Genomic DNA, 56,269 nt, shown 5'->3' on the forward strand with positions numbered 1-56,269 from the left:
CGTTGCGGGCGGCGGCCGCGGTGGCCGCATCGACCAGCCACTTGTCGCCTTTGAGCATGCCCGCGAACAGGGCCTTGACGATCGCGTCGGCCGCGGCGTCGGAGGCGGGCTGATCGGCCAGCGCCAGCATGGCCGCCAGGCGGACCTGCGGGTCGGGGTCGCCGAGCAGGTTCGCGGCGCGGGCAACGGGGTCGGCCTCCTCGGCGCGGGGCAGGACCATCGCGGCATTGCGGCGGACGCCGGCCGAGGGATGCTGCAGGGCCGCGAAGACGGCCTCCTTCGCCGGGCCATCCTTCTTGAGGACGCCGAGGCCGTCCATCGCCCAGAGGGCATGGATCGCGCCGGGGTTGAGGCCGATCCCGTCCACCGACTTGTCCTGGACCAGCGCGACGAGGTCGGCGACCACGTCATCCTTGCCGCGTTCGATCAGGAGCCGCTGGGCATGGAGCCGCCAGAACATGTTGTCGGACTTCAGCGCGGCGACCAGCCCCTTGGGGTCGGCCGGGTCCAGGGCCTTGATCGGGGCGGCGGGCTGGGGGGCGTCCTTGTGGGTCACGCGATAGATCCGGCCGTGGGTCTTGTCGCGATAGGGGATCTCGTAGGCCCCGCCCTTGCCGGTCTTGTAGCCCTTGGGCGTGGGGTTGTGCTGGACGATGAAGTTGTACCAGTCCACGAACCAGACGTTGCCGTCGGGGCCGACCTCGGCCAGGATCGGCGAGGTCCACTCGTCGTCGCTGGCCACCAGGTTCCAGCCGTTGTGCGAGGCGAAGTCGCTGCCCCGCTTCTCCAGCGTGAAGGTGGAGATCAGGTGCCCGGTCGGCTCGGCCACGAAGGCGGCGGCGTTCCAGTAGGGCCTGGGGTAGTTCCGGGCCGTGTACAGGGCGTGGCCGGCGGCGGCGGTGAACCCGCCGTGCCAGTCGACCTGGCGGACGTTCTCGGTGACCGGGAAGAAGCGGTTGCTGTCGGCGATGTTGGGCAGGACCGAGCTGGTCCAGCCCCGGACGCCCTCGTAGTAGCGGTTCGGGATCGGCAGGAAGACGCTGGCGCAGCCGTTGGCGGTCGAGCCGAAGACCAGCCCCTCCTCGCTCAGGCCGACGCCCCACGAGTTGTTGTTGGTCCCCCGGAGATACTCCATCTTCGAGCCGTCGGGGCGGAACCGGTAGAGGCCCTGGCCGAACCGGTGCCGCTCGCCGCCGACCGTGCCCTCGAACCCGGAGTAGCCGACGATCCCGTACATCCAGTTGTCGTGGCCGTAGCGGAGGTTGCTCGGCCCGGCGTGGGTGTCGCGGGTGCCCCAGCCGGTGAACAGGACCTTGCGGACGTCGGCCTTGTCGTCGCCGTCGGTGTCCTTGAAGAACAGGGTGTCGGGCGCCATGTGGACGACCACGCCGCCGTCGGCGAAGGCCATGCTGGTGGGGATGCTCAGCTTGTCGGCGAACAGGGTGAACTTGTCGGCCCGGCCGTCGCCGTCGGTGTCTTCCAGGATCCGGATCTGGTCATGGCCCGGGCCCGGGGTGTGGAGCTCATTGGGGTAGTCCACGGTCTCGGCCACCCAGAGCCGGCCGCGATGGTCCCAGGCCATGGTGATCGGCTTGTAGATCTCCGGGTCGGCCGCGAACAGCTTCGCCTCGAAGCCGGAGGGCAGGGCCAGGTGCTTCGCCGACTCGACCGGCTCCAGGGGGAGCTGCATCTTCTTGATGGCCTCGCCCATCGTGCCCCAGCTCTTGCCGGGGGCGTAGTTGGGGATCTCCGCCGGCTCGTACTCGAACGGCTTGAGCCCGGCGGCGACGCGGGGCCGACTGTCGAAGACCTCCCCCTTGTGGGCGGCCCAGCGGATGCCCCGCTCGACGAGGTCCTGGAAGCCGGGATGGCCGAAGGTCCGGGCGTCGTGGCCGTAGGCGGTGTAGAAGACGCGGCCCTTGCCCTCGTCGCGGGTCCAGGTCCAGGGCTCCTCGCGATCGCCCTCCGCCCGGGTCTCCAGGACGTGCCGGCCTTCCTCGTTGTGCCTGCTGTGGACGTAGGTCTCGTCCCAGGTGGTGAACAGGTTCAGCCCCCTGGTGATCGGGTGGTCGGCGTCCACGACCTTCACGTCGAACGTCCCGGTGCCGTGGCTCTTGAACTGGGCCCCGACCAGCGCGACGTACTTCGGCGAGTTCAGGAAGCAGAACGAGGCGCAGTGGATCGGGACGAACCCGCCGCCGCCCCGGACGTAGTCGAGCAGGGCCGCCTCCTGCGCCGGCTCGATCTTCTCCGTGTTCGCGTAGATCACCAGGGCGTCATACCTGGCCAGGTTCTGCGGATTGAGGTCCGCCGCGTCCTCCGAGTAGGTGACCGCCATCCCCCGCGTCTCCAGGACCGGGATCAACTGGGCGGCCCGCTGGGCCGGGACGTGGTGGCCCCGGTCGCCCAGGAACAGCACCTTCAAGGGCGTGGGGGATGCGGCGTCGTCCCCCCGGGCGGGCGCCCCGCCCAGGGCCAGGGCCGCCAGGGCCAGGAAACGGAGTCTCGACGCGAAGGCCATGCTGGTCATCTCCCGGGAGGTGATCGAGGCTGGGGCACGACCGAGGGCGGCCGGGGTCGGCGCACCGGCGAGCGGCGATGCTGCGGCATCGCAACGGGGACGGCATCGATCGCGGTCGTCGGAATAAAGCTGGATTCGGATCCGGACGGGCGGAGGGGATCCGAGACAACATCCTATCATCTCCGGGCCCCGCGATGTCCACCGGAATCCGCCCGGGATCGCGACGGCCCCCGGCCTCGGAGCGAACCTCTAAGGGGTTCGTCCAAGGCCCGGCCCGACTTGATCTTGCGGCCCTATGCTCCATAGGATTCGTTGTTGACGGCCCGCAGGGCCATCCATACGGGAAGATCGACGCACCGTCACGACGCGGGCGCGGCGAATCCCGGCTTCATCCCGGAACGCATCGGATCGATGCGTCCCCGTCCCCCTTTTGCTCGCCATCCATCACCATCATCCTGGCCAGGAGCCATCCATGAGGACGATTCGCCGCGGTTTCACGCTGATCGAGCTGCTGGTGGTGATCGCCATCATCGCGGTGCTGATCGCCCTGCTCCTGCCCGCCGTGCAGGCGGCGCGAGAGGCCGCCCGCCGCGCCCAGTGCACCAACAATCTGAAGCAGATGGGGCTGGCCTCGCTGAACTTCGAGTCGACCTATGGACGCCTGCCGGGGCTGCAATCCCCCTGGCCCGGCGCGAGCAACGGGGGCAGCAGCGCGAATGTCACCGCGCTGCTCCTCCCGTTCATCGAGCAGGGGGCCGTCGCCAACAGCTGGAATTTCCAGGTCGATTCCAACGGCAGCACGCTCGTCAGCGCGAAGATGAACAGCACGGCCCGGAGCGTCCAGGTCAGCGCCTATCTCTGCCCGTCGGATGCGAGCACCAACGCCCAGGTCGATTCCGGGGGGACCGGGATCTACACCGGCAAGCTGAATTACTACGCCAGCACGGGCAACTCGGGGTGCCAGAACATCCCCGGCGGCCCGCCCTCCCCCCAGGAGACGAATTCGGCCTGCATGGGCCTGTTCCACCTCCGCTTCGACAGCAGCCAGCCCCAATATCTCGACGCGGCCGGGACCCAGATCAATCCGAACTGGCGGGCCATCCTGGGCACGGCCCTCTCCGAGATCACCGACGGCACGTCGAACACCGCCATGTTCTCGGAGATCCGCCGGTCCAGGGTCTCCCTGTCGTTGTCGGCCGACCCGACCAATCAGCTCGATGCGATGCAGTACGGCGCGTCGGTCACGAACCAGTCCCCGGGGACGGCCTGCGCCACGCTCACGGGGTCGCGGATCAACTACCGGGGCTTGCAGTATTACCGCAACATCTCCCAATGCATCAACTATAGCCACACGGTCCCGATCAACAACCCGCTGATCGACTGCGGCGACTCGACCTTCGCCATCAGCCATACCTCCTCGCGGAGCTACCACCCCGGCGGGGTCAACACCTGCTTCGCCGACGGCTCGGTGCATTTCATGAAGAGCACGACCAACATGGCCACCTGGCGGGCCCTGGGGTCGCGGGCGGGCAGCGAGGTCCTCAGCTCGGACTCCTACTGATCCGCGGCCCCGCCCGGTTCCCGATGTCATGCGAGGGTGGCCGATCCGGGCCACCCTTTCTCTCCGCGTAGGGGGGATCGACCCGGCGTGATGGGCCGGATCGCGAGGCCCATCCGGGCCTTCCCTCGCCCGTCCCCGGCGGCCCCGGTCCGCATCCATCCTCAGATCGCAACAGGAGGGCCCATCCATGAAGTGCAATTTCGGCGTCGGACTCGTCCTTTCCCTCATCATGGCGGCCGGGTGCGGCTCCGAGAAGAAGCCGCTCTCGGAAGCCGATGCCGCGATCCAGTCCAGGACGGAGGGCCTGAATGAGGTCGGCTCCCTGCTGACCCTCTACAAGGGGGATCACAAGAAGGCCCCCGCGAAGGCCCAGGATCTCGCCCGCTACGAGCCCGGCCTGCCCATCGGCTACCAGCGGATCAAGAGCGGGGACGTCGTGGTGATGTGGGGGGCACCCGTCGTCGAGGGGGGGGAACAGTCCGTGCTCGCCTACGAGAAATCGGCCCCGGAGTCCGGCGGCTACGTCCTGATGCAGGATGGCGCCACGGTCAAGGAGATGACCTCGGAGGAGTTCAAGGCCGCCCCGAAGGCCGGCAAGGGTTGAGCCGCGGGGCCGGCCCGGCCTCATAAAGCATCCGGTCGTGGGGTCGCGGGGCCGGTGGCGGGCGGATACACTCGAAGAGCCGACCCGATCGGGTCGGACGCCGGGGGCCGGCGCGACGAGAACCACCGGGGCGGGCCGGGCCGAATGATCACCGGGCGTATCAAGGCGATGCTGGAGGCGTGCGAGGCCGGGCAACCGAGCTTCCCGCCCACCGTCCTGTTCAGCGAAGGCTGGCTGCTCCGGGTCGTGCTCGACTGGTTCGCCGGCCACGGCGGGGACCGCTACCCGCTCTCGCCGATGCTGGGGGCCCGCTGGTTCTCCGAAGCGTGGCTCCCCTCGGCCTTCCTGCCCCGGCACAAGGGGGACGCCCTGGCCGAGTCGCGGACCCACGCCGACGGCGTGGTCGGCCACTTCACCATCGGCGACCCCGGCTCGTCGGGCCTGAACCTCGCCGCCGACGCCCACCAGCTCGTCGTCCTGGAGGCGAAGCTGTTCAACCGGCTGTCTTCCGGCATCCGCAACGCCCTCTACTACGACCAGGCGGCGCGGAGCGTGGCCTGCATGGCCGAGGTCCTCCGCCGCGCCGGGCGGCCGCCGGAGTCGATGACGGACCTCGCCTTCCTGATCGTGGCGCCCCGCGACCGGATCGACGACGGGGTGTTCAGCCGCGACCTGTCCGCCGAGGCGATCCGCCGCAAGGTCCGCCGCCGGGTCGACGCCTATGCCGGGGACCGCGACGCCTGGTATCGCGACTGGTTCGAGCCGACCCTGATCCGGGCCGACCTCCGCTGCCTGGCCTGGGAGGACGTGGTCGAGACGATCGCCTTCCACGACCCGGTCGCCGGCCAGTTCATCGACAGCTTCTACGGCAAGTGCCTCCGCTTCAACCGCCCCCGCGAGCGGTCCAACTTCCCCGGCCGCCACGCCCGGGCCGAGTCGCCCGCCTCGCCCGATCGCCCCGACGACCGGCCCCGGCCCCTGCCGTCCCGCCGGGGCGACCCCCGCCGCCTGGGCCCTTTGCCGCATTGAGCGGGCGGGCCATCCCGGATCGAGAGGCCCACGCCCATGCTCGCGACCCTGCTCCTTTGCGCCTCGCTGGCCTCCGCCGCGGACGCCCCGCCCGACTCGCTGCTCACCGTCGCCGAGCGGAGCGGCTTCAAGGCTACGGCCCGCCACGCCGAGGTCATGGCCCTGTGCGAGGCGCTGGCCAAGGCGTCGCCGCTGGTGCATCTCGACGAATTGGGGAAGTCCGAGGAGGGGCGATCGCTCCCCCTGATGATCGTGGCCGACCCGCCGATCCGCACCGCCGAGGAGGCGAAGGCGTCGGGCAAGCTCGTCGTCTTCCTGTTCGGCAACATCCACGCCGGGGAGGTCTGCGGCAAGGAGGCGCTGCCGATCCTGGTCCGCGAGCTGACCGAGAAGCCCGGCCATCCCTTGCTCAGGCACCTGGTCCTGGCCGTCGCCCCGATCTACAACGCCGACGGCAATGAGCGGGTGGCCAAGGACAACCGCCCCGGGCAGGTCGGCCCGGAGGAGGGGATGGGCCAGCGGGCCAACGCCCGGGGGCTCGACCTCAACCGCGACTTCATCAAGCTGGAGGCGGCCGAGACCCGCGCCTTCGTCGCGTTCCTCAACGCCTGGGACCCGCACCTGGTCATCGACACCCACGCCACCAACGGCTCGTACCACCGCTACGCCGTGACCTACGACGGCCCCAAGGCCCCGGCCGGCGACCCCCGGGTCGTCCGGTTCGCCCGCGACCGCCTGTTCCCCGGCGCCGGGGCGTTGTTCGAGAAGGCGACCGGCCGCAAGTCGTACCTGTACGGGAACTTCGAGGCCGACCATTCGCGATGGACCACGGTCCCGGCCTGGCCCCGGTTCGGCACGACATACGTCGGCCTCCGCAACCGGCTCTCGGTCCTGTCCGAAGCCTACGCCTACCTCCCGTACAAGGACCGGGTCGAGGCGACCGGGGCGTTCGCACGCTCGTGCCTGGAATTCGCCTCGGAAAACCGCGACGCGATCCGCACCCTGCTGGACGACGCCCGCCGCGACGCGATCGCGGCCGGCCTCGATCCCAAACCGACGGATCGGGTGGCGATCCGCTCGGCGGCCCGGCCATTCCCGGAGAAGGTCCCGATCCTGGGTTATGCCGAACGGATCGAGAATGGCCATGCGGTCTCCACGGGCGTGCCCCGCGACTACCCGGCCGACGTGGTCCAGGACTTCGTCCCCACCGTCGACGTGGCCCGGCCGTACGCCTATTTGATCCCCGCCAGCCGGACCGCCGTCGTGGCGACCCTCCGCCGCCACGGCATCCGGGTCGAGACGCTCCGCGACCCGGCGATCCTGGACGTCGAGGTGGCCCGGATCGACGAAGTCACCCGGGCGGCCCGGGAGTTCCAGGGGCATCGGACGGTCGACGACGTGGCGACGACCGTCCGGATCGAGGCCCGCGACATGCCGGCCGGCACCCTGGTCGTCCGCACGGCCCAGCCGCTCGGGAGCCTGGCCGTCTACTTGCTGGAGCCGCGATCCGAGGATGGATTGACGACCTGGACCGCCTTCGGCGGCGCCCTGGAACCGGGCCGCGATTTCCCCGTCGTGCGGCTCCCCCGGCCGGCCGACCTGGCCACGACCCCCTGACCCCGGGGCGTCGCTGCGGTGGACAGGTCGGGGTGGGGTCGGGTAGAGTCGGCCGATCGACGTTGAGCGATTGTTGAACAAGCCTCAGGCGATGGAGCCGATGGTCATGGGCGACAACGGATCGGGCAGGAATGGGGCGTGCGCCGGGTTCCGGCGGCCGTCCCGGCGGCAGGCCCTCCGCGCCGGGGTGCTGGGATCGCTGGGCCTGGGGCTGCCGGGGTTGTTCGCCGGGCGGGCCCTGGGCGATGGGTCGGGGTCGGGGTTCGGCAAGGCCAAGTCCTGCATCCTGATCTTCCAGTGGGGCGGCCCGAGCCAGCTCGATACCTGGGACCTGAAGCCCGACGCCCCTGCCGAGATCCGGGGCACGTTCAATCCGATCGCGACCCGGACGCCGGGGCTGATGATCTCCGAGCACTTCCCCAGGCTCGCCCAGCAGACGCACCGGCTGGCCGTGATCCGGTCGATGACCCACGGCGACCCGGCCCACCTGTCCACGGCCCACCGGCTGGTGACCGGCCACCTGGCCCCGACGCCGAACTCGGACTCGGCCCCGCCCTCGCCCGCCGACTGGCCCCACCTGGGGTCGTTCGTCACCAAGCTCCGCCCCACGCCGGGGGCCTTGCCCTCGGCCGTGACCCTGCCCTGGACGGTGGCCCATCCGGCCGCGCCCGGCGGCAAGGCCCCGGGGCAGCACGGCGGATGGCTGGGCAAGGGTTTCGACCCGTTCCGGGTCGAGGGGGACCCCAACGCGCCCGGCTTCCAGGTCGGCGGGCTGGGGTTGCCCGAAGGGGTCTCTCCCGAGCGGATGGACGACCGCCGGGCGCTGCTGGCCGAACTCGGATCCGGCCCGATCCTGCCCGGCTCCGGCCCCGGCGCCTGGAACGGCTTCCAGACGCGGGCCCTGGATGCGCTCGCCTCGGCCGAGGCCCGGGGGGCGTTCCAGATCGAGAAGGAAACGCCGCAGACCCGCGACCGCTACGGCCGCCACATCCACGGCCAGTGCCTGCTGATGGCCCGGAGGCTGGTCGAGGCGGGCGTGGGGCTGGTCACGGTCAACTGGCACGACGACGGCCGGAACTTCTGGGACACCCACGGCGACAACTTCAACCGGCTCAAGAACGACCTGATGCCGCCCGCCGACCAGGGCTTCGCCGCCCTGCTGGACGACCTGCACGAACGCGGGATGCTCGACGAGACGCTGGTGGTCTGGGCCGGGGAGTTCGGCCGGGCCCCGCGGATCACCGCCGCCAACGCCGGCCGCGAGCACTGGCCCCGCTGCTACTCGGCCGCGATGGCCGGCGGCGGGATCGCCGGGGGCCAGGTCCACGGCGCCAGCGATCGCTGGGCGGCCTACCCGTCCCGCGACCCGGTCAGCCCCGACGACCTGGGGGCCACCATGCTCCACGCCCTGGGCATCGACCCGGCCACGGAAGTCCGCGACCCGGTCGGCCGGCCGCTCCGGATCAACAGCGGCAGCCCGCTCACGCACCTGTTCGCCTGAGGCATCGGGGGCGGGGGCCGGGCGGTCGCGCCTTGATCCGGGACGCTCGCGCGGCCAGGATGGGGCGATCTGGACCCGAACACGATGCCCCGCACTCCCCCCGCCGAGGTCCTGGGCTCCTCGGCCCGCGGGGGGCCGCAAGGACCACGACTCATGATGCGTTCGCTCCTCGCAAGCTCCCGGGCCCGGCTCGGCCTGGCGCTCGGGCTGATCGGGATGGGCCTCGCGGCGCCCGCCCGGGCCGCCGACCCGGCGAAGCCGATGAACGTCCTGTTCATCGCCGTGGACGACCTGAACCACTGGGTCGGCCACCTGGGACGCAACCCCCAGACGATCACCCCGAACATCGACCGCCTGGCCGCCAAGGGGGTCCGGTTCACCCGGAACTACTGCGCCGCCCCGGTGTGCAACCCCGCCCGCGCCGCGCTGATGTCGGGCCTCCGCCCGTCGACGACCGGGGTCTACGAGAACAACAACGACTGGCGGACCGTGGTGCCGGAGGCCCTGACCCTGCCCACCACCTTCCGCAAGGCCGGCTATCGCGTGATGGGCTCGGGCAAGATCTACCACGAGTCGTACGCCCGCCCGTCGGAGTGGGACGACTACATGGAGAAGGCCACCCCCGACCCGCTGCCCAAGGGGGACACCGGCGTCGGCGGGATCAAGTTCGCCCCGCTCGACTGCCAGGACTCCGACATCCGCGAGTACAAGATCGTCCAGTACGGCATCGACGAGCTGGCCAAGCCCCAGGACAAGCCGTTCTTCCTGGCCGTCGGCCTGCACAAGCCCCACATGCCCTGGAACGTCCCGCGCAAGTACTACGACATGCATCCCCTGGATTCGATCCAGCTGCCGCCGCACACCGAGGGCGACCTCGCCGACATCCCGCCCTCCGGCATCAAGATGGCCAAGCCCAACGGCGACCACAAGCTGATGCTGGAGACCGGCCGATGGAAGGAAGCGGTCCAGGGCTACCTGGCGGCGATCTCGTTCTGCGACGCCATGATCGGCCGCCTCCTCGACGGGTTCGAGAAGTCGCCCCACCGGGACAACACGGTGATCGTCTTCTGGGGAGACCACGGCTGGCACCTCGGCGAGAAAGAACACTGGCGGAAGTTCGCCCTCTGGGAAGAAGCCACCCGCGCCCCCCTGATCTGGGTCGCCCCGGGCGTCACCCAGCCCAACACAGTCTGCGACCGGACCGTCGATCACATGAGCATCTACCCGACCCTGACCGACCTCTGCGGCATCCCCACGCCGAAGCACGTCGAGGGGCCGAGCATCAAGGCGCTGCTCCAGGATCCCAGGGCGGCCTGGGACCGGCCCGCCGTGACGACCTACAACTTCAAGAACCACGCGGTCCGGAACGAGGGCTGGCGCTACATCCGCTACGCGAACGGGGAAGAAGAGCTGTACGACGAGGCGGCCGACCCCTACGAGTGGAAGAACCTGGCCGGCGACCCCGCCCAGGCCGCCCGCAAGGCGGAGATGGCCCGGCACATGCCGACCGTCAACCACGAGGACATCGGCGACGCCCCCCGGCCGGCCGGCAAGGCGGCCGGCAAGCAGGCCCGCGCCAAGGCGAAGGCCAAGGCCCAGGATCAGGACTGACGCCGGACCATCCCCCCGGCCGACCGGCCGCACCCCGGGACACACCACGATGACGCTGAAAGCCAGGCTGCTCGCGGTCGCTCTGGTCGCGACCTTCGCCCACGCCGCGATGGCGGCCCCGAAGCGGCCGAACATCCTGCTCGTCCTGTCCGACGACCACAGCGCCGCCCACGTCGGCTGCTACGGCAACCCGGACATCCGCACCCCCAACCTCGACCGCTTCGCCTCGCAGGGGATGCGGTTCGACCGGGCCTACGTCGCCAGCCCCCAGTGCGTCCCGTCGCGATCGGCGATCATGACGGGACGGTCGCCGGTCGCCATCCAGATGACCCGGTTCTCGGCCCCATTGGCGGCCGAGTACCCGGTCTTCCCGGAGATCCTCCGGGCCCAGGGTTATTTCTCCGGGGTCGCCGGCCGCACCTACCACCTCGACGGAGCGGCCCAGCTCCCGGCGTCCAAAAAGGTGTTCGACGAGCATCACCTCCGGACCTTCCCCGACCGGCTCGACTTCGTGAAGATCGCCGGCAAGGGGGGCCCGATCCTCGACCAGTTCGGCGAGTTCCTCGACGCCGTGCCCCAGGGCAAGCCGTTCGTCCTCCAGCTCTGCTTCAGCGACCCCCACCGGCCGCTCGACAAGGACGCCATCCCGGAGCCCCACGACCCGAAGAAGCTCACGCTCCCGAAGCACTACCCGGACACCCCGCTGGTCCGCGAGGACTTCGCCCGCTACTACGACGAGATCAGCCGGTTCGACGGCGACTTCGGCCGGGTCCTCAAGGTGCTCGACGACCGCAAGCTCGCCGACGACACGATCGTGGCCTTCATGGGGGACAACGGGGCGTCGCAGTTCCGGGGCAAGGGGACGCTCTACGAGTTCGGCATCCGCGTCCCGCTCCTCGTCCGCTGGCCGGGCGTGGTCAAGCCGGGCTCGACCTCCGATGCCCTCGTCTCCGGCGAGGACCTGGCGCCGACGTTCCTCCGGGCCTCGGGGGTGGCGGTGCCCGGCGACATGACCGGGCAGGACTTCGGGCCGATCCTCCGCGGCGAGAAGCCGGCGGTCCGCGACCGCATCTTCGCCGAGCGGGGCGCCCACGGGTCGGGCCTGCCCAACAACAGCGCCGCGTTCGACCTCGGCCGGGTGGTGGTCACCCGCCGGCACAAGCTGATCTACAACGCCCTCTGGCAGTTGCCCTACCACCCGGTCGACTTCGCCGGGGATGACCTCTGGAAGGACCTGCGTGCCCGGCACGAAGCGGGCACGCTCGCCCCGGAGATGTCGAGGCTCTACTTCGCCGAGCATCGGCCGATGTTCGAGTTGTACGACCTCGAAGCCGACCCTGACGAGTTCCGCAACCTGATCGGCACCCCCGAGGCAGCCAAGGTCGAGCGGGAACTGAAGGCCTCGCTCCAGGAGTGGATGATCCTCCAGCGCGACTACCTCCCTCTGCCGATCCCGCCCGGCAACCGCGCCGCGGCCCAATAATCGCCCCTAACCCGTTCCTAAATCGCCCCTTAACGCCGGCGTTGGGTTCGTTCAGGATCGCCCGATTCCGACGGGCCCGGCCCGGTGTTGGGTTCGTTTGGGATCGCCCGGCCAGGGTCGCACTGACGCGATGGTGGGTTCGTTTGGGAACATCGTCTGCCCCTGCCGCCCGGCGACCTCTGCCGTCCCCCAACCCTCCATACACGCCCGGCGTTGGGTTCGTTTCGGATCGTCGAGCGTCGCCCGAATCGGTCATTGGGTTCGTTTGGGAGACTTTGGGGGCAACGACACCGGGCCGGAGATGGGTCCGTTTGGCCTCCGTCGAAGTGGACCATCACACCACCCTCCGCCCGGCGATCTTGCCACCGAGAGTTTGGATGGCGTGACAGTCGGTCGGTGAGGGTGTGCCTTTTGATTTTGGCGTCCTGTCCCCCGGGTGGCTGTGGTTGGCTTGCCAACCACGGCGCCGATGAGCCCGCCCGGCGATCGAAGGCCGGCGTCGATGATCCTTGGCCCGGTGCCGCGATGGCCCTCACCCCGCGATCATGTCGCCGGCGCCGTGGTTGGCAAGCCAACCACAGCCACCCGGGGCCGCCGAACCAAAAGCCAAAAAGAAAAGGCATACCCTTCGCCGACGGTCATCCCTACAGGGGCGAGGAGGGATGACGGGATGGGGCCGGCGATCCGTCGGAACGAGGGACCGAGGGTCGGGGAATCTGGCCCGCGAGATGGGGGTGCGGAAATGACGGCCCGCTCACTTCGAACAAGGGCGGGCCGGTCCATCAGGGGCGGGCGTCGAAGGCGAAGTACATCTTGAGGGTGGGGTTCGGCGAGGTCCGGGCGTACATCAGGCCGAGATAGAGGCCGGGGGCGACCTGGCGGATCTCGTCTCGGTAGTTGCCGTAGAGCCGCGAGGTGCCCTCGTAGTCGAGTATCATCGCGGGGTTGCCGTCGAGCCAGCTCTGGCCCGCGTAGACGTTGCCGGCGATGACCTTCATCCCGAAGAAGCGGTTGATGGCGGTCGAGTCCTCGGGGCGGAAGACCTTGCCCTGCCAGACCGCCCGCGCCGCCTTCGATCGGACGGCGCCGAACCGGGCGTCGGGGTAGAGGGCACGGCCCTTGACCTTGCCGGTCGGCACCGGGCCGGGGCCGGACTGGCGGTAGAGCTGGTCGAGCTGGGGGGTCGACAGCGCGGCGAGGTCGTCGAGTGTCTGGACCGAGGCCGGGGCTTGCATCGGGGCCGCCTGGTAGTAGATGGGGGCCTCCTGGGCCCGTCCGGGGGAGGCGACGCAGGCGAGCGTGCCCAGGATCAAGAGTCCGATGCGTGATCGCCCGCGAGTCATGGCCGAATCCCTTCGCCCTGGTTCGGCGAACCTCCCGGCGGGCCCGCCTCGGAGGGGGATCGGCCCGGCGAGGCCGGCAGGTCCAGCCCGGAAGGCAGGGTCAGCTCGCCCGGGGACGGGCTGGACGGCTCGGGGGGAGTCTGCGGGTCGGGCCCGTCCTCGACCTCGGGCTCGTCGGGCACGCCGGGGACGATCCGCCGGGCCGAGACGACCTTCCAGCCGGTGTCGATGGCGTCCATCCGGAACCGGACCAGCTTGAGCCGGATCGGCGTGGGCGGGGCGCCGGCCGAGCCCAGGCGCTCCTGGGCCTGGGTCACGACCTCGGCCTTCTCGAAGACGAACGGGCCGTCGGCCTTGAGGGTCGGGAACGCCCGGCCCAGCAGGGCATCCCAGGACTCGCGGTGCGCGGCGTAGTCGAGCGCCAGGGCCTTTTCGGTGTCGGGCAGGGGGGGCTTTGCCTCCTGGACCAGCATCCGATAGCTGGGGATCAGCTTCTTGGGGGCGAGCACCCCCTCGGACAGCTTGGCGAACACGGCGCCGAATTCCTCGGCCCCCTGGAAGATCTCGTCGGGGTCGCCGCTGGCCATCTTGCGATAGGTCCCGTCCTTCTCCGCCTTGGCCTTGGCCTCGTGGAGCGCGTCCAGGGTCTCGGCGGCCGGCCCGAGCGGATCTTTCGGCATAAACCGGCCGGTGGCCTGGTCGTAGGTGAATCGCTTCTCGATCCTTTTGTGGAGGGCGGCCAGGGGGGCGAACGACCCATTGGACTTGCTGTCCCGGGCCTTGTCGCGTTCCAGGCCCCGGAACGAGCGGATCGAGGGGGGCTCGACCACCACGCCGAACTTCGCGGCGTCCTCGGGGTGCTCGCCGGACAGGGCGTGGAGGTAGTCGTAGGCGGCGGCCAGGACCATCGTCTTGGGCCGGGGGTCCCACCACCTCTGGATCGCCGGCCAGGCCACGGCGACGCCGACGCCCACCGCCGCCAGGACCAGGAGCGACGCCCACAGGCCGCGCCGGCTTTTGGTCGCGGGGGCCTTCGGCGGCTTGGGGACGAAGACTGAGCCGGCGGGCTCGGCCGGCTCGGGGGCTTTCAGGCGGGCCCCGAGCCGGCTTTCCGCCGCGACCGGCTCGTCGGGCACGGGGCCGGTGCCGTGGAGCGGGGCCTTCGGCGGGGGGACCACCTGCGAGGCCCCGCACTTGGGGCAGTCGACGGATTCGCCGACCTGCTCCGTCGAGGCGACGAACACGGTCCGACACTCGTGGCAACGGAGGCGGAGGCTCATGAAGTCGTCCTCGATGGGGCCGGGCCGGGGCGGATCACCGCACCTCGACCGCTTCCATGCTGATCTTGTTGAAGACGCGGGCGACCGAGAGGAAGGTCTCGAACGGCGAGACGCCGTCCAGGCTGGTGTCGGACAGCTTGATGTGCGAGGCGTCGACCTGGGTCTGGTCGAAGGCGGAGTCGATGGCCACCCAGCGGCGGTTGACGTAGACCTCGTTCCACATGTGGAAGCCGAACCCGCCGAGGTGGGGGACGTAGACCAGGCCGACGACGACCTTGGCCGGGATCCCCTGGGCGCGGCACATGGCGGCGGTCAGGACGCCGTGCTCGGTGCAGTCGCCGGACAGGCTCCGGGCCACCTCATCGGCGGGGGCGAAGCTGGTCTCGAAGTCCTTCTCGCGGATGTTGGTGGCGACCCACTTGGTGATGGCCAGGGCCTTCTCCCAGGGGTCGACGGCCCGGCCGATCGCCTGGCGAGACAGGGCGATCACCTTGGCGTCGTCGCTGGTGATCAGGGCGTTGGAGCGGAGGAACTCGGGGCCCACGGTGTCCGGGCCCGGCGTCCCGGCCTCGGGGCCGGCCGTCTTGACCTGGATGGTCGCGGTCTTGGGGTCGGCGCCCGGCGTGATCGTCTGGCGGCGGTCGGCGGGGAAGATCGCCGACGGCGAGTCGTCCTTCATGGTGATCCGGTAGACGACGTCGCGGCTGCTCTCGGGGTTGGTGATCTTGCGGGGCAGCTTCACCACCGACGAGCCGATCAGGTCGAGCGATTCGCCGGACCGGCGGATGGCCGCCTCGCGGGTGGTCCGGTAGGTGACCATGCCGCCGTAGGCGTCGGTGTAGTTCTTGAGGACCTGGCCGCCGGAGTCCACCCAGTAGGTCGGGTTCATCTCGGCCAGCATCTTCTGGCCGTCCAGGTAGGTGACCTGGTCGACGCGGAGCAGGTCGCGCTTGGCCCCCCCGCCCAGGGGGACCGGCTCGATCGACCGGGCCGTGAGCCGGGCCTCGCCGATCTTGTTGAGGCCGGGGATGAACATCTTGATCGTCCGCTCGTCGCCCGGCTTCATCGGCTGGCGCGACAGGATCAGCTCGGGGCCGTAGGGGCCCAGGACGTCCGGGGCCCAGTCGATCACGGCCTCCTGCTTCTGGATCCCGTTCTCGATCTTGAGCGTCATCTTGCCGTCGACCACGTCGCCGTGGACCCGGATGATCTGGCGGCTGACCAGGGTCCGGGTGTCGAGCCGGAGGACCGACCCTTCGGGCGTCTCGATCGTGCCGTATTGCAGCTCCATCGTGCTGGTGTCGTCGCCCCGCTTGAACGTGAGCGTGGTGTCGACCTGGACCCGGACGAGCTTGCGGCCCCGGTCCTCGACCTGGGCGACCTTGGTCTTGATGTGGCCGACCTTCGACCCGGCGATGTAGACCGCGTCCCACGCCTCGGTGGCGGCGGGCGGCGTCTGGGCCTCGCCCGGTGCCGCCACCAGCACCGCCGCGGCCCACGCCGCGACCCAACCCGCCCTTCGTCCGATCCGTCGCATGGCCAGCATCCCCCATCGGTCCCGGGAAGGAAGGCGGACGCCCCTCGCGGCGCGCGGAAGCCCCCTCGTCATCCCTCTACTATGGGGCAAAGCCGCCCACGACTCAAGTTGAAGCGATCGTCGACCCTGCCGGCCGGCCCGGTCGCGGGGGTCGCACCAACGAAGGCGGCCGGGCTCCCCCCTGCATCGGGGGAGGCCCGGCCGCTTCCGGCTCGATGGATCGGCGGGGAGAGGGCCCCGGCCGGCGGGCCCTCAGCCCACCGTGATGAGGGCCGAGAAGCGGTCGCCGGAGAGCAGTTCGAGGGCGCCGTGGAGGGCCAGCTGGCGGGTGTGGTGCGAGGGGACCTGGCCCCGGACCACGACCTGGCCGCCGACCTCCTCCACCATCAGGTTGCGGATGCGGCCGTGGGTCGACTCCCGCACGCGGTTCTCGACCTGATCGATGAGCGAATCTTTCGCGGAAATCATGGGAGGAACTCCTGACCGGGGGTGTAGGGCGAAGATGTCGATTCCGCGGCCACTCAGGAGCCATCTCGGCGGGGGAAATGGCCCATTCATTGTTGCCGACGGGGAAGGGGAATACAATCACTAAATTCGTGGATCGGTCCGGCCCCCCCTTAATTAGGAAGGGGGTCCGCCCTCCGGATTTCGGGGGTCCGCCCCGGCCCGGCGGGCGCGGCCGCCTCCCGGGCGGGGGACGCCTGGCGGATGGCCGTCGCGACGGTCCAGGGGCGGCGGGCGTCGTAGGCGCCCGGGCGGTCGGGGTCGAAGTGGATGTTGACCTCGGCGGCGTCGCCCAGGGCGGCGCGGAGGAGGTCGTCGCAGGCGTGGTTCGCCTCGTGGAGCAGCCCCACGGTCCAGTCTTCCGGGACGACGAGGTGGAAGTCGACGAACGTCCGGTCCCCCGCCTGCCAGGCCCGGAGCAGGTGGATGTCGATCCAGCCCGGCTGGCGGCCCGCCTGGAGCGCGGACACGATCCGATCCAGGAGCGACGGGTCGGCGCGGTCCATCAGGCCGGAGAAGCCCTCCCGCACCAGCCCGTAACCCGTCCAGAGGATGTTCACCCCCACGATCAGGGCCACGACCCCGTCCAGCCAGGTCAGCCCCGTGGCCAGCACCAGCCCGACGCCCAGCACGACGCCGAAGCTCGTGTAGGAATCGGCCAGGACGTGATGGCCGTCGGCGATCAGGATCAGCGAGTTCGACCGCTTGCCGGCCCGGAGCAGGTAGAGCCCGAGCGCCAGGTTGGCCACGCTGGCCGCCAGGATGATCGCCATCCCGGCGTCGAGCCGCGTCAGCTCCGCCCCGTGGATCAGGCCATCCCCGGCCTCGTACACGATCACCGCGCCGGCCAGGGCGATGAGGGCCCCCTCGAACCCGGCGGAGAAGTAGGAGATCTTGCCGTAGCCGTAGGGATACGCCGCATCCGGCGGGCGGGCGTTCAGGACGATGCTCGCGAAGGCGAACGCCGTGGCCGCGACGTGCACCACCGACTCCAACGCATCCGACAGGATGGCGTTGGATCCGGTCAGCAGGTAGGCCACCCACTTGCCGGCGAGCATCAGCACGCCCACGCCGAGCGACAGCAGGGCCGCCCAACGCCGCGACGATGTGTCGGGATGCTGGCTCATGATCCGGTCGCTTCGGTGTCGGGCTTGAGGAGGGATGGGTCGAGTTCCAGCAGATCGCGTGCCAGCCGGTCCAGCGCCGGGCGATCCCAGGCGGCGACGGCGTCCTTCCAGCGGTCCCAGAACGGCTCGCGGCCCAGCCCGGTCAGCTCGCTGAGCCGGCCGAGGTTGTAGCCGAGCTGGAGCAGGGACCGGCGGTCGTCGCGGCCCTCGGCCACGATGGCCCGGATCTTGTCGATGCAGTGGTTCATGGTGCGGTGGGTGGGCCGATCGATCAGTCGCGACGCTTCCGCGCCAGTTCCACGAAGAGGCGTTCCATGACGATCCGGCCGTCGAGCGACGACTCCCCCTTCAGGTCGAGGTCGGCCTGGAGCAACATCTCCGGGAGTCGCTCGACGCGGTCGGGTCCGAGGTGGGCGTGCTGCTGGCGGGCTTTCTCGACGCCGTAGTGGTTGATCTCGGCGATCCGGCAGGCTTCCTTGTGGTCGAGCCGGGCCCGCCGCAACCGCCCGGCGTGGTGGAGCTTGAGCAGGGGATATCCGAAGCCGGCCAGGAGCTTGACCGGATGCTCGCCCGAGGCCATCAGGCGATCGAGGTCGGCGAGGGCCTCGCCGCCGTGCCCGACGGTCGCCTCCTCCAGGGTCCGCCAGACCGTCTCGACCCGCCCGGCGCCCACCATCCGGGCCACATCCTGGCGGCCGATGCTCGCCCGTTCGCCGACGTAGACGGCCAGCTTCTCGACCTCCATCGCCAGGAGGCCGATCTCGGGGCCGACGAGGTCGACCAGGAGCTGCGCCGCGTCGTTGTCGAGCCGGACGCCGACGTGGGCCTTGGCGTGCTGGACCAGCCAGGCCGGCAACTCGGCCTCCTTGGGCGTCTTGCACTCGATCGAGGCCCCGACCTTGTCGACCAGCTTGGCCAGCCGGGTGGAGCCGGGCCAGGTCTTGGCCGAGAGGATCAGGACGCCGGAGGTCGCCGGCTTCTCGGCGTAGGACTCCAGCTCCTTGCGGTGGGCGGTCACGAACGGGTCGGCGTTGTCGACCACGGCCACCCGGCACTTGGCCAGGAACGGGAGGGTCCGGACCTCGTCCAGGACGGCGGCCAGCCCGGCCTGCTCGCCAGCGAACCGGGCCACGGCCATGTCGTCGCCGTCCACGGCCTTGCGGATAATCGCCTTGATCGACTCGTCGCGCAGGTAGGCATCGTCGCCCGACAGGGCGTAGATCGGCTTCAGTGCCCCGCGCGCGGCCGTCTTGATGAACTCGAAGGCATGCATGCTTGCGGGCCCCAGGTCGCCTTGCCCCACGTCCACCGGAACATTTTAGCACGTGGGGCGGGGCGGGGGCGAGGAACTCGGCCCGATCGGCAAACTCGTTCAGCCGGGCGGCGGACCCCCCGGCGTCCACTCGGCGGCGATCCCGGCGGGGTAGGGGGGCGGCTCGATGCCCAGGCGGGCCTGGAGGACGCGGGCGATCCGCTCCGAGGCGTGGCCATCCCCATAAGGATTGATGGCGGTGGCGAACTTCCGGTAGAGGTCGGGGCGGTCGGCCAGGGCCCGGACGGCGGCGACGATCGCATCGCGGTGGGGCCCGACCAGCTGGACGGTCCCGGCGGCGACCGCCTCGGGGCGCTCGGTCTCGTCGCGGAGCACGAGCACCGGCTTGCCCAGGGAGGGGCCTTCCTCCTGCACCCCGCCGGAATCGGTGAGGATCGCGAATGACGCCCGCATCAGGGCCACGAAGGCGGGATAGCCGACCGGGTCGATCAGGTGGACTCGGGGGTGGCCCCGCAGAGCGTCCACCACGATCGACCGCACCGAGGGGTTGGGGTGGACCGGGAAGACCACGCCGAGGCCGGGATCGCCGTCCACGATCGCGCGGATCGCGTCGCAGATCTCGCGCAGGGGCGCCCCGAAGTTCTCGCGGCGATGGGCCGTGACCAGCAGGAAGCGATCGGTGGCCGGGGCGATCGGCAGGGGCACCGATCGGTCGGCGATCCAGCGGAGGGAGTCGATCCCGGTATTGCCCGTGACGTGGACGGTCGCCGGGTCGATCCCCTCGCGGAGCAGGTTGGCGCGGGCCTGGGGGGTGGGGGCGAAATGCAGCTCGGCCAGGTGCCCGGCCAGGACCCGGTTCTTCTCCTCCGGGAACGGCCGATAGGGTTGGCCGGTCCGGAGCCCGGCCTCGACGTGGCCGAACGGGACCTGCCGGTAGTAGCAGGCCAGGGCCGAGGCCAGGACGGTGGTGGTGTCCCCCTGGGCCAGGACGAACTCGGGCCGCTCGGCCTCCAGGACCCCGTCGAGGGCCTCCAGGGCCCGCCCCGCGGCCTGGGCCAGCGTCTGCCCCGGGCGCATCAGCCCGAGGTCGCGATCCGAGGCGATGCCGAAGTCATCCAGGGCCCGGTCCAGCAACTCGCGGTGCTGCCCGGTCGTCACCACCCGGACGCGCAGGCCCTCGGCCCGGCGGAGCCGAAGCACCACCGGGGCCATCTTCACCGCCTCGGGCCGGGTGCCCACTACGCACAGGACGAGATGACCATCGGATCCCGCGTCGTCCCCCATCGGCCCACACTCTCCCGGACCCCGCCCCCGCCGGATGCGCGATGCCCTCGCGCACGCCCCGGCGGGCTCGACCGAGTATGGCCGCGTCCCACGGTTCGTTCAATCGCCGGTCGGGGGAATCGGCCGAGAATCGCCCGCCGTTCGGCCCTTCATCGCCGAGGGCCGGGGCGTGCCGGGCTCGGCGGCGTCTCGGGCTCGGGCTCGTCGCGCCCCGGGGGCGCCGCCGGGGTCGGGATGATCCGGAACGGGAGGACCTGCGAGGCCGACGCCCCCGGGCGCAAGGCGTCGCGGAGGAGGATCGTCAGCTCGTATTCGCCGGGGGGCAGCCCCTTCAGGCCGACGTGGTTGACCAGGTACACCCGGTACGGCGGGTCGTCGCTTTTGGCCTCGTACTCCAGGATGTTGACCTTCTTGGAGACGACCTTCTTCTCCCCCTTGCGGCGGATCTCCCCATCCTGGGAGAAGCGGGCGACGTGCTGCTTCCCCTTCCGCTCGATCTTGTAGCCGATCGGGCGGTAGTAGACCTGGAGCTTCTCGTCGGCGGTGACGGCCGCGTCGGGGAGCGGCTCGAACAGCTCGTATCCTTCGATCTTGCGGCAGGCCACCGCCGGAGACATCGAGAGGGGAGGCTCCGCGCCCGGTCGCGGATGCTCCGCCGGGGCGTCCTGCCAGGCCATCGGATGCAGGGCGAAGGCCAGGGCGGCGAGGTGGATCGTCCCGATCGGCATCGCTGGGGCTCCCGGTTGGCATCGCGGTCGTGTGGAACGCCGACCATCGACCGTAATCCGGCGCCGGGACCGCGGCAAGCCCCCATGCAGGAGGGCCACGGAGTCCGGCGGGCGACCTTGCGGGTTGGCGAAACAGCGGGAGAGACGGGCGAAGGATCGGGCTGGCGAGACTTGCCGGGAGATCGGGCGTGTGCCGCGATGGGGAGGAGGCTTCTCCCAAATGATCGATGCGCCGGCCGGCGATCGGGCCGAAAAAGAAAGCGGCGACCCAAAGTCTGGGCCGCCGCTTCGCGCATGGAACATGCTATGGATCGGCTCAAGGCCGGATCATCAGACCGAGGCGACCGGGCGGATGCGGCGGCGTACGCGCCAGGCCGCCCCGCCGATCATGATGCCCCAGCCCAGCAGGGTGGCGGGCTCGGGCACCTGCGGCGGCAGGACCGGGACGTACGGGGTGATGGGCGGGACGACGATCGTCTGCGGCTGGTTCGGCGGGGGCGTGATGAAGGTGCTGGGGATCGTGCTCTTGCCGATCGTGATGACCGTCCCCGTGCCGGTGTAGGCCTCGACGTAGAACCCCTTCTCCAGGGCCTTGAGCCCGGGGATCTTGCTGAAATTCTTGATCGTGAACTCGAAGTCGGGGTGCTCGGCCGACGGGTTGAAGGCCAGGTCGCCGGTGTTGGCGACCAGGTTCGTCCCGAACTTGGCGCCCAGGGCGCCCACGCCGTTCGGGTTGTAGGTGGCGACCTTGAACCCGTTGATCGTGGCGGGCTGGCCGTTGGCGTTGAGGATCGGGTTGGACTTGTCCACCGGGATGCCCGCGATGACGACCGGCGTCCCCGCCCCGGTGCCCGTGGCGCTCACCGGCGCAAAGGCGACCGAGATCGACTTACCGCCGCCGATATTCGGGGGATTGTACAGGCCCGGGGTCGCGCCGCCCTTGCCGTCGACGTCGCCCGCGATGCCGTAGTAATTGATGCCGACGGACAGCGTATCCGTCTTCGCGTCGTAGCTAAGGCGAAGGTCCTTCATCGTGAAGCCGTCGACGCCGTCGAAGTTGGCCGGGCGGGCCACGCTGTCGTAGGCACGGCCCGGGACGACGGTCACGGACTTCGAGTTGGCCGGCATGTCCTTCTCAACATCGCCGGTCGCGAACTTGATCGCCTCGGCCGAGGCGGTGGTCCCGGCACCCAGGAGGGCCAGGGCCGCCAGTGCCAGGCGGATATTACTGCACCGAACCATAACGAGACTCCTTCCGCGTTAGGGCTGTCGTCCCCGTCGGTTCGCCGCCTGCCAGGGGCATGCGGCGAGGGGGGGGCGAGTCCATCATTCCTCCAGCCCAGTTCATCTTCGTCTTGGGCCGGTCAACTCGCCAGGCCGATGTCCGGCCTGGCTCCGCTCCATATCCGCGTCGCTCCGGTCGTCGGCGGTGTCGCCGCCTCGGACCCGGCTCTCTCACCCCACCCGGAACGGCCCATTCACACGGCCCGTTTTCAGGAAAGGACTTAGGCGCGATGTCGTTCCTCAAGAAGATTTCCGATGCCGTTCTTTCATGGCGGCGACGTCGTGTCGATCAGCCGTCCCGGCGACGGGCCAACGTGGCGATGGAGCAACTCGATCATCGTCAGCTCCTTGCCGTCAACTTCACCGGAAACGTTCTGATCGATTTCCCCGCCAACCGGAACCCAGGCGTCGTTGTTCTCCCAGATAACCCAAACGTATTCCACCCGACCTTCCCGGACAACAATTTGCTCAGGGACCAGATTTTGGTCTCGGGCTTCGACATCAATGGCATCCGGGTCACCTACGACTCGACCGATGACACGCTGAACATTGGCATCCAACAGCCGGACAATCAGCGCGGCACCGGGCAGATGGTCATTGCCGGTGACGCAGACAATAACGGTAATTCCGGAACTGTCAACCCGATCATCTCCGACGGCCAGGGCGGGGGGATCGAGCCGAGCTTCCAGGACCCCGCCGACCTCGGCCAGTCCGAGAGCATGGCCGCGTTCATCGACCTGAACAACGACGGCATCGCCGACGTGATCGCGGGCTTCCCGCAGGCCGCGGTCAGCAACACCGGCCCCAAGCCGTACCAGGTGGCCACGGCCATCCAGGAGGACCCCAACCCGCTGGTCAAGCAGCGGATCGGCTTTGGCGCCCAGCTGCCGCAGTACACCGGCAACGTCTACCTGGTGAACGACCCGGCGCATCCCAACCTGGAGATGCAGATCACCAACTTCTCGCTGCTCTACCAGCAGTTCACCGGCCAGGTGCTCGGGCCGAACTCGGCCGTGAGCATCGGTGCCGAGGGGCTGTCGGACCAGAACATCGGGGTCAATGACGCCTACTTCCCACCGCAGCTGGTGCGGATCCCGGATGCCACGCCGCCGCCGCCGGTGCCGCCGCCGCCGGTCGTCTGCCCGCCGGTGTCGCCGCCGATCTACGTCAACCCGCACCAGAACAACCACATCAACACCGCGCACAACTCGGCGATCCGGGTGACGGTGATCGGCACGTCGGGCTTCGACACCCAGAACATCGACCTGTCGACCGTCCGGTTCGGCAGCGCCGACGACGTGGAGACCAACGGGGCGACCCCGATCCTGTCGTTCGAGAACAACATCAATCGGGACGAGTTCCCCGACCAGACGTTCGTCTTCAACGGCCTCGACGTCCAGATCCCCCCCGGGGTCCAGCAGGGCGTCCTGATCGGCTCCCTGAATGACGGCACGACCTTCCGCAGCTCGGTGCGGGTCTTCAACCGCGACGACTCGTTCTACAGCGACCGGCAGCTCGCCGCCCGCGACGCCAAGTTCTCCCGGCTGGAGCAGGCCGGCATCCCGCTGACCCCGGTGATCCCGGCCGCCGCCCGCCGTCGGGCCAACACCGGCGCCGTGATCGACCTGGTCGATCCGCTGACCCGCCGGGTCTCGCAGAGGCTGCCGGGCGCCAACGGCGCGGTCGCCGAGGCCCCCTCGCGAGCCGGGGGCGGGGACGGCACGGCCCGCAAGGTCTCGCTGGCCCGGAAGAACGTCCACGCCAGCAAGGTCGTCAAGGCGGGCAAGGCCGCCCCGGGCCGGGGGGCCGCGAGCTTCCAGGTCATCGGCGGAGGCTCCTGACCTCCGGCCGCCCGACCGGGCGGAACGGCATCGCGGACGTCCGGCCGGGGCGGATGGGGGAGATTTCCCCCGCCCGCCCCGGCCGGTTTTGCGGATGACCGGGAGGCCCCCGGGCGGGTAAAGTGGCCCTCATGGACGACCCCTCGCAATCACCGCCCGGCGACGGCACGACCCTGGTCGTCACCGACACCCTGTCGATCCCCCGCGACGAGTTCCGGTTCGAGTTCGCCCGCTCCGGCGGCCCCGGCGGGCAGAACGTGAACAAGGTCAACTCCAAGGCGGTGCTGCGCTGGACCCCATCGGCCAGCCCGAGCCTGCCCCCGGCGGTCCGGGATCGCCTGCTCCGCGCGGTGGCCCCCCGGCTGACCAAGGAAGGGGAGCTGCTGGTCGCGTCGCAGCTCACCCGCGACCAGGGCCGCAACGTCGAGGATTGCCTCGACAAGCTCCGCCTGATCGTGCTGGCCGCCGCCCGCCCCCCCAAGGCGCGCCGGCCGAGCCGGCCGACCCTGGCGTCGAAGAAGAGGCGGGTCGAGGCCAAGATCCGCCGATCGACCACCAAGAACCTGCGCCGCAAGCCCGACCACGATTGATCCCGCGGCCGAACCCATCCGCCACCCTCCCCGGAGCCGACCGTTGGCCAACCACACGCCCTACCAGCAGAAGATCATCAAGCGGTTCTACCAGAACTACGACGCCATCCAGTCCCAGAGGCTCGCGGAGCTGGTCGGGGAGCTGTACCTGGCCGAGGGCAAGAAGCGCGACAAGCTCTGGGCCCGGGCCGCTGAGATGCTCACCAAGCTCGAATTCCCCGCCTCGCGGATCGAGCACCTGATGCTCAAGCGCGAGCCCGCCCTGCTCGCCGAGGTGATGAAGGAACTGGAAGGCAAGCAGGCCTGAGCCCGGCCGGGGGGCCGGCCCGCCGATCCGTCTCCATCGCGAACGGATCGATCGGCGCGGATCGGCCCATTTTGACTCCGAGTTGTCGCGATCCGATCGGTGTCCTAGAGTCCTCATGACCCGCGTCATGAAATGAAACGTGGACCCACGGAGGCGCCGATGACTCTGGCTCAACGCGTCAAGGATCAGCGATACGCCAAGGGATGGGGGCCCGACGAGCTCGCCGCCCGCGCCTCGATCTCCCGCACGGCGCTCTACCAGATCGAGAGCGGGCGCACCGAGCTGCCCCGGGCCGGCACCCTCCGCAGGATCGCCGAGGCGCTGGAGATCCCCACCGACGCCCTGCTCGGCCCCAAGCTCGGCGTCGGGACGACGGCACCGTGGGCGGGCCCGGCCATGCCCGCCCAGGCCGCCTCGCCGAAGCCGACGGCCGACGCCGAGATGGCCCGGTTCCACATCGATGGGCCGCCCGTGCCGGCCCGCGACCGCGACCTGGAACGGAAGTTCCACGAACTCCTCGAATCCCCCCTGGGCGAAGGCCTGGCCCGGATCGTCGAGGAATCCTACCGCATCCTCCCGAGGCCCTCGCGGGCGATCTGGTAATTCCGGTTATCCCGGCATCCCTGGAATTTTGTTGTAGAATTCCTCGAGTCGAAGGCAAATCGCGCCGACTAGGCGCCGGCCCTCCCGAATCGAGGATCTTCCATGCGCCTGATCACGCGGATTTCCCTGGGGGCCCTGGCCCTGGCCGGCCTCGCGACCCCCGCCGATGCCGGCGGCCCCTTCCGCCGCCCGGCCCGATACGCGGCCCCGGTCCCGACGCAGGCGCGGGTCGCGGCCCCGGGCACCGTCGCCCGGCCGGAGGACCAGGTGGCCCGCACCGGGATGCTGGGCAGCTTCACCCCGGCGAACTACATCTTCGTCCGGGGCAACGGCGTGGTGGGCGGGGGCTACTCGCCCCTGGGCTCGTTCGGCCAGACTTCGATGGACATCTACGGCCCGATCTCGGCGCTCCGCCAGACCTCCGCGCCGGTGGTCCAGTATTCGCGCGGCTATGACGGACGCCTGATCGGGTCCGAGGCGACCTCCTATTCCAACCCGTTCCTGCCCGGGCTCTCGCCGGTCGTCTACCCGACTCGGGCCTCGAACTTCGGCGCCCTGCGCGGCTCGGGCATCCCGCCCCAGACCGGCAGCGGGATCAACTGGGTCGACCAGAACTGACGGGCAGGGCCGTCACTCCTGGGCGAGCCGCTGGCGGAGCTTCGTGAACTTGTCGCGCAGCTCCCCGCCCCCGAGTTCCGGGTGGAGGATCGCGGTCGCATCGATGATCTGCCGGGCCTCCTTGGCCTTGCCGCTCCGGAAGTGGGCGAGGGAGAGGTTGTACCGGGCGTCGAACCAGGCCGGAGACCCGGCCGGCAGCTTGCTGGTGCGGAGACGCTCGGCGTCGGCGGCCAGGGGGTAGGCTTCGAGCCGGAAGTACATGTCCGCCAGGTCGCGGAGCTGGCCGTCATCGAAGCCTTCCGACGGGCCGCCCCAGGCGGCGATCTCGCGGCGGGCGGCCATCGGGTCGCCGGCGAACACCAGGCTCCGGGCGACCCGGAGCCGGGCCTCGTCGCGCGACCGCTCCGGGATCGATCCCAGCCCCTGGGTGAGCCGGCCGGCCAGGACCTTGTAGACCAGCCCGAGCCGCCGGCGATTCAGGTCGCCATCGGCCTCGCTGGCGATCCGATCCAGGAGGCGGAGCGGCGCGAGGAGCGACGCGGGGGACGCGGCGCGCACCTCGTCGCGGGCGCTGCGCTCGGCCTCGATGAGCTGGCCATCGCGGGCCAGGGCCACCACCCGGACCAAACGGGCCTGCTCGTGCTGGTCGGGGCGGGCTCCGCCCTTGAGGATCCGCTCGCAGGCGTCTAGGGCCACCCCGGGCTTGCCGACGCCGGGGATCAGCTCCAGGAGGGCGACCCGGAGGGCGATCTCCACCGCCTCGTTGCCGGCGGTCGCCGCCCGCTCGGCCCGGGCGAGGAGGTCCCGGGCCTCCTCCAGCTTCCGGGCGATCGCCCTCTGGTCGCGGCTGATCCGCTCCTCCTCGACGGCGGCCCGGAGCAGGTCGGTCGCCGCGAGCTGGGCGTCGAGCCATCGGGCATGATCGCGGGGGACGGCCGACCAGAGGGCGACGGCCTCATCCCGGCGGCCTTCGCCACGCCGGACCTTGCCCAGGAGCCAGCGGGCCTCCCCGGTCGCCGGGGCATCGGGGAACCGCCGGACCTGGTCCTCCAGCGCCCGATAGTAGGCGTCGAGGGCCGCCCCGGGCTGCTTCAGCGACAGGGCGCGGCCCCGCGACAGGGCGATCAGCATCCCGGCGCGGGCGCGGAGGTCCCCCGGCGCCTGCGGGTCGTCGGCCACCCGGGCGAGTTGCTTCTCGGCCTCGGCGAACTTCTCGGCCTCGAACAGGCAGGCCCCGGCCTTCATCCGGGCCGAGGCCACCCGGTCGGGCGGCCCGGCATCGGCCAGGTCGGCCCCCTTGGCGAGGAGCCGCCCGGCCCGCGCCGGATTGCCGAGCCGGAGCTGCCCCTCGGCCAGGGTGTCCCACCAGTCGAGCGGCCGGGTCTCGCCCGGCTCGTCGATCGCCCCGGCCACCTCGATCAGGGCGCGGGCGGCCTCCGGCCGGGGCGAGGCCCTGAGCCCGGCGGCGATCCCGAACACCTCGGCGTCGAGCGCCTCGCGGTCGCTGCCCGGCGTGGCCCCCCGGCGTTGGGCCAGCAGGACGCGGATCGCCAGCCAGCCCCGGGTCGCCTCGTCCGCCCGGGCGGCGTCGGCCGCCTTGCGGGCCTCGGCGTACTGGGCCCGGCCGATCAGTGCGGCGACCCGGGCGCGGGCCAGGGCCCCGGGGTCCGGGGGCGGGACCGCCTTCTCGGCCTCGTCGACGTCGATCTGGGCCTGGTTGTAATGCCCGAGGCGGTTGTTCAGCTCGGCGCGGAGCAGGCGCGCGAACCCCCGGAGCTTGGGGTCGGCGATCGATCGTTCGAGCAGCCCGACCGCCTCGCGCTCCGCCTCGACGCGGCCCGGCTCGCCGTCCCGGCCGAGGCGGGCCCGGTCGGCGAGCGCCTGGGCCAGGCGGAACCGGACGTTCTGGGCCAGGGTCCCGGCCGCGTCCCCGGGCTTCGGCTCGACCCCGGCCAGCCGGAGCAGCGCGATCGCCCGATCCATCCGATCGCTGGCCGACGCCCGGGCCGCCTCGTCGGCCGGGGCCGTATCGACCCGGTCCGCGAAGCTCCGCCCCTCGGCCCAGAGATAGACGGCGGACTGGAACCGGACCAGGGGCGTGGCGTCCGCGTCCGGGTTGGTCCGGGCGAATTCTTCGAGCAGCGTCGCGGCCTCGGCCCACCGGGCGCGCCGCTCGGCGACGGTCCGGGCCTCCTGGGCGAGCCGGTCGAGTTCCGCAGCCGTGTCCAGGGCCCGGGTCGCCCGCTCGGCGATCGGGGTCGAGTCATTGGCCAGCTCGGCCCGGACCTTCGCCAGGTCGGGCCCGACGGCCTGCCCCTTCACCGGGGTCGGGCCCCCGGCCAGCATCCCCAGGAGGGCCAGGACCGCACCCATCGCCCGTCGCATATCCCGGCCCTCGGAAGTGTCTCGGTCGTCCGGTTCGGAACGCTCAGAGGGCCGGGGAACCCGGCCGGTCGAGCCCCTCGGCGGCCTTGAAGGCGTCCAGGGTGTTGCGGAGCAGCATGGCCACGGTCATCGGCCCGACCCCGCCCGGGACCGGCGTGATCCACGACGCGACCTCGGAGGCCGTCGGGAAGTGGACGTCGCCGCACAGGGAGCCGTCCTCCCGGCGGTTGATCCCGACATCGATGACCACCGCCCCGGGCTTGATGGCGTCGCCCCGCAGGCACTCGGGCCGGCCCACGGCGGCCACCACGATGTCGGCCCGGCGGGTGAACTCCGACACGTCGGGCGTGGAGGCGTGGCAGACCGTGACCGTCGCGTCGCCGCCCGGCCCCTTTTGGAGCATCAGCAGGGCCAGCGACTTGCCCACGATCTGCGACCGGCCCAGGATCACCGCATGCTTGCCCTTGGTCTCGATCCCCGAGGAGATCAAAAGTTCCCGGACGCCCAGGGGCGTGCAGGGGACGAACCGGGGGCGGCCGATCGCCAGGAGGCCGGCGTTCTCGGGGTGGAAGCCGTCGACGTCCTTCCTCGGGTCGATCCGCTCGATCACCGCCCGGTCGGAGATCTGCCGGGGCAGGGGGAGCTGGACCAGGATCCCGTGGACGTCGGGGTCGGCATTCAGGCCGTCGATCGTGGCCAGCAGCGTCGCCTCGTCGACGTCGGCCGGCAGGCGGAGCAGGCGGCCCCGCATCCCGGCGGCCTCGCTGGCCTTCTCCTTGTTCCGGACGTAGACCCGGCTGGCCGGATCCTCGCCGACCAGGACGACCGTCAGGCCGGGGACGCGCCCCGACGATTCCCGGAGCCGGGCGACCTCGGCCGCGACCTGGTCCCGGACCGTCTGTGCGAGCGCTTTTCCGTCGAGGATGCGGGCGGCCAACGCGGCGTCCTTTCGAGAGGGGAAGAGTGGGGCGAGCGTCCTTCGAACCATCGGGCCTGGGCCCTGGCCTCTCCAGTATAATGGATCCCGGCATGGCCGACTTCCAGGGCCTGCGACTCCTTTCGAACGGGACGGACATGGACGCGGACGCGGAGTCGGGCCGGGGGACGGCGGCGATCCCCCTGTTGGAGCAGGGCCCGGGGCGGGACGGGCCGTCGATGTCCGGCCAGGTTTTGCGGCTCGCCGGGCCGGTACTGGTCGAGCAATTCTTGCTCTACCTGGTCGGGCTGTCGGACACCCTGCTGACCGCCCGCTATCTCGGCGAGGACGACCTGGCGGCGGTGGCCAACGCCACCTATCTGCTCTGGTTCCTCGGCAGCCTCATGACGGTCGTCTCGGTCGGCGCCACGGCGCTGGTGGCCCGCCTGACCGGCGCCGGGGAGCCGCGCCAGGCGGCGCGGACCTGCCAGCAGGCCATCTTCCTGGCGCTGTCGCTCGGCTCCGCCGTTCTGCTGCTGGGGCTCGCCCTGGCCCCGGCCGTGGTGGACCTCCTGGAGCTGGAAGGGCGGGCGGCGGACGGGGCGGTGCTGTTCCTGCGGCTGATCCTGCTGGCCTCCCCCTTGCTGGCCTGCGCCACGGCGGGGATCGCCTGCCTGCGCGGGGTGGGTGACACCCGCACCGGGATGTGGGTGATGATCCTGGTGAACGCGATCAATGTGGGGCTGAGCTGGGGCCTGGTCAGCGGCCTCGGGATCTTCCCGTCGCAGGGATTCGCCGGGATCGCCATCGGCACGGCCATCAGCGAGGCGGTCGGCGGGCTGGCGGTGCTGGTGATCCTGGCCCGGGGGCGCTCCGGGCTGCGGCTCGACCCGGCCGGGCTGCGTCCGAGGTGGCGGGAATCGTGGCGGATCCTCCGGATCAGCTTGCCCGCCTCGGGCGAGAGCCTGACCAACGTCTTCTGCCAGATGTGGTTCCTCCGCCTCATCAACCACCTGGGGCCCACGGCCTCGGCGGCGCACGGGGTGGCGATCCGCTGCGAGGCGCTGGCGTTCCTCACCGTCACCGCGTTCTCGGTGGCCGCCGGCACCCTGACCGGCCAGTACCTCGGCGCCGGCCGGCCCGACCTCGCGGCCCGCGCCGGGCGGACGGCGTGGGCCATCGGCGTGGCGGTGCTGATGGCGGTGGGCGTGCTGCTCTACGCCGAGGCCGGGGCGATGTTCCATCTCTTCCTGGGCGGTCGCCAGCCCGAGGTGACGGCCGAGGGCGTGCCGGTCCTGCGGATCGTGGCGTTCGCCCTGCCGGGGCTGGCCACGCTCAACGTCCTGAACGGGGCGTTGCGCGGGGCGGGGGATACCCGATGGCCCTGGATCATCGTCATGGTCGGCTACCTGGGCATCCGGATGCCGCTGACCTACTGGTTCACCCTGGGCCCGGAGTCGGGCGGCCTCGGCCTCGGCCTGCGCGGGGCGTGGTTCGCCATGCTGGCGGACCTCACCCTGCGGGGCGTCCTGGTCGCCGCCCGCTATCTCCACGGGGGCTGGAAGACGGCCCGGGTGTGATGACGGCCCGCGCCGCCCCGGATCCGGCGTCCCTTGTCCCTTCGGATGAGTTGGGGTAAATTGGCGCTGATGGATGACCGACATCTGATCTCGATCGATCCCGACAAGCGCAGCGGCCAGGCGTGCATCCGCGACCTGCGGATGACCGTGCAGGATATCCTCGAATATCTCGCCGGGGGCATGACGCCCACCGAGATCCTCGATGACTTCCCGAACCTGACCGCCGAGGACATTCGGGCCTGCCTGGCCTATGCCGCGTCCTGATCGTCGGACTGCTCCGCTCGATGGGACGACATCCTGAAGCTGGACGGCGATCCGCTCGCTTCGTTCATCGCCCTGTCATGAGGTCGGCAACGCCAGACCTCGGCTCAAAGCTCGGCGGCGGCGGCGTGGCGGTCGCGGACGATGCCGAACAGGCGGTCGAGGTTCGACGTGCGGAAGACCGACTGGACGGTCGGCGTCAGCTCGCACAGCCGGAGCTTGCCGCCCGAGTTGTCGACCCGGCGCTGGAGCAGGATCAGCTTGCCGAGCAGCGAGCTGGAGATCAGGTCGACCCCCGAGAAGTCGAGGACCAGCCGGATCGGGGTGCCGTCGTTGGGCAGGGCGGCGCCGAGCTGTTCGGACACTTCGCGGACCGTGCGATCATCGAACAGGAGACGGTCGCGAAACGAGACGATATGCACCCCATCCTCTTCGTGAGACTCGATACGCGAGGAAGCGGTCATCGCGGGCTCCGGACGATCTGGACGGCCAACCGATGCGGACGGTCGAATTCCGTCCGCACAGGATAACCCGCGCGCCGCGAGATTGCGACGGCATGCCGTCAAAACGAAACGGCCGCCTCAGCTCGGCTTGCGGCGGCGGCCCAGGGGGCCGGCGGCACGCGGCGCCGGGGGCTCGGCCGGGGCCGGCGGGGCGGGGGTCGCCTTGGGCTCGGCGGTCGCCCCGGACCGGAGCGACTCCAGCGCCGCCGGGCGGTCGGCGACGAAGCCGAACATCGGGCTGAGCTTGCTGATCCGGAAGACCTCGTACACCGTCTCGTCGACGTTGCAGAAGACGATCCGGCCCCCCTTCGGCCCGACCAGCCGGTGCAGCGCCATGAAGCCCCCCAGCGAGGCCGACCCGGCGAAGGCGACGCCCAGCATGTCGATCACCAGGTCGGGCCGCCCGCCCGCCTTCATGTGGGCTTCGAAGTGCTGGCGGAGGTCCTTGACCGGGGCGGGGTCGAGGCGGAGGCAATCCCAGAATTCCGCGACCAGGATGCCATCCGCATCCATGACCTGCACCGAAGGCTTGAGCATGGGAATCCTGTCCGCCGGGGGGGAGGCCCGTACCGTGGGATGTCGCGACGCGGACCCACGCCGGCTCTCCTCGGTTCGTGGGGGATGTCTCGCGGCGACGCCGGCGGGACGCGCGGGTTTCGGCCGGCTCGGCCCCCAGGGCGTCTCGACGGCTTCGCCCGACCAGATTACCATCGGGACGGCCCGGACGCCAGTTCCTCAAGGCGGGCGGGGCCGCCGGGTCGGGGCCGGCGTGGTATGATAGATGAGTGCCCGGGCCGAACCACCTCGGGGGTCCCGGCACGGGGGTTGCCGCCGTCTCACCGGCCCCCGCCCATTCGCGTCGGATCGGATCGCCGACGAGCCTTCCCAAGACCGGGGCGAGTGGAACGAGGTCGGATCGACAGGGTCGTCCCTTCCGATCGTCCCAAGCCGAGGGGGAGAGTTCCCATGCGTCTTGCACTGCTCGCCGCGGTCGCGATCGCGGCCGGGTGCGCCTGGCCCGCCGGGGCCGCGGACTGGACCGACGCCGTCTTCCCGGATCGATCGCACGACTTCGGCACCGTGGCCCGCGGATCCAAGGTCCACCACTCCTTCCGCCTGGTCAACTCCACCGACCAGGAGATCCACATCGCCGCGTGGCGGACCAAGTGCGGCTGCACCGAAGTCACCGTCGGCGCCAAACTCGTCCCGCCCGGGACTCAAACGACCATCAACGCCGTCATCGACACGACGAAATTCACCGGATACAAGGCGTCGGGCCTGACCCTGGTCATCGACCGGCCCCAGTTCCAGGAGATCGACCTCAACCTGACCTGCTTCATCCGGGGCGACCTGACGCTCACGCCGGGCCAGGTCGATTTCGGCGTCGCCAACCGCTCGACCAACCCCACCCGCGAGCTGACCCTGAGCTATGCCGGCGGCCAGGCCGACTGGGCGATCCTCGAGGTGAAGACGATCAGCGACCACATCGTCGGGCGGCTCCAGGAGTCCGGCCGGTCGCCCGGCGGCCAGGTCAACTACGTGTTGACGGCCACACTCAGGCCCTCCGCGCCGATCGGCTTCCTCCGAGATGAGTTCACCCTGATCACCAACGACCCGAGCAGCCCTCGCATACCGATCTCGGTCACGGCCAACGTCCAGTCCAACGTCACGGTCTCGCCGTCGGTGATGAACCTGGGGCGGATCCGGCCCGGCGAGACCGTGCAGAAGACGATCATGGTCCGCTCCGCCCAGCCGTTCAAGGTGACCGGCACCAAGGCCAGCCGGGCCGACCTGGCCGTCGCGGCGGCCCCCGACCAGTCCCGGCCGATGCACGCGGTGAACTTCACCTTCAAGGCCCCGGCCCAGCCCGGACCCTACAACGCCGTCATCGAGGTCGAGACCGACATCAAGGACGAGCCCCCGGCCCGCCTCACGGCGTTCGCCACCATCGTCCCCTGATCGCCCTCGCACCCTCCCGAAACGCAACGAGGCCCGCGCATCCGATGGGATGCGCGGGCCTCATGCTTTCTATCCCAGGTCCCGTCCGGATTCAGAAGCCGGCCGAGGGCACCGGGGGAGCGGGCGGGGCGGCGTCCGGGACCGGGGCCGGGGCGGGCGGAGCCTCCGGGGCGGGCGGGACGGCCGGGGCGGGCGGCACCGGGGCCGCCGACGGCGAGGCGTTCACGGCCGGGGCCGACTTCGCCGGGGCGTAGGGCATCGGGGCCGAGGCGGCCTGCGGCGAGGCGGGATAGGATCCGACGACGGGCGCGTAGGGCGCCGGGCTGCCGCAGGCCGGGGCGGCATAGGAGGCTCCGCCGCAGGCCGGAGCGGGGGCGGAGTAGACCGAGCCGCCGCAGGCCGGGGCCGGGGCGGCCGAGTAGCAGCCGTGCGAGGCCCGGGCATGTTGGATCTTGCCGCCGCCGCAGGACTTGTTGCCGCCGAACAGGCCGGCGCTGGCGGACATCGCGGTGATCAGGATCAGCGAATGCATGGGAGAGTCCCTTCCTTCAACCAATGGTGTCGATCGGGTGGACGAGCGGGCCGAACCCGCGACGCGGAGAGAAACAACGGTCGACACGGGCCTTCCACTTCCAGGACACGACGCGATGAGGCCAGGTCGCGCCGCCAGACCCCCGATCCATCCCTGATGCGGGTCACCGTCCGATGGAGTTTTCCGGTCCCGGGAGCAGCCCCCCGGTCACGGTCATCGGAAGTGAGGGGATTGTAGGGCGACCTTGCGGGCTGCGCCTACCCTTTTCCACCGGAGGGCATCCTCCGAGGCCCCGGGCAGGGCACGAACCTCGCCGGAAGGCCGGCATTTTCGCGCCCGGCCTCGGTTGACAGAAAAACCGATCCGGTCATACTCTGGGCACTTCGTCACACACCTACGAGTGGGGCATGAGGATCGATGCCCGACCGGCCCGAAGGATCGACCATGGCCAACACCTTGACGCAGCACCATCGCGCGGCCGCCCCGAATTCGGAAACTCCGGCCACGCCCAAGCCCGCCGCCCGGATGGCCCTCGCGGTCGCCGACGCGGGATGGTTCAACACCGAGAACCAGTTCCGCGAGATCCCCGAGTCCCGGGCCGAGACCCTGCTCCTCCACTGCGCCGACTACCGCAACGCCTGGCGCGACGGCGAGCGGCCGTGGTCGTGGAACAAGCCCGCCTACCGGATGTCGCCCGGCGTCTGGAAGAAGCGGATGGTCCTGCCGACCGGCTGGATGAAGAAATACCCCAAGGTCGGGATGAAGCCGATCGCCCGCGAGATCCGCCGCTGGAAGGCCGAGAACGCCGCCGACCTGCCGCTCACGCTGGTGATGAGCTACCCGTACTACCTCTACCTCCGCGACGAACTCCGGGTCGATCGCCTGGTCTACTACAACTTCGACGACTACAGCCAGTACTGGCCCAAGGTCGCGTCCGAAGTCGCCGAGATGGAACGCCGCGCCGCCCGCGAGGCCGACATCACGATCTGCGTCTCCCGGCTCCGGGCCGAGCTGCTCCGCGAGGCCGTGCCCGAGGCCGCCGACCGGATCAAGCACCTGCCCCACGGCGCGACCCGGGCGTGGATCCCCGAGGAGCCGCTGCTGGTCCCCGCCGAGCCCCCGGCCGACATCGCCCACATCCCCAGCCCCCGGATCGGCTACGTCGGGACGATGGAAGACCGGGTCGACTGGACCATGCTGGCCAAGGCCGCGCAGGAGAATCCCCAGGCGAATTTCGTCCTGCTCGGGCGGATCGACCCGGACAACGGCGCGGCCTGGCAGGCCGAACGTCGGCGGTGCCTGGCGATGCCGAACATCCACGCGATCGGCTGGCGGAACCAGTCGCTGATCAATTCCTACATCCGTTCGTTCGACCTGGGGATGATCCCCTACCAGGTCGAGCACCCGTTCAACATCGCCTGCTGCCCGACCAAGATCATGGACTACATCGCGGCCGGGCGCCCGTTCGTCGCGACCGACGTGCCCGAATGCCGGCTCCACCGGGAGCGCTTCGACGTGGTGACCCGCGAGACCTTCTCGTCGACGATCTCGGAGCGGTTGGCCGGCGGATGCGATGACGGCAAGGTGGCGCTCCGCCACCAGTGGGCCCTGTCGCACACCTGCCGCGACGAGATGCTCAAGCTCCTGGACTGGCTGGCCTGATCTCCGGCCGTCAACGACTGGCCCCCGGGCCTCGGGCGGGATAGATTGGGCGGATCTCGCCGGGCTCCCCCCGGCCCGCTTCCCGACCTTCCCCGCCCCGCCCCGGAGCCGTCGAAATGAGTCTCGGCCTGCGTGTTCGCCTCTCGATCATGATGTTCCTCCAGTACTTCGTCTGGGGGATCTGGCTCCCGATCCTCGGCATCCACCTGGGGCCGAGCGGGGTCAACCTGAACGAGACGCAGATCGGCTGGATCTACACCGTCTACGGCTTCGGGTCGATCCTCGGGCCGTTCATCCTGGGCGCGATCGCCGACCGCTTCGTCGCCACCGAGATCGTCCTGGCGTTGTCGCACGCCATCGGCGGCGTCCTGCTGATCTGGACGGCCTACCTCACGGGGTTCTGGCCGATCTTCCTGGTGCTGTTCGCCTACTGCAACCTGTACATGCCCACGATGGGGCTGTCCAACTCGATCACCTTCCGGACGGCCGGCGAGGGGAACCAGGACCAGTTCCCGGCGATCCGGATGTGGGGCACCTTCGGCTGGATCGCGGCCGGGCTGTTCTTCGCCTGGTATCGCTCCTCGGCCGGGAGCCTCGCGCCCCTGAAGCCGCTGTTCGACGCCATCGGCATGCCGGCCAGCCGCGACTGCCTCCGCGTGGCCGGGGCGGTGTCGATCCTCTACGGCCTGTACTGCTTCACGCTGCCGCACACGCCGCCGGTCAAGGTGCGCCAGGACGAGGTGGTGCCCAAGCGGTCGGCGATCCTGGAAAGCCTGGACCTGCTCCGCGACCGCTCGTTCGCGGTGCTCACGCTGGTCGCCGGGCTGATCGGGATCATGCTGGCGTTCTACTTCGCCTGCGAGGCGATCTTCCTCGGGGCGATCGGCACCGACGAGGCGAAGATCGGCGGCTACATGGTGATCGGCCAGGTGGCCGAGGCCGTGGTGATCGGGCTGGTGCCGCTGGCCGTCGGCAAGTTCGGCGTCAAGACCACGATGATGATCGGCGCCGCGGCCTGGGCGGTGCGGTTCGGCCTGTCGGCGATCGGCCAGCCCTGGGAGTTGATGATCGCGACGATCGGCCTCCACGGCTTCGCGTTCGCCTTCTTCTTCGTCGTGGCCCAGATGTACGTCGACCGCGCCGCCGGCCCGGACATCAAGGCGACCGCCCAGAACTTCCTGATCTTCATCATCTACGGCCTGGGCACCGTGGTCGGCAGCGTCCTGACCGGCTGGATCCGCACCTATTTCAACAACGACTGGCACAAGATCTGGGCCGGCCCGTTCGTGCTGACGCTGATCTGCATGGCGATCTTCGCCCTGTTCTTCCGCGACACCGCGATCCGCAAGAAGGCCCCCGTCGAAGGCGACCCGATGCTCGTCTGATCGATCGACCATCCGACCCGGGCGCCATCGACGGCGCCCGGGCCTTCCGCGTCCCGCGTCACCGAAGGGAGTCGGCCATGACGGTGGATGACTATCTGCTGGACCCGGACAAGCCGGACTGGCCCAAGCTGCTGGCCGACTGGCGGCCGTTGCTCCCCTACGAGTTCTCGATCTGGCTGATGAACCGGTTCGGCGACCTGTTCCTGGTCTGCGTCGACCATTCGGTCTGCTGGCTCGACGTGTCGGCCGGCACGCTCACGCTGGTCGCGGACAACTGGCAGGACTTCTCCCGCAAGCTGGACGAGGGCCCCAACGCCGAGGCCTGGCTCCGCCCCGACCTCGTCGACCAGCTGGTCGCCGCCGGCCACACCCTCGGCCCCGGCCAGTGCTACGGGCTGCGGATCCCGACCTCCGGGGGCGGGGCCTACACGGTCGAGAACTGCGTGGTCCGGCCGATCGCGCATCACTTCGTCCTGCTCGCCCCCCGCGCCTCCGAGGGCGCGGCGCTGGCCGTGGACGATACCCCGATGACGATCAAGGTGAATTACCACCCCGATCGCCCGCCCACCGTCGCCGGCCCCGGCAAGGCCGCCGCGCCGATCAAGGTGGACTATGGTAGGCGAAACTGAATGCAATGGTCGCTGCCGTTCGCCCGTCAGCCCGGCTCAAAACAGATAGCCGAGGAACAGGCAGGTCGAGCGGCGGGCCGAGGCGAGGGTGATCGGCGCGATCCGCTCATCGAATTCGTGGACGAGCGAATTCCGATAATTCCTCGCTTCGTGGACCTCCTGCAGAAGATCCGCCGCAATCTGGCGGCGTGAAGCCAGGCCATTGACCAGGTCTTCCATCTTGGGACGGGTCGTCCTCCAGGTCATCCAGCGATCGCGCAAGGCATTCTCGAAGGCGGCGAAGAGTCGGATGAAATAGGTCGCTTCGAGGCGGGCCGACGCCTGTGCCAGGTCCGCGACGCGAAGTCCGGCCTCGCGGAGGATCGAGGCATCCGCCCCACCGTGTTGCATCAGGCGATCGGCGGCCAGTCGCATCGTCAGGTACTCGCGTTCGATGGCCTTGATCCTCATCCGGGGATCGTCGGCATCAGGACGCATCCCGGCTCAACTCCCCGGCGATCCGTCGGAATGCGTGCTGATCGAACGCTTTCGGCGATTCCAGGTCGGCAATACCGAGCCTCGCCGCCATTTCCGAGGGGTAATCGACCTTCCAACCATCCGAGAAATAGAGCCGGACGATATCGTCATAAGCCGGCATCAGGTAGAGATCGGCCACGCCCTCGATGCCGCCCACGGCTTCGCGACTGATGGGCTCCAGGATGACGCGGACCGTCTCCTTCTGGAGGAGGAGGGCCGGGGCGCGATGGTCTCCGACCTCGCGGTCTTCCATCTTCTTGGTGATCGTCCGGGTCGCCCAGTCGTCGGCGATGGCCCAGGCCTCGACGGTGCGGACGAGGTCGGTCATCCGGTCGATCCAGGCGTTGAGGAGCCGATCGCGTTCGCCGGGTTGAAGGTCGGGTTTCGAAGCGGTTGCCATGGATGGGGCTCCGATGAGAAGTCGCACCTGCTCCTCGATCGTACCAGACGCGGTCAGGGCTTGAGCAGGCCGGCCGCGTCGAGGAACTCGCGGGCCACCTGCGCGGGGTCGCGTTTGAGCCCATCGACCTGATGGTTGAGGCCACGCATGGTGGCGGCGTCGATCCGGCCGGAGAGCCGGCCGAGGGCGTCTCGGAGCCTGGGGTGGCGCTCCAGGGTCGCGTGGCGGATCAGGGGGACGGCCTCGTAGGGGGGGAAGTAGCGGCGGTCGTCGACCAGTTGCACCAGGTCGAGCGCGGCGACCCGGCCGTCGGTCGAGTCGCCGGCCGCGAGGTCGAGCGAGCCGCCGGCGACCGCCCGGTACAGGAGGTTCCGGTCCATCTCGCGCGGGGCGTGGGCGAAGTTCAGGCCGTAGGCCTTCACCAGGCCGGGGAAGCCGTCGGGCCGGCTCATGAACTCGGGGCCGAAGCCGGGGCGGATCTCCGCCAGGTGCGGGATGAGGTCGGAGATCGTGGCCACGCCCAGCCTTTCGGCCTGCTCCCGCCGCATCAGGATGGCGAAGGTGTTCTCGAACCCCAGCGACGGGAAGGTCTCGATCCCGTCGCGATCGCGGAGGACCGAGGCGACCCGCGCGTGGACGCGGGCCGGGTCGGTCTGGGGCGGCTCCTTGAGGATCGTCGTCAGGGCCGTGCCGGTGTATTCGACGTAGGCGTCCAACCCGCCCCGGGCGAGGGCGTTGTAGCAGACCAATGTCCCGCCCAGGTTGAGCCGGCGGTCGGCCCGGAGGCTGGTGTGGGCCTCGATCAGGTCGGCCATCATGTGGCCCAGGATGACCGGCTCGGCCGAGTCCTTCGAGCCGATCACGATCGGGGCCGGGCCGGCCTGGGGGATCGCGTCCCGGATGGCCCCGTAGAGCCCGGCCGCCAGCAGACCCAGGGCGACCGCGCGGGCCAGGCCGTCGCGCCAGCTGAACCCGCGGGACCGGGTCGGGTCGAGCCGACGCTCCAGCGCCCCCAGGGCGGCGTCGCAGGCCAGGGCCAGCAACGCGGCCGGCACCGATCCCAGCAGGATCAGGCGGGGGTCGGACAGCGAGATCCCGCGATAGATGTAGTTGCCCAGCCCCTCGGCGCCGACCGTGGCGGCGATCGTGGCCATGCCCACCGCCGCCACCGCCGCCACCCGGACCCCGCCCAGGAGGACCGGCACGGCCAGCGGCAACTCCACGATCGAGAGCCGTTGCCAGGGGGTCATCCCCATGCCCAGCGCCGCCTCGGCCACGCCGCGATCGACCCCCTTGAGCCCCAGGATCGTGTTCTTGATGATCGGCAGGAACGAGTAGACCACCAGCGCCGCCAGGGCGGGGGGCTTGCCGATCTGCCCCCGAAACAGGATCAGGAGCACGCCCAGGAGAGCCAGGGCCGGGATCGTCTGCATGACGTTGGCCAGGCCGAGGATCGTCCGCTCGGCCCCCCGCGACCGGCTGGCCAGCACGCCCAGGGGGACGCCGATGGCCACGGCGATCACCAGGGCCTCGCCCACCAGGGTCAGGTGGGCGAGGGTCGCGACGGCCAGGTTACCGCGTTCGGACGCGAGGAGGGTCAACCAGTCATTCATCAGGCGGCCTCACCGGCGATCGGGGCCACGGCCTCGGCGTCCTGGAAGAACGACCGGACGAACGGCGTGGCCGGGTGTTCGAGGAACGCGCGGGCCGGGCCGACCTGGACAATTTGGCCGCCGTCGACCAGGGCCAGGCGATCGGCCATCCGGCAGGCCTCGCGGATGTCGTGCGTCACCAGGATCACGGTCGTCCCCAGCCGGCGCTGGAGGTCGCGGAACTCGTCCTGGATCTCACGACGGGTGATCGGGTCGAGCGCCCCGAACGGCTCGTCCATCAGCAGGAGCGACGGGCCGGTGGCCAGGGCCCGGGCCACGCCGACGCGCTGACGTTGGCCGCCGCTCAACTGGTGGGGGAACCGCAGGCCGATCGCCTCGGGGTCCAGGCCGACCATCCGCAGCGATTGGTCGGACTGCTCGTCGCGGGCGGTGGTCGAGACCCCCTGGAGCCGGAGGACGAGGCCGACGTTCTCGCGGATCGTCAGGTGGGGCATCAGGCCCACGTCCTGGATCACATAGCCGGTCGAGCGGCGGAGGGCGATCGGGTCCCACTCCGCGGTGGATCGGCCATCCACGGACACCTCGCCCGAGGTCGGGTCGATCAGGCGGTTGACCATCTTCAAGAGGGTCGTCTTGCCCGACCCGCTGGTCCCGAGGATCGCCAGGAACTCGCCCTGCGCCACCTCCAGCGTGACCCCCTTCAGGGCCTGGGAGCCGTCCGGGTAGGACTTGGTCACGTCGCGCCAGGCGACGGCGATCTTGGCAGGATCGGGCTGGCTGGGCATGGTCGGGCTGGCTCCCGGGTCGACGCGAAGGGCGTGCGTCGGTACGATCGCCGACGGCCGGCCCGACCATCATGGCCGAACCGAGGCCGATCGGCCACTCCATCGGACGCAAACAGGACGACAGAGCCATGATCCGGTTCGGGATCTGCAACGAGCTTTTTGAGGGCTGGGACTTCGCCCGGGTCTGCCAGACCGTCAAGGCCCTGGGCTATGACGGGCTGGAGATCGCCCCGTTCACCCTGGCCCCCCGGATCACCGACGTCTCGCCGGAACGTCGCCGCGAGTTGCGGTCGATCGTCGCCGACTCGGGGCTGGAGACCATCGGCCTCCACTGGCTCCTGGCCAAGACCGAGGGCTTCTACCTGACCACGCCCAACGAGGCGATCCGCCGCCGGACCGGCGATTATCTGGTCGCGCTGGCCGAGGCGACCCGCGACCTCGGCGGCACCCTGATGGTGCTGGGCTCCCCGAAGCAGCGCGACCTCCTGCCCGGCGTCTCGGTCGAGGAGGCCGACGACTACGCCGCCGAGGTGTTCTCCGCGATCATGCCGGCCATCGGGTCGTTCGGGGTCGACCTCTGCCTGGAGCCTTTGGCCCCGTCCGAGACCAACTACCTGAACACCTGCGACCAGGCGGAAGCCCTGATCGCCCGCGTCTGCCACCCCAACCTCAAGCTCCACATGGACGTGAAAGCCCAGAGCGCCGAGGCGGGCCGGACCGTGCCGGAACTGATCGGCATCCACGCCGCGAAGTCGGGCCACTTCCACGCCCAGGACACCAACCTCCAGGGGCCCGGCATGGGCGACGTCGATTTCGGGCCGATCCTCAAGGCCCTGGTCGACTCGGGCTATGACCGCTGGGTGTCGGTCGAGGTCTTCGACTACACCCCGGGGGCCGAGGAGACGGCGGCGCAAAGCATCGCCACCCTCCGCCGCGAACTCGACCACGCCCTCCATTCCCGCTGATCGACCCGAACGGAACAAGGAGTGTTCCCGATGAGACGGCCGTTCCGAAGGACGACCGGATGGAGCCTGACCGATCGCCCGGCCCAGGGCGGATCGATCCTGACGGTGGTGGGCGGGATCTTCGCGGTCGTGGGCCTCGGCCTCCTGGCCGGGGGCTTCTGGTCCTACCGTTCCTCGCAACGCTTCGTGGCGAAGGCCGCGACGGCGGAAGGGGAGGTCGTGCGACTGATCCGCCAGGAGCAACCCGACCGCGTCAGCTATCGCCCCCTGGTCCGGTTCCGGACCCCGGCCGGCCGGGCCGTCGAGTTCACCCCGGCCACCAGCAGCGACCCGCCCGCGTATGCGGCCGGGGATCGGGTCGAGATCCTCTATGACCCCGCCCGGCCGGAATCCGCATCGATCCGGTCGTTCTTCGACCTCTGGGGCGTGGCCGCGATCCTCGGCCCGCTCGGGTTCGTTTTCTCCGCCATCGGCCTGGGCCTGCTCGCCTTCCGCGTGCGGGAGCGGGCCTCCGAGATCGGCCGGGCCCGGGACCGCGAGGAACTCGATGGCCTGGCCCAGTTCGGCACCCGGGTCGAGGCGAAGGTCCGCGAGGTCCGGTCGGAGCCGGACGACACCTACCGGATCATCGCCCAGTGGCACGACGCCGGCCAGGATCGGGTCCACGTCTTCGAGAGCCGGCCGTTGGGCTACGACCCGGCCGAATTCGTGGGCGAGACGATCGGGGCCTTCATCGACCCCAACGACCCGTCCCGGTATCTGGTCGACCTCTCGACCTTGCCCGCGTCGGGATGAGGCGGGGGACGGATCCGTTAAACCGGGGGGTTTGGCTTCGTTTTGTCGGCCCCCGGGACGCGGCCGCGACTAAGGTTGCGGCACGCCTGGCTTTCGGCCGACCGGCCGCAATGCGATAATTTTGTACAGTATGACCATTGCAACCGCGGCGGTCGCGCTGATAATCTGGCAGGACACGAGGCGGGGCGGAAGGCCCTGCCGGCACGGTTGGGGGCAGCGATGGCCAGGATACGACGGAACGCCAACGGCGTCGGGCATGAGGTCGAACGCCCCAAGATGGTGGTCGAGGATGTTCCCTTGGCCGAGGCCACGCGGGGCCGCTACCTCAACTATGCGCTGAGCGTGATCACTTCTCGGGCGTTGCCCGACGTGCGCGACGGCCTCAAGCCGGTGCAGCGTCGCATCCTGTACGCGATGTGGTCCGACCTCCACATCACCGCCGACGGCCGGTTCATGAAGAGCGCGGCGGTGGTCGGCGAGGTGATGAAGAGCTACCACCCGCACGGCGACCAGTCGATCTACGACGCCCTCGTCCGCATGGCCCAGCCGTTCCGGCTCCGCTACCCGCTGGTCGAGGGGTACGGCAACTTCGGCTCGATCGACGGCGACCCGCCCGCCGCGATGCGGTACACCGAGTGCCGGCTCACGCCGATCGCCCAGGAGCTTTTGACCGAGCTGCGCGAGCAGACCGTCGAGCACCGGCCCAACTACGCATCGACCACCGAGGAGCCGGAAGTCCTCCCGGCGCAGGTGCCCAACCTCCTGATCAACGGGGTGACGGGCATCGCCGTCGGGATGGCGACCAACATCCCGCCGCACAACCTCCGGGAGATCTGCAAGGCGCTCGACGCCCTGCTGGACGACCGCGAACTGCCGCTGGAGAAGCTCACGCAGTTCATCCAGGGGCCCGACTTCCCGACCGGCGGGGTGGTCCTCAACTCGCAGGCCGAGTTGCTGCAGATCTACGCCACGGGGCAGGGCTCGGTCAAGCTCCGGGGGACGTATGAGCCCGACCCGGACAAGCCCAACTTCCTCAACATCAGCTCGATCCCCTTCGGCATCGAGAAGGATGCCCTGGTGGCGCGGATCGGCGAGCTGATCGGCAAGGGGCAGGTGCCGCAGCTGGTCAACGTCAAGGACCTGAGCACCGACGACGTGCGGATCTCGCTGGAACTCCGCCCCGGGGCCAACGTCGACGCGGCGATGGCCTACCTGTTCAAGAACACGCCGCTGCAGACCAACTTCAACGTCAACATGACCTGCCTCCTGCCGGCCGCCGGGGCCGAGGTGGCGGTGCCGGCGCGGCTCGACCTCAAGGCGATGCTGCTCCACTTCCTCGACTTCCGGCTCGACATCGTCACCCGGCGGCTGCGGCACGAGCTGGCGAACCTCCTCCGGCGGATCCACATCCTCGAAGGCTTCGCGATCATCTTCAACAACCTGGACGAGGCGATCCGGATCATCCGCGACAGCAACGGCAAGCCCGACGCCGCCCCCAAGCTCATGGACCGGTTCGCGCTGACCGACCTCCAGGCCGACGCGATCCTGGAGACCAAGCTCTACCGCCTCGGCAAGATCGAGATCCAGGACATCCTCGACGAGTTGGAGGCCAAGCGCAATCGTGCGGCCGAGATCGAGCGCCTGTTGCTCGACGACCCGGCCCGGTGGCAGATCGTCCGGGCGGAGCTGCGGCAGATCGCCAGCGCCTACAAGGACGCCCGCCGGACCCGGATCGACGGCCCGCCGGTCGCCGTGGCGGAGTTCCGCGAGGAAGACTACATCGTCGACGAGGACAGCTGGGTGATCGTCACCCGCCAGGGCTGGATCAAGCGGCAGAAGTCGTTCGTCGACGTGTCGAGCATCCGGGTCCGCGAGGAGGACCGGGTCGGCTGGATCTACCGGGCCCGGTCTCGCCAGACGGTCACGTTCTTCACCGATCGCGGGGTCGCCTACACGATCCGGGCCAACGACATCCCGTCCACGACCGGGCACGGCGAGCCGATCCAGAAGCACTTCGCCTTCAGCGACCAGGAGCACGTCATCGGGGTGATCTGCCACGACCCCCGCTGCCTGCCGGCCAGCCACGGCCCGGTCCCGCCCCCGGCCGAGCCGGTGCAGGGGCTGCTCGGCGGCGAGCTGGCGACGCTCAACGGCGACGGCCCGACCTCGGGCCTGCCTCTGCCCCCCTACGCGATCGCCCTGACCTCGGGCGGCAAGGTGCTCCGGTTCGCCCTGGCGAGCCTGTCCGGGGTGTCGACCAAGAAGGGCCGGGCGGTGGTCCGGCTCGACCCGGCGATCGCCGACGACCGCGTGATCGGGGTCGAGGCGACCGACAACACCGAGTCCGTCTGCCTGGCCACCCGCGACGCCCGCGTCCTGATCTTCTCGGTCGCCGAGGCCAACGTCGTCGCCGGCGCCGCCCGGGGCGTGAGCGCCATCAAGCTGGCCCCCAACGATGCCGTGATCGGCTTCGCCCTGGCCAACAAGAAGCGCGAGGGCCTGACCGTCCGCACCAACCGCGGCGCCACCCAGATCATCCGCGCCACCAAGTACCCCGTCACCAGCCGGGGCGGCCGGGGCAACGGCATCCTCCAGCGCGGGTCGCTCGACTCCGTGATCCACGACGACGCCACGCCGATCCCGCCGATCGAGCAGGTGGGCGACGTATAACGAACGCTCGGAAGACCCGAAAAGTACAATCATGGAATTCGAGCAGGATTTCCTCTACCGGGGCACGACCGATGGATGGCCCGGTACCGACGCGAACCAGACACTTCCGATGACTTGCACTTCGACAGATCCCTATATAGCAACCTGTTTCGCCCTGGAGTGTTCGTCCCGTGGTCAGGCAATCCTCCAGATGGTTAAGCGGCAGACCGTCGCGGTGATCATTGGCAAATCAAACTTCTTTGACCCCTCGGAGAAGGCGGTCAACCTCAAGATCACCCCCTTAAATTTTACGAGTCTCGTAGAATACTCGCTTCCAGCTCAAGAGGCTCGCTCGATCCTTGTCGAATTGGGTTTTGATCGAGTCCCTTATTTGATCAATGGGTTGGGAGTTCTTTTTGACGAGATCAAGAGATATTCCGAGAGTGGCAACGAGCTGTCGGCTTTCCAGCGACGGGAATTCAACAGAGCAGCCATCGGGGAAAATCCATGAGAAGACTTTACCATGAGTTCATCATTAGCGGGATTGTAACCGGCGAATCCGGCCGCATTACCTTCGTCGGCCGGTGCGGCGATTATCCGATCCGCGTCGGGGACACTCTGGATTCCGCCTTCCGTTACCGACCTCGCAAACTTCCTGAGGAAGCCGCACTCGCACCGGAGCTTGTTGAAATCCGACCAATTCATTGGAAGGTGATTCAAATTCATGCCTACGAACAATATCTCCCCGAACTCGGCCCGGGCATGACTGGCTCGTTGACTTTGGAAGGGGCAAGTTTGGCCGGACTCGAACCTGGTTGGATCCTCGGTCAGAAAGATCGTAATGCGGCCATCACTCCCGACTCGCCCAGATATACGGTGAGTGACGGCAATCTGACCCTGATCCTCGATCGGTTGGAGGAGGGTGGATATCACGTGACGACCCCGATCGAGCCGAGGGTGGAGGCCCGGACCACGACAATCGAGGAGGCATTCCGGGAGGCATATACGAGCTTCGAAGAGCTATTGATGGCAGATGCCAAAGCGGCTCATGCCCGGCATTTGGCACGGAATCGCACTTCTGTTGCGAAACCTTCGTGACATCATCTGTATTGTCAACAACTCTGCTCATCTCGGATCGCATTGCCAACTCGCCCTGTTCCAATCGTTGACCGAGATCCCCGCAGGGAAGGATTTTTCGATGGCCACCGGAACGTATAACGCCGAATCGATCACCGTGCTGGAGGGCCTGGAGGCCGTCCGGCGCCGGCCGGGCATGTACATCGGCGGGGTGGACAAGGCGGGGCTGCACCACCTGCTCTGGGAGGTGGTCGACAACGCGGTCGACGAGGTGATGAACGGGCACGCGACCCGGATCGTCGTGACCCTGGAGGCCGACGGCAAGACGATCTCGGTGGCCGACAACGGCCGAGGCATCCCGGTCGACATCCACCCCAAGACCGGCAAGAGCGCCCTGGAGGTGATCTTCACGGTCCTCCACGCGGGCGGCAAGTTCGACAACGACGCCTACAAGGTCGCCGGCGGGCTGCACGGCGTGGGCGCCAGCGTGGTGAACGCCCTGAGCAGCCAGCTGGTCGCCACGGTCCGCCGCGACGGCTACTCGTATCGCCAGTCGTTCCACCGGGGCAAGCCCGACGGCCCGGTCACCCGCGGCGAGCCGGCGCGTGGGACGGGGACCACGGTCGTCTACACGCCCGACCCCGAGATCTTCCTCGACGCCTCCTACGACGAGAAGACGATCGCCGAGCGGCTCGACGTCAAGACCTACCTGAACAAGGGTCTGGTGATCGAGTTCGTCGATCGCCGCAACGACACCCGGGTCGAGTTCCGCCACGACGGCGGCGTCGCCGACTTCCTCGACGCGGTCAACGCCAACCGGCAGGACGTGCGGGTCGCCGGGCTGCCTTTCGTCCTGGAGCGCGAGGACAACGATCTCCGGTGCCACGTTGCCCTCTGCTGGACCGAGGCGACCGACGAGGATGTCCGCTCATTCGTCAACACGATCCCCACCCGCGACGGCGGCACCCACGAGCAGGGCCTGCGTGAGGCGGTGCGGTCTTCGGTCCTCAAGTTCATGAAGGACAACGACTTCATCAAGAAGGGGTTGGAGGTCAAGGGGGAGGATGTCCGCGAGGGGCTGATCGCGGTCCTGTCGGTCTGCGTCCACGAGCCCCAGTTCCAGGGGCAGACCAAGGGGCGGCTGAACAACCCCGAGGTCCGGTCGATGGTCGAGTCGATGGTCCGGCCCAAGCTGGAGGACTTCCTGCTCAAGAACCGGAGCGTGGCCGACGCGATCGCGGCCCGGGTCATCCAGGCGGCCCGGGCCCGCGAGGCCAGCCGCGCCGCGGCGTCGCAGGTCCGCCGCAAGACGCCGACCAACAACCGGCTCAACCTCCCGGGCAAGCTCCACGACTGCGACAGCTCCAACCCTGAGCACTCCGAGCTGTTCATCGTCGAAGGCGACAGCGCCGGCGGGTCGGCCAAGCAGGGGCGCGACCGCGACATCCAGGCGATCCTGCCCCTCAAGGGGAAGGTGCTGAACGCCGAGCAGGCGGGTAAGGCCAAGGTGGTCGACAACAAAGAATTGACCGACATCGTCTCGGCCCTCGGCGCCGGGATGGACGACCAGTACGACGCCTCGCGGCTCCGCTACGGCAAGGTGATCCTCCTGACCGACGCCGACAGCGACGGCCACCACATCGCCACCCTGCTGCTCACCTTCTTCTACCGCCACATGCCGGCGCTTCTGGAGGAAGGCCGGGTCTACCTCGCCTGCCCGCCGCTCTACAAGGTGACCCACGGGCAGGAGACCCAGTGGGCCGCCGACGACGCCGGACGCGACCGGATCCTGGCCCGGCTGCCCAAGAACGCCAAGCCCAACATCACCCGCTTCAAGGGGTTGGGCGAGATGCCGGCCAAGCTCCTCTATGAGACCACGCTCGACCCCGCCCGGCGGCGCCTCCTTCGCGTGGTAGTCCCCGACGACGACCGCCCGTACACCGAGAGCACCGTGTCGGACCTGATGGGCAAGGAGCCCGAGGCCCGGTTCAAGTTCATCATGGCCGAGGCCTACACCGCGAAGGACATCGACATTTGATCTGGCTCCTGGGCCTGCCGATCCCCCCGGCCTTGGTCGTGGTCTTCGCCGGGATCACGCTGCCGGCCGCGCTGGTCGCGGCGTGGATCGGCGCCCGCCTGATCCGCGCCGACCGGGGGCCGGAGCCCGGCGGGTCGCGATCGGCGCGGAGCGTCCTGGGCGGTGTGCTCGTGCTCTACGGCGTCGCCGACGTCGCGACCCTGGTCTATTTCCTCGTGTTCTGGTCGGGCGACCTCGTGCCGGTCCCGTCCTGAGCGTCAGGCCGATGTGATGAACCGGGGTTGGCGGAGTCGGACGCAATGGGATTGGGTCTGTTCCTGGCCGGCCTCCCCTGGACGACCGCCATCGCCATCGCCGTTGCCCTGGTCGCGGGAATCCTCGGGGCCTGGTTCGACCGGTTGGCCGCGCGTCGCGATCCCAGCCGGGCCTCCGGCGTCTTCACCTTCTTCTCGTCGATCTCCTGGATCGTCCTGATCATGGCGCTCAGCGTCGTGAGCGTAGTCCTCTTCTGGCTCTTCGTCCTCCTGTGTGCCCACCTCCGAGGAACGGCCCCCTCGTGACGATCTGAGCTTCAGGTCGTCATCAGGATCTTCCTCGCCCCCTTCGCGGACGCGGCCCGGAAGGCATCCTCGGCCTGGTCGAGCGGGAACGTGGCGGCGATCAGTGGGCGGACGTCGATCGTCCGGTCCCTGAGGGCGGCGATGGCGGGCGGGAACGGGCCGCACCGCGATCCGATCACCCGGACCTCGTCGATCACGATCGGGGCGAGGCTGGTCGAGTGCGGCCCGGCGACCGTGGTCTTGAGGACGACCGTCCCGCAGGGATGGACCAGCCCCAGCGCGGTCTCCAGCCCGGAGGTCGATCCGGTGGCGTCGATCACGACGTCGAAGGAGCGGGCCCGCGACCCGGCATCGGCCAGGGGCAGGGGCTCGATGCCCGGCCCGGCCAGGGCGAGTTTTTCGGGATGCTTGCCCACCAGGGTCACGCCGGCCCCGCAGAGGCGGGCCACCCAGGCGCAGAGCATCCCGAGCTTGCCGTCGCCGACCACCGCGACCCGGACCCCGGCGTTCAGCGCAACCTGCTCGGCCACCCGGAATGCGGCGGCCAGGGGCTCGATGAAGACCGCCTCGCGGTCCTCGATCGCGTCGGGGATCGGGTGGAGGTTCCGCTCCGGGACCGCCACCACGTCGGCCATCGCCCCGTCGTGGTTCAGGATGCCCAGGACGGTCCGGTTCGGGCAATGGTGCGGCATCCCGGCTCGGCAGGTCGGGCAGGCCTCGCAGGCGTTGTTGATCTCGGCCGTGAACCGGCGGCCGGACGCGTCCGCCCCGACGAATTCGTGGCCCAGGATCCCCCGGAAGCCCATGTAGCCCTTGGCCAGCTCGATGTCGGTGTCGCAGATCCCGACGGCCCGGACCCGGAGGAGGACTTCGCCGGGCGCCGGGGTCGGCTCCGCCAGGCCGTTGCGGAGTTCGACCGACGCGCCATCGCAATAGACCCCTCGCATATGATCCTCGCTCCACGCGTCCTGGGCCGCCCCGGGAGGGGGGGGACGGCCGCCCCGGGCGGGGCCGGGGCGATGGAAATTCTACAAAATTGAGGGGGTGGCCGCCTGGTCAAATGAAGCTTGTTTGTCTAGACTTTGGCACGTCGGACGACCGAAGATCCCGCCCACCCCCGATCCATCTCCCCGAAATCTCGCCTCGTTCCGAGAGACGGAGAGATTCGGATCACCCCGGCCGTCCAATCATAGGACCTCGACCCCGCGCAGGTCCGGCGCGGAGGGCCGCCTACCTGACGGATGGGCGAACGCGGGCGGCGGGTTTCGCCGCGTCGAGGCATCGATGGGTCCACCGAGTACCAAGGTAGAGCATGACGACAACGACCGCCGAGCCATCCACCAACGCGGCCACCGTCGCGCACGACGATCACCAGCATAACAGCATCGCCTGGGTCCCCCTGGCCTGGATCGGATTCCTGCACCTGGGGGCCCTGCTGGCCTTCAACCCGGCCTGGTTCAGCTGGCCGGCCGTCCTGCTGTGCGTGGTCCTGCACTGGGTCACCGGCGGGCTGGGGATCACCCTGACGTATCACCGGCTGCTGACCCACCGCAGCTTCCAGACCCGGCCCAAGTGGCTCGAATATTTCCTGACGATCGTGGCCGCCAACGCCTCGGAAGGCGGGCCGATCGGCTGGGTCGCCGACCACCGCCGCCACCATGCCCACTCCGACCAGGATGACGACGTCCACAGCCCGAACCGCGGCTTCGGCTGGGCCCACATGTTCTGGTGGATGACGCCGGACATCACCTCGGTCCACACCCCCGAATACTTCCAGCGCTGGGCGCCGGACCTGATGCGCGACCCGGTGCACCGGTTCATCGACAAGTACTTCATCGTGTTCCCGATCCTGGGGGCCATCGCCCTCTACGCGATCGGCGGGATGCCGTACCTGGTCTGGGGCTTCTTCGTCCGGTCGGTGCTGGTGCTCCACGCCACCTGGCTGGTGAACTCGGCCACCCACATCTGGGGCTACCGGAGCCATGAGACCCGCGACTCCTCGACCAACCTGTGGTGGGTCGCCCTGGTGACCTACGGCGAAGGCTGGCACAACAACCACCACGCCTTCCAGACCTCGGCCCGCCACGGCATGCGTTGGTGGGAGGTCGACACGACCTGGATGACCATCCGCGTGATGAAGATGCTCGGCCTGGCCACCTCGGTCAAGCTGCCCAAGCTGACCCACGCCGCCCCGATCGCCCGGGCCAAGAAGGGCCAGAACACCATGTCCACCGCCCGGTCGGCCGACGGCGAGCCGGAACTGGTCGGCGCCGCGAGCTGACGCGGGGATCGATCGCCTGAACGAACCGGGGCCGCGTCGCGAGGTCATCTCCGACGCGGCCCCGGCCGTTTCGAAGGGCGAGATGTTCGCCGCGGGGATCGGATTCGAGAATGTCGCCGGATCTCCCTTGAAAGGGCGGGGCGGAGCGTCGATGATGGTCCCGACCGACGAATCCAAGCGGCCCTAGCTCAACGGCAGAGCAGGGGACTCATCAACGAAATGGTGGCGCCGGGGGGCAACCTCCGGACGCGATCCGGGTGAATTGCGGGGACCCTAAACCGGGTCGATCGCCCTTCGGGATGATCGCCGGCACGGCAATCCGCAGCCAAGCCTGGCCGGGCTCCGGTGGCCAGGAAGGTTCAGAGACTAGCGGGGTGAGTCCCAACAATAACCCCCGCCGACGAGCGCCCGGCCTCCCTCCGGGAGGGTGAGATAGTCCGAGCCTCGCGGAAACGCGGGGATGCCTCGAATCCCTTGGTTGCAGGTTCGAATCCTGCGGGCCGCATGCCTCCCAGCCGTCCTGCCGAGTGATCCCGCCCGTCGACTCGACCCGACGCATCAGCAGGCGCCCGCCTCAACGCTGGAGGGCGCCCCGGCTGATGGCGGCGGGGTCGCGGGCCAACTTGTCGGCGAAGATGCGGAACGAGGCGATGGCGGGCCGGGCGGCGGCGAGCGCGTCGTTGGCCGAGGCGGCCATCCGGCTCAGGTTGTCGAACAGCTCGGGGTTGGTGACCAGCCTCTGGAGCGAGCCGTTGGGGTTGAGGTGCCCCTTGCCGTCGGACAGGTTGTTGGTCAGCAGGCTGAAGTTGGCCGTGATCCGGTTGAGCCAGAACAGGGCCTGGCCCAAATTGGTGACGGGCGTCCCCTTGCCGGCCGGGGTGCCCAGGTCGGTGAAAACCGGCTTCAGCTCGTTGAGCCCGGCGTCGAGCTTGGCGGAGACCGAGGCCAGGCGGTCGGCGGCCGAGCGGATGTTGGCGGCCGTGTTGGCGTCGAAGGCCCCGTTGAGCTTCTCGCTGGCCTGGCGGATGTTGCTGATCGCCGGGCGGAGGTCCGCCTCATTGGCGGCGATGACCGAGTTGATCCCCTTGGCGGCGACCGAGATGTTCTTGCCGGTCTCGCCGATGGTGGCCAGGAACTCGTCGAGCCCGTCGGCCTTCTTGGCGACCGTGGCGAAGCCGTTGGCCGCCGTCTCGATGGCCGTCAGGGTGTTCCCGGCGCGTTCGAAGGCGAGGGTCGCGGCGGCCAGGGCCTTGGACGGGTCGGCGGCGATGTCGCCGGCGATCTCGGGGGCCGAGGCGGCGGTGTCGCCGATCGCCAGCAGGTCGGAACTGGTGCCCGGGAGCATGTCGATCGACACGTCGCCGATCAGCGATCGGTTGATCTTGGCGATCGAGCTCTTCTTGAGCTTGTACTTGCGCTCGATCGAGAGGACCACCATCACGCCCTCGGTCATGCCGGGGCGGTCGTCGAAGTCGACCGAGATCACCTCGCCGATCCGGATGCCGCTCTTGCGGACCGAGATCCCCTCGCTGAGCCCCGGGGCCTCGGTGTAGCGGACCTTGACGAACCCGTGGTCGCGGAACAGCGACGGCGACTCGCCGAACCACACGATCAACATCGTCAGGACCAGCCCGGCCACGATCACGAACATGCCGATCCGGAACTGCATGACCCGCTCATTCATGGCCGACCTCGTCGCGAGAAGGGCGGGCGGCCGGTGGCGGGCCCGCGTGGTGATCTTGGGGGATGGGCCGGTCGGGGGGCGGGATCATTCCCGGCCCTGGCTCAGTTCGCGGAGGCGTTCTCCGGCCTCGCCGCGCACGAACTGGCGGATCCGCACGTCCTCGTGGTCTTCCAGCCCCTCGGGGGGGCCGTCGTAGAGGATCTGGCTTTCGTCGGGCCGGAGGCGGGCCAGGGGGTAGAGCATCACCACGCGATCGGCGACCTTCAGGACGGTCTTCATCTCGTGGGTGACGACCACGCCGGTGGCCTTCTTGGTGTGCTTGGTCTGGAGGATCAGTTCGTTGATCACGTCGGTCATGATCGGGTCGAGCCCGGTGGTCGGCTCGTCGTAGAGCATGACCTCGGGGTTCAACGCCAGGGCCCGGGCCAGGCCGACCCGCTTCCGCTGGCCGCCCGAGAGTTCGGCGGGCTTCTTCGATTCCAGGCCGGGCGGCAGGCCGACCTCCTGGAGCCGGTCGTGGACGACGCGGATCAGTTCCTCGCGATCGAACATGTCGTGCTCGCGTGGGCCGAAGGCGACGTTGTCGAAGATGGTCAGGCTGTCGAACAGGGCGGCCATCTGGAACAGGAAGCCGAACCGGAGCCGGACGGCGACCAGCTCCGCCTCGCTCATCTTCGACAGGTCGCGGCCGTCGAACTTGACCACGCCGCGCGTCGGCCGGAGCAGCCCGATCATCAGCTTGAGCATGACGGTCTTGCCGCACCCGCTCTCGCCGATGATGCAGAGGGTCTGGCCGCGATCGACCTTCAGGTCGATGTCGCGCAGGACCGTCTGCTGGCGGAACCGCATGGTGATGCCTTGCAGGTCGACGATCGGGCCGTCGCCGGGCGTGGAGGATGTCTCGGGCGCGGCCCTCCTGGTGCTCATAGCAGCCCCGAGGTGTTCGGCCAGATGAAGTAGTACGTGGCGTTCCAGAAGATCCCGATCACGAAGTCGAGGAACAGGATCGCGATGAACGAGTAGACGAACGCCTCGGTGGCGGCCTTGCCCACCCCCTCGGCCCCGGCGCTGGAGTGGAACCCCCGGTGGCAGCTGACCAGCGCGATGGCCGCCCCGAAGAAGAAGCTCTTGAACACGCCGGCCAGCAGGTCCAGGCTGCCGACGTACTCGCGGGAATGCTGCCAGTAGGCGAACGAGTCGACGCCCATCAGCTGGGTGCTGACCACCGCGCCGCCGATCACGCCCATGAAGTCGGCCATCAGCGTGAGCAGGGGGATCAGCAGGACGCAGGCCAGGAACCGGGGGACGGCCAGGTAGTTGATCGGGTTGGTGCCGAGCGCCGACAGGGCGTCGATCTGCTCGGTGACCCGCATCGTGCCCAGCTCGGCGGACATCGACGACCCGACCCGCCCGGCCAGCATGGTGGCCGCGAGCACCGGCCCCAGCTCCTTGACCAGCGAGATGTTGATGACCGAGCCGAGGCGGCTTTCCAGCCCCATCATGGCGAACTGGCTGTGCGCCTGGACGGCCAGCACCATGCCGATGAACGTGCCGGTGATGGCGACCACCGGGACGCTCTGGACGCCGATCGCGTAGAAGCTGGGGACCAGGACCGACCACCGGGGGCGGCGGCGGAACATCCAGCCGATGGTCTGGCCGGAGAACTGGGCCAGCGCCCCGATCTCGACGACCGCGTGGAAGACCTGCTCGCCCAGGCGGTGCACCGGGGTGATGATGGCCGTGTCCTCGGACGCCGATGGCGACGTCGCGGGCATCGGCGGAGAAGCGGTGGCCATCCGGCAAGCTCCTTCCCTGGCCCTCGGGCCGTCGCATCCTCGGCCCTTCGGTGGGCCCTCACCGACCGTCAACCTGGGGGCCAGCCCCCTCCCTGGGGATCGACGGTATTCTGGCGAATCGTGGAAAAAAGGCAAGGCCGCATGGACCGATCGGCCCGGGCGGCCCGACGGGCCGATCAGGAGGCCGCGTCGACCCCGACGGGCGGCCCCTCATCGAACATGCCGATCCGGCGGAATTTCTCGTACCGGCGGTCGAGCAGCCCGTCGCGGGGCAACTCGGCCAGCTCGCGGAACGACCGGATCAGGTAGCTCTTGAGGGCCGACGCGGCGCCTCGGTGGTCGCGGTGGGCCCCGCCCAGCGGCTCGGGGATCACGTCGTCGATGATCCCGAACCGGAGCAGGTCGCGGCCGGTGAACTTCAGGGCCTCGGCGGCGCGGGGGGCGTGCTCGGCCCCCTTCCACAAGATGGTGGCGCACCCCTCGGGGCTGATGACCGAGTAGTAGGAGTGTTCGAGCATGGCGACCCGGTCGCCCAGGCCGATGCCCAGGGCCCCGCCGGAGCCTCCCTCGCCGATCACCACGCAGATGATCGGCGTGTCGATCCGGCTCATGGCCATCAGGCTCTCGGCGATCAGGAGGGCCTGCCCACGCTCCTCGGCGGCGATCCCCGGGTAGGCGCCGGGGGTATCGATGAAGCAGACGATGGGCAGGCGGAACTTGGCCGCCATCTTCATCTTGAGGAGCGCCTTGCGGTAGCCTTCCGGGTGGGCGCAGCCGAAGTTGCAGGCGGTCCGCTCGGCCAGGGTCCGCCCCTTCTGGTGGCCGATGAACATGACCTTGTCGTCGCCCAGGTGGGCGAACCCGGTCACGATCGCCTGGTCGTCGCCGATGGCCCGGTCGCCGTGCAGCTCGACGAAGCGGTCGAAGACCAGTTCCAGGTAATCCCGGGTCTGCGGCCGGTTCTGGTGCCGCGACACCCGGACGGTCTGCCAGGGGTCGAGGTTGGCGAAGGTGGAGCGCTTCAGGTTGGCCAGCTCGCGGCGCATCCGACG

At 69.9% G+C, this 56,269-nt stretch carries 53 protein-coding genes (2 of these 53 only partly in view); 27 read left to right on the top strand and 26 right to left on the bottom strand.

All coding sequences use genetic code 11. The features are described 5' to 3' along the window. A protein-coding gene (locus TA3x_RS17370; protein ID WP_435015917.1) for a PVC-type heme-binding CxxCH protein crosses the window boundary here: on the bottom strand, positions 1 to 2,521 show its 5' portion. It extends 1,937 nt beyond the left edge of the window; 2,521 of the gene's 4,458 nt are visible here — the first part of the coding sequence; its start codon is at positions 2,519 to 2,521; its stop codon lies off the left edge, out of view. A gap of 472 nt (positions 2,522 to 2,993) precedes the next feature. On the opposite strand from TA3x_RS17370, the gene TA3x_RS17375 reads away from it, so the two are divergent. The 7 genes from TA3x_RS17375 to TA3x_RS17405 all read left to right on the top strand — a co-directional run bounded on the left by TA3x_RS17375 (position 2,994) and on the right by TA3x_RS17405 (position 11,927). Then, on the top strand, positions 2,994 to 4,082 hold the full coding sequence (locus TA3x_RS17375) for a DUF1559 domain-containing protein (protein WP_435015918.1): 1,089 nt from the start codon (positions 2,994 to 2,996) through the stop codon (positions 4,080 to 4,082). Positions 4,083 to 4,269: 187 nt separating this feature from the next. Next, positions 4,270 to 4,686, top strand: coding sequence for a hypothetical protein (locus tag TA3x_RS17380; RefSeq protein ID WP_435015919.1), 417 nt, complete (start codon positions 4,270 to 4,272; stop codon positions 4,684 to 4,686). Positions 4,687 to 4,830: 144 nt separating this feature from the next. Continuing rightward, positions 4,831 to 5,715: a hypothetical protein gene (locus TA3x_RS17385; RefSeq protein WP_435015920.1), complete on the top strand. Its 885-nt coding sequence runs from the start codon at positions 4,831 to 4,833 to the stop codon at positions 5,713 to 5,715. Between the two features lie 36 nt (positions 5,716 to 5,751). Further along, complete coding sequence (locus TA3x_RS17390) at positions 5,752 to 7,332, top strand: M14 family metallopeptidase (RefSeq protein WP_435015921.1); 1,581 nt, start codon at positions 5,752 to 5,754, stop codon at positions 7,330 to 7,332. Between the two features lie 73 nt (positions 7,333 to 7,405). Further along, on the top strand, positions 7,406 to 8,833 hold the full coding sequence (locus TA3x_RS17395) for a DUF1501 domain-containing protein (RefSeq protein ID WP_435015922.1): 1,428 nt from the start codon (positions 7,406 to 7,408) through the stop codon (positions 8,831 to 8,833). A gap of 153 nt (positions 8,834 to 8,986) precedes the next feature. Then, positions 8,987 to 10,444 (top strand): sulfatase, encoded by a 1,458-nt coding sequence (locus TA3x_RS17400; RefSeq protein WP_435015923.1) that lies wholly within the window; start codon positions 8,987 to 8,989, stop codon positions 10,442 to 10,444. 49 nt (positions 10,445 to 10,493) lie between these two features. Beyond that, positions 10,494 to 11,927 carry a sulfatase family protein gene (locus TA3x_RS17405; protein WP_435015924.1) on the top strand — a complete coding sequence of 478 codons (1,434 nt, stop codon included), beginning with the start codon at positions 10,494 to 10,496 and terminating at the stop codon, positions 11,925 to 11,927. Positions 11,928 to 12,709: 782 nt separating this feature from the next. Here TA3x_RS17405 and TA3x_RS17410 read toward each other — a convergent pair. The 11 genes from TA3x_RS17410 to TA3x_RS17460 form a co-directional block, all read right to left on the bottom strand. Next, entirely contained in the window at positions 12,710 to 13,270 is a 561-nt protein-coding gene (locus tag TA3x_RS17410) for a hypothetical protein (protein ID WP_435015925.1), read from the bottom strand. Further along, positions 13,267 to 14,550, bottom strand: coding sequence for a hypothetical protein (locus tag TA3x_RS17415; protein ID WP_435015926.1), 1,284 nt, complete (start codon positions 14,548 to 14,550; stop codon positions 13,267 to 13,269). The genes TA3x_RS17410 and TA3x_RS17415 overlap by 4 nt, the downstream gene beginning before the upstream one ends. 34 nt (positions 14,551 to 14,584) lie before the next feature. Beyond that, complete coding sequence (locus tag TA3x_RS17420) at positions 14,585 to 16,087, bottom strand: transglutaminase-like domain-containing protein (RefSeq protein WP_435015927.1); 1,503 nt, start codon at positions 16,085 to 16,087, stop codon at positions 14,585 to 14,587. A gap of 252 nt (positions 16,088 to 16,339) precedes the next feature. Continuing rightward, entirely contained in the window at positions 16,340 to 16,555 is a 216-nt protein-coding gene (locus TA3x_RS17425) for a hypothetical protein (RefSeq protein WP_435015928.1), read from the bottom strand. 149 nt (positions 16,556 to 16,704) lie between these two features. After that, on the bottom strand, positions 16,705 to 17,718 hold the full coding sequence (locus tag TA3x_RS17430) for a cation diffusion facilitator family transporter (protein WP_435015929.1): 1,014 nt from the start codon (positions 17,716 to 17,718) through the stop codon (positions 16,705 to 16,707). Further along, positions 17,715 to 17,966, bottom strand: coding sequence for a hypothetical protein (locus TA3x_RS17435; protein ID WP_435015930.1), 252 nt, complete (start codon positions 17,964 to 17,966; stop codon positions 17,715 to 17,717). Before TA3x_RS17435 ends, TA3x_RS17430 begins: the two co-directional genes overlap by 4 nt. A gap of 23 nt (positions 17,967 to 17,989) precedes the next feature. Continuing rightward, complete coding sequence (gene holA, locus TA3x_RS17440; RefSeq protein ID WP_435015931.1) at positions 17,990 to 18,991, bottom strand: DNA polymerase III subunit delta; 1,002 nt, start codon at positions 18,989 to 18,991, stop codon at positions 17,990 to 17,992. Between the two features lie 99 nt (positions 18,992 to 19,090). Beyond that, complete coding sequence (wecB, locus tag TA3x_RS17445) at positions 19,091 to 20,275, bottom strand: non-hydrolyzing UDP-N-acetylglucosamine 2-epimerase (RefSeq protein WP_435015932.1); 1,185 nt, start codon at positions 20,273 to 20,275, stop codon at positions 19,091 to 19,093. 149 nt (positions 20,276 to 20,424) lie between these two features. After that, on the bottom strand, positions 20,425 to 21,003 hold the full coding sequence (locus TA3x_RS17450; RefSeq protein ID WP_435015933.1) for a hypothetical protein: 579 nt from the start codon (positions 21,001 to 21,003) through the stop codon (positions 20,425 to 20,427). A 330-nt stretch (positions 21,004 to 21,333) separates the two neighbouring features. After that, positions 21,334 to 22,245, bottom strand: coding sequence for a PEP-CTERM sorting domain-containing protein (locus tag TA3x_RS17455; protein WP_435015934.1), 912 nt, complete (start codon positions 22,243 to 22,245; stop codon positions 21,334 to 21,336). Positions 22,246 to 22,553: 308 nt separating this feature from the next. Then, the gene (locus TA3x_RS17460) at positions 22,554 to 22,730 is read right to left on the bottom strand and encodes a hypothetical protein (RefSeq protein WP_435015935.1); all 177 of its coding nucleotides are present in this window, start codon (positions 22,728 to 22,730) and stop codon (positions 22,554 to 22,556) included. Between the two features lie 21 nt (positions 22,731 to 22,751). On the opposite strand from TA3x_RS17460, the gene TA3x_RS17465 reads away from it, so the two are divergent. From TA3x_RS17465 to TA3x_RS17485, 5 genes are all read left to right on the top strand, one after another. Then, entirely contained in the window at positions 22,752 to 24,128 is a 1,377-nt protein-coding gene (locus TA3x_RS17465) for a hypothetical protein (protein WP_435015936.1), read from the top strand. A 131-nt stretch (positions 24,129 to 24,259) separates the two neighbouring features. Next, the gene (gene arfB / locus TA3x_RS17470) at positions 24,260 to 24,718 is read left to right on the top strand and encodes an alternative ribosome rescue aminoacyl-tRNA hydrolase ArfB (protein ID WP_435015937.1); all 459 of its coding nucleotides are present in this window, start codon (positions 24,260 to 24,262) and stop codon (positions 24,716 to 24,718) included. A 43-nt stretch (positions 24,719 to 24,761) separates the two neighbouring features. After that, the gene (locus TA3x_RS17475; protein WP_435015938.1) at positions 24,762 to 25,025 is read left to right on the top strand and encodes a hypothetical protein; all 264 of its coding nucleotides are present in this window, start codon (positions 24,762 to 24,764) and stop codon (positions 25,023 to 25,025) included. Positions 25,026 to 25,184: 159 nt separating this feature from the next. Then, positions 25,185 to 25,628, top strand: coding sequence for a helix-turn-helix domain-containing protein (locus TA3x_RS17480; RefSeq protein ID WP_435015939.1), 444 nt, complete (start codon positions 25,185 to 25,187; stop codon positions 25,626 to 25,628). Between the two features lie 102 nt (positions 25,629 to 25,730). After that, positions 25,731 to 26,246 carry a hypothetical protein gene (locus tag TA3x_RS17485; RefSeq protein WP_435015940.1) on the top strand — a complete coding sequence of 172 codons (516 nt, stop codon included), beginning with the start codon at positions 25,731 to 25,733 and terminating at the stop codon, positions 26,244 to 26,246. Between the two features lie 12 nt (positions 26,247 to 26,258). On the opposite strand, the gene TA3x_RS17490 is transcribed toward TA3x_RS17485, so the two are convergent. Together TA3x_RS17490 and folD are read right to left on the bottom strand one after the other, a co-directional pair. After that, the gene (locus tag TA3x_RS17490) at positions 26,259 to 28,619 is read right to left on the bottom strand and encodes a hypothetical protein (protein WP_435015941.1); all 2,361 of its coding nucleotides are present in this window, start codon (positions 28,617 to 28,619) and stop codon (positions 26,259 to 26,261) included. 55 nt (positions 28,620 to 28,674) lie between these two features. Next, positions 28,675 to 29,568, bottom strand: a complete 894-nt coding sequence (gene folD, locus TA3x_RS17495) for a bifunctional methylenetetrahydrofolate dehydrogenase/methenyltetrahydrofolate cyclohydrolase FolD (protein WP_435015942.1) — start codon at positions 29,566 to 29,568, stop codon at positions 28,675 to 28,677. Positions 29,569 to 29,660: 92 nt separating this feature from the next. Here folD and TA3x_RS17500 point away from each other — a divergent pair, with 92 nt between their 5' ends. Together TA3x_RS17500 and TA3x_RS17505 are read left to right on the top strand one after the other, a co-directional pair. After that, positions 29,661 to 31,127: an MATE family efflux transporter gene (locus TA3x_RS17500; protein WP_435015943.1), complete on the top strand. Its 1,467-nt coding sequence runs from the start codon at positions 29,661 to 29,663 to the stop codon at positions 31,125 to 31,127. Between the two features lie 69 nt (positions 31,128 to 31,196). Continuing rightward, positions 31,197 to 31,391: a DUF433 domain-containing protein gene (locus tag TA3x_RS17505; protein ID WP_435015944.1), complete on the top strand. Its 195-nt coding sequence runs from the start codon at positions 31,197 to 31,199 to the stop codon at positions 31,389 to 31,391. A 104-nt stretch (positions 31,392 to 31,495) separates the two neighbouring features. Here the strand turns inward: TA3x_RS17505 and TA3x_RS17510 are convergent, their stop codons facing one another. Further along, on the bottom strand, positions 31,496 to 31,810 hold the full coding sequence (locus TA3x_RS17510; RefSeq protein WP_435015945.1) for an STAS domain-containing protein: 315 nt from the start codon (positions 31,808 to 31,810) through the stop codon (positions 31,496 to 31,498). A 159-nt stretch (positions 31,811 to 31,969) separates the two neighbouring features. Beyond that, on the bottom strand, positions 31,970 to 32,428 hold the full coding sequence (locus TA3x_RS17515) for an STAS domain-containing protein (RefSeq protein ID WP_435015946.1): 459 nt from the start codon (positions 32,426 to 32,428) through the stop codon (positions 31,970 to 31,972). 429 nt (positions 32,429 to 32,857) lie between these two features. Here TA3x_RS17515 and TA3x_RS17520 point away from each other — a divergent pair, with 429 nt between their 5' ends. Next, on the top strand, positions 32,858 to 33,850 hold the full coding sequence (locus TA3x_RS17520; RefSeq protein WP_435015947.1) for a DUF1573 domain-containing protein: 993 nt from the start codon (positions 32,858 to 32,860) through the stop codon (positions 33,848 to 33,850). A gap of 91 nt (positions 33,851 to 33,941) precedes the next feature. Here the strand turns inward: TA3x_RS17520 and TA3x_RS17525 are convergent, their stop codons facing one another. After that, positions 33,942 to 34,382: a hypothetical protein gene (locus tag TA3x_RS17525; RefSeq protein WP_435015948.1), complete on the bottom strand. Its 441-nt coding sequence runs from the start codon at positions 34,380 to 34,382 to the stop codon at positions 33,942 to 33,944. Positions 34,383 to 34,826: 444 nt separating this feature from the next. Here TA3x_RS17525 and TA3x_RS17530 point away from each other — a divergent pair, with 444 nt between their 5' ends. The 3 genes from TA3x_RS17530 (at position 34,827) to TA3x_RS17540 (ending at position 38,058) form a co-directional block, all read left to right on the top strand. Beyond that, a complete protein-coding gene (locus tag TA3x_RS17530; RefSeq protein ID WP_435015949.1) occupies positions 34,827 to 36,044 on the top strand; it encodes a glycosyltransferase in 1,218 nt (405 codons plus the stop codon). A 116-nt stretch (positions 36,045 to 36,160) separates the two neighbouring features. Beyond that, positions 36,161 to 37,429: an MFS transporter gene (locus TA3x_RS17535; RefSeq protein WP_435015950.1), complete on the top strand. Its 1,269-nt coding sequence runs from the start codon at positions 36,161 to 36,163 to the stop codon at positions 37,427 to 37,429. Between the two features lie 77 nt (positions 37,430 to 37,506). Beyond that, entirely contained in the window at positions 37,507 to 38,058 is a 552-nt protein-coding gene (locus TA3x_RS17540) for a T6SS immunity protein Tdi1 domain-containing protein (RefSeq protein WP_435015951.1), read from the top strand. A gap of 36 nt (positions 38,059 to 38,094) precedes the next feature. On the opposite strand, the gene TA3x_RS17545 is transcribed toward TA3x_RS17540, so the two are convergent. From TA3x_RS17545 to TA3x_RS17560, 4 genes are read right to left on the bottom strand one after another with little or no spacing between them, the layout of a single operon-like run. Further along, the gene (locus tag TA3x_RS17545) at positions 38,095 to 38,535 is read right to left on the bottom strand and encodes a hypothetical protein (protein ID WP_435015952.1); all 441 of its coding nucleotides are present in this window, start codon (positions 38,533 to 38,535) and stop codon (positions 38,095 to 38,097) included. Then, on the bottom strand, positions 38,525 to 38,974 hold the full coding sequence (locus tag TA3x_RS17550) for a hypothetical protein (RefSeq protein WP_435015953.1): 450 nt from the start codon (positions 38,972 to 38,974) through the stop codon (positions 38,525 to 38,527). Before TA3x_RS17550 ends, TA3x_RS17545 begins: the two co-directional genes overlap by 11 nt. Before the next feature lie 53 nt (positions 38,975 to 39,027). After that, the gene (locus TA3x_RS17555) at positions 39,028 to 40,587 is read right to left on the bottom strand and encodes an ABC transporter permease/substrate-binding protein (protein ID WP_435015954.1); all 1,560 of its coding nucleotides are present in this window, start codon (positions 40,585 to 40,587) and stop codon (positions 39,028 to 39,030) included. After that, positions 40,587 to 41,372: an ATP-binding cassette domain-containing protein gene (locus tag TA3x_RS17560; protein ID WP_435015955.1), complete on the bottom strand. Its 786-nt coding sequence runs from the start codon at positions 41,370 to 41,372 to the stop codon at positions 40,587 to 40,589. The genes TA3x_RS17555 and TA3x_RS17560 overlap by 1 nt, the downstream gene beginning before the upstream one ends. A gap of 128 nt (positions 41,373 to 41,500) precedes the next feature. Here TA3x_RS17560 and TA3x_RS17565 point away from each other — a divergent pair, with 128 nt between their 5' ends. The 8 genes from TA3x_RS17565 (at position 41,501) to TA3x_RS17600 (ending at position 49,456) form a co-directional block, all read left to right on the top strand. Further along, positions 41,501 to 42,337, top strand: a complete 837-nt coding sequence (locus TA3x_RS17565) for a sugar phosphate isomerase/epimerase family protein (RefSeq protein ID WP_435015956.1) — start codon at positions 41,501 to 41,503, stop codon at positions 42,335 to 42,337. A 30-nt stretch (positions 42,338 to 42,367) separates the two neighbouring features. After that, a complete protein-coding gene (locus TA3x_RS17570) occupies positions 42,368 to 43,132 on the top strand; it encodes a DUF3592 domain-containing protein (protein ID WP_435015957.1) in 765 nt (254 codons plus the stop codon). 219 nt (positions 43,133 to 43,351) lie between these two features. Next, a complete protein-coding gene (locus tag TA3x_RS17575; protein ID WP_435015958.1) occupies positions 43,352 to 45,802 on the top strand; it encodes a DNA gyrase/topoisomerase IV subunit A in 2,451 nt (816 codons plus the stop codon). Between the two features lie 31 nt (positions 45,803 to 45,833). Then, positions 45,834 to 46,292 (top strand): hypothetical protein, encoded by a 459-nt coding sequence (locus tag TA3x_RS17580; protein WP_435015959.1) that lies wholly within the window; start codon positions 45,834 to 45,836, stop codon positions 46,290 to 46,292. Next, on the top strand, positions 46,289 to 46,879 hold the full coding sequence (locus tag TA3x_RS17585) for a hypothetical protein (protein WP_435015960.1): 591 nt from the start codon (positions 46,289 to 46,291) through the stop codon (positions 46,877 to 46,879). The genes TA3x_RS17580 and TA3x_RS17585 overlap by 4 nt, the downstream gene beginning before the upstream one ends. 100 nt (positions 46,880 to 46,979) lie before the next feature. Continuing rightward, entirely contained in the window at positions 46,980 to 48,896 is a 1,917-nt protein-coding gene (locus TA3x_RS17590; RefSeq protein WP_435015961.1) for a DNA gyrase/topoisomerase IV subunit B, read from the top strand. Beyond that, complete coding sequence (locus TA3x_RS17595; RefSeq protein WP_435015962.1) at positions 48,893 to 49,150, top strand: hypothetical protein; 258 nt, start codon at positions 48,893 to 48,895, stop codon at positions 49,148 to 49,150. The genes TA3x_RS17590 and TA3x_RS17595 overlap by 4 nt, the downstream gene beginning before the upstream one ends. 45 nt (positions 49,151 to 49,195) lie before the next feature. Continuing rightward, complete coding sequence (locus tag TA3x_RS17600) at positions 49,196 to 49,456, top strand: hypothetical protein (RefSeq protein WP_435015963.1); 261 nt, start codon at positions 49,196 to 49,198, stop codon at positions 49,454 to 49,456. Positions 49,457 to 49,467: 11 nt separating this feature from the next. Here TA3x_RS17600 and TA3x_RS17605 read toward each other — a convergent pair whose 3' ends face one another. Further along, positions 49,468 to 50,403, bottom strand: a complete 936-nt coding sequence (locus TA3x_RS17605; protein WP_435015964.1) for an MDR/zinc-dependent alcohol dehydrogenase-like family protein — start codon at positions 50,401 to 50,403, stop codon at positions 49,468 to 49,470. Positions 50,404 to 50,768: 365 nt separating this feature from the next. Here TA3x_RS17605 and TA3x_RS17610 point away from each other — a divergent pair, with 365 nt between their 5' ends. Next, the gene (locus TA3x_RS17610) at positions 50,769 to 51,737 is read left to right on the top strand and encodes an acyl-CoA desaturase (protein ID WP_435015965.1); all 969 of its coding nucleotides are present in this window, start codon (positions 50,769 to 50,771) and stop codon (positions 51,735 to 51,737) included. A 574-nt stretch (positions 51,738 to 52,311) separates the two neighbouring features. Here TA3x_RS17610 and TA3x_RS17615 read toward each other — a convergent pair. From TA3x_RS17615 to TA3x_RS17630, 4 genes are all read right to left on the bottom strand, one after another. Beyond that, a complete protein-coding gene (locus TA3x_RS17615) occupies positions 52,312 to 53,421 on the bottom strand; it encodes an MlaD family protein (RefSeq protein ID WP_435015966.1) in 1,110 nt (369 codons plus the stop codon). Between the two features lie 84 nt (positions 53,422 to 53,505). Then, positions 53,506 to 54,348 (bottom strand): ABC transporter ATP-binding protein, encoded by an 843-nt coding sequence (locus TA3x_RS17620; RefSeq protein WP_435015967.1) that lies wholly within the window; start codon positions 54,346 to 54,348, stop codon positions 53,506 to 53,508. Beyond that, a complete protein-coding gene (locus TA3x_RS17625; RefSeq protein ID WP_435022387.1) occupies positions 54,345 to 55,196 on the bottom strand; it encodes an MlaE family ABC transporter permease in 852 nt (283 codons plus the stop codon). The genes TA3x_RS17620 and TA3x_RS17625 overlap by 4 nt, the downstream gene beginning before the upstream one ends. A gap of 197 nt (positions 55,197 to 55,393) precedes the next feature. After that, positions 55,394 to 56,269, bottom strand: the 3' portion of a protein-coding gene (locus TA3x_RS17630) for an acetyl-CoA carboxylase carboxyltransferase subunit alpha (protein WP_435015968.1). It continues 144 nt past the right edge of the window; only the last 876 of its 1,020 coding nucleotides appear in the window; its start codon lies off the right edge, out of view; the stop codon is at positions 55,394 to 55,396.

It is taken from the genome of Tundrisphaera macrotermitis, assembly GCF_051175315.1.
GTDB lineage: Bacteria > Planctomycetota > Planctomycetia > Isosphaerales > Isosphaeraceae > Tundrisphaera.

Bases quoted from the DNA above. Each gene is read 5' to 3' on its own strand.
- TA3x_RS17375 (WP_435015918.1), top strand. From the start codon at position 2,994: ATGAGGACGATTCGCCGCGGTTTCACGCTGATCGAGCTGCTGGTGGTG.
- TA3x_RS17380 (WP_435015919.1), top strand. From the start codon at position 4,270: ATGAAGTGCAATTTCGGCGTCGGACTCGTCCTTTCCCTCATCATGGCG.
- TA3x_RS17385 (WP_435015920.1), top strand. From the start codon at position 4,831: ATGATCACCGGGCGTATCAAGGCGATGCTGGAGGCGTGCGAGGCCGGG.
- TA3x_RS17390 (WP_435015921.1), top strand. From the start codon at position 5,752: ATGCTCGCGACCCTGCTCCTTTGCGCCTCGCTGGCCTCCGCCGCGGAC.
- TA3x_RS17400 (WP_435015923.1), top strand. From the start codon at position 8,987: ATGATGCGTTCGCTCCTCGCAAGCTCCCGGGCCCGGCTCGGCCTGGCG.
- TA3x_RS17405 (WP_435015924.1), top strand. From the start codon at position 10,494: ATGACGCTGAAAGCCAGGCTGCTCGCGGTCGCTCTGGTCGCGACCTTC.
- TA3x_RS17410 (WP_435015925.1), bottom strand. From the start codon at position 13,270: ATGACTCGCGGGCGATCACGCATCGGACTCTTGATCCTGGGCACGCTC.
- TA3x_RS17415 (WP_435015926.1), bottom strand. From the start codon at position 14,550: ATGAGCCTCCGCCTCCGTTGCCACGAGTGTCGGACCGTGTTCGTCGCC.
- TA3x_RS17420 (WP_435015927.1), bottom strand. From the start codon at position 16,087: ATGCGACGGATCGGACGAAGGGCGGGTTGGGTCGCGGCGTGGGCCGCG.
- TA3x_RS17425 (WP_435015928.1), bottom strand. From the start codon at position 16,555: ATGATTTCCGCGAAAGATTCGCTCATCGATCAGGTCGAGAACCGCGTG.
- TA3x_RS17430 (WP_435015929.1), bottom strand. From the start codon at position 17,718: ATGAGCCAGCATCCCGACACATCGTCGCGGCGTTGGGCGGCCCTGCTG.
- TA3x_RS17435 (WP_435015930.1), bottom strand. From the start codon at position 17,966: ATGAACCACTGCATCGACAAGATCCGGGCCATCGTGGCCGAGGGCCGC.
- holA (WP_435015931.1), bottom strand. From the start codon at position 18,991: ATGCATGCCTTCGAGTTCATCAAGACGGCCGCGCGCGGGGCACTGAAG.
- wecB (WP_435015932.1), bottom strand. From the start codon at position 20,275: ATGGGGGACGACGCGGGATCCGATGGTCATCTCGTCCTGTGCGTAGTG.
- TA3x_RS17450 (WP_435015933.1), bottom strand. From the start codon at position 21,003: ATGCCGATCGGGACGATCCACCTCGCCGCCCTGGCCTTCGCCCTGCAT.
- TA3x_RS17455 (WP_435015934.1), bottom strand. From the start codon at position 22,245: ATGGTTCGGTGCAGTAATATCCGCCTGGCACTGGCGGCCCTGGCCCTC.
- arfB (WP_435015937.1), top strand. From the start codon at position 24,260: ATGGACGACCCCTCGCAATCACCGCCCGGCGACGGCACGACCCTGGTC.
- TA3x_RS17480 (WP_435015939.1), top strand. From the start codon at position 25,185: ATGACTCTGGCTCAACGCGTCAAGGATCAGCGATACGCCAAGGGATGG.
- TA3x_RS17485 (WP_435015940.1), top strand. From the start codon at position 25,731: ATGCGCCTGATCACGCGGATTTCCCTGGGGGCCCTGGCCCTGGCCGGC.
- TA3x_RS17490 (WP_435015941.1), bottom strand. From the start codon at position 28,619: ATGGGTGCGGTCCTGGCCCTCCTGGGGATGCTGGCCGGGGGCCCGACC.
- TA3x_RS17500 (WP_435015943.1), top strand. From the start codon at position 29,661: ATGGCCGACTTCCAGGGCCTGCGACTCCTTTCGAACGGGACGGACATG.
- TA3x_RS17505 (WP_435015944.1), top strand. From the start codon at position 31,197: ATGGATGACCGACATCTGATCTCGATCGATCCCGACAAGCGCAGCGGC.
- TA3x_RS17515 (WP_435015946.1), bottom strand. From the start codon at position 32,428: ATGCTCAAGCCTTCGGTGCAGGTCATGGATGCGGATGGCATCCTGGTC.
- TA3x_RS17520 (WP_435015947.1), top strand. From the start codon at position 32,858: ATGCGTCTTGCACTGCTCGCCGCGGTCGCGATCGCGGCCGGGTGCGCC.
- TA3x_RS17525 (WP_435015948.1), bottom strand. From the start codon at position 34,382: ATGCATTCGCTGATCCTGATCACCGCGATGTCCGCCAGCGCCGGCCTG.
- TA3x_RS17530 (WP_435015949.1), top strand. From the start codon at position 34,827: ATGGCCAACACCTTGACGCAGCACCATCGCGCGGCCGCCCCGAATTCG.
- TA3x_RS17535 (WP_435015950.1), top strand. From the start codon at position 36,161: ATGAGTCTCGGCCTGCGTGTTCGCCTCTCGATCATGATGTTCCTCCAG.
- TA3x_RS17540 (WP_435015951.1), top strand. From the start codon at position 37,507: ATGACGGTGGATGACTATCTGCTGGACCCGGACAAGCCGGACTGGCCC.
- TA3x_RS17545 (WP_435015952.1), bottom strand. From the start codon at position 38,535: ATGCGTCCTGATGCCGACGATCCCCGGATGAGGATCAAGGCCATCGAA.
- TA3x_RS17550 (WP_435015953.1), bottom strand. From the start codon at position 38,974: ATGGCAACCGCTTCGAAACCCGACCTTCAACCCGGCGAACGCGATCGG.
- TA3x_RS17555 (WP_435015954.1), bottom strand. From the start codon at position 40,587: ATGAATGACTGGTTGACCCTCCTCGCGTCCGAACGCGGTAACCTGGCC.
- TA3x_RS17560 (WP_435015955.1), bottom strand. From the start codon at position 41,372: ATGCCCAGCCAGCCCGATCCTGCCAAGATCGCCGTCGCCTGGCGCGAC.
- TA3x_RS17565 (WP_435015956.1), top strand. From the start codon at position 41,501: ATGATCCGGTTCGGGATCTGCAACGAGCTTTTTGAGGGCTGGGACTTC.
- TA3x_RS17570 (WP_435015957.1), top strand. From the start codon at position 42,368: ATGAGACGGCCGTTCCGAAGGACGACCGGATGGAGCCTGACCGATCGC.
- TA3x_RS17575 (WP_435015958.1), top strand. From the start codon at position 43,352: ATGGCCAGGATACGACGGAACGCCAACGGCGTCGGGCATGAGGTCGAA.
- TA3x_RS17580 (WP_435015959.1), top strand. From the start codon at position 45,834: ATGGAATTCGAGCAGGATTTCCTCTACCGGGGCACGACCGATGGATGG.
- TA3x_RS17585 (WP_435015960.1), top strand. From the start codon at position 46,289: ATGAGAAGACTTTACCATGAGTTCATCATTAGCGGGATTGTAACCGGC.
- TA3x_RS17590 (WP_435015961.1), top strand. From the start codon at position 46,980: ATGGCCACCGGAACGTATAACGCCGAATCGATCACCGTGCTGGAGGGC.
- TA3x_RS17600 (WP_435015963.1), top strand. From the start codon at position 49,196: ATGGGATTGGGTCTGTTCCTGGCCGGCCTCCCCTGGACGACCGCCATC.
- TA3x_RS17605 (WP_435015964.1), bottom strand. From the start codon at position 50,403: ATGCGAGGGGTCTATTGCGATGGCGCGTCGGTCGAACTCCGCAACGGC.
- TA3x_RS17610 (WP_435015965.1), top strand. From the start codon at position 50,769: ATGACGACAACGACCGCCGAGCCATCCACCAACGCGGCCACCGTCGCG.
- TA3x_RS17615 (WP_435015966.1), bottom strand. From the start codon at position 53,421: ATGAATGAGCGGGTCATGCAGTTCCGGATCGGCATGTTCGTGATCGTG.
- TA3x_RS17620 (WP_435015967.1), bottom strand. From the start codon at position 54,348: ATGAGCACCAGGAGGGCCGCGCCCGAGACATCCTCCACGCCCGGCGAC.
- TA3x_RS17625 (WP_435022387.1), bottom strand. From the start codon at position 55,196: ATGCCCGCGACGTCGCCATCGGCGTCCGAGGACACGGCCATCATCACC.